The 57671-nt window shown below is 68.4% G+C and carries 44 protein-coding genes and 1 tRNA gene (1 of these 45 running past the window's edge); 24 read left to right on the forward strand and 21 right to left on the reverse strand.

All coding sequences use genetic code 11. The annotated features are described in order from the left end of the window. Nucleotides 1-101: 101 nt before the first annotated feature. The 7 genes from FHS74_RS26535 to FHS74_RS26565 form a co-directional block, all read right to left on the reverse strand. Nucleotides 102-177 (reverse strand) — tRNA-Glu (locus FHS74_RS26535). A 124-nt stretch (nt 178-301) separates the two neighbouring features. Continuing rightward, nucleotides 302-1813: a hypothetical protein gene (locus tag FHS74_RS26540; RefSeq protein WP_184807283.1), complete on the reverse strand. Its 1512-nt coding sequence runs from the start codon at nt 1811-1813 to the stop codon at nt 302-304. 543 nt (nt 1814-2356) lie between these two features. Continuing rightward, nucleotides 2357-4216 (reverse strand): single-stranded-DNA-specific exonuclease RecJ, encoded by a 1860-nt coding sequence (gene recJ, locus FHS74_RS26545; protein ID WP_184807284.1) that lies wholly within the window; start codon nt 4214-4216, stop codon nt 2357-2359. Then, nucleotides 4206-5177, reverse strand: coding sequence for a class II fructose-bisphosphatase (gene glpX / locus FHS74_RS26550; RefSeq protein ID WP_184807361.1), 972 nt, complete (start codon nt 5175-5177; stop codon nt 4206-4208). The genes recJ and glpX overlap by 11 nt, the downstream gene beginning before the upstream one ends. Nucleotides 5178-5298: 121 nt before the next feature. Beyond that, entirely contained in the window at nt 5299-6594 is a 1296-nt protein-coding gene (locus tag FHS74_RS26555) for a homoserine dehydrogenase (protein ID WP_184807285.1), read from the reverse strand. Nucleotides 6595-6644: 50 nt separating this feature from the next. Further along, the gene (locus FHS74_RS26560) at nt 6645-7865 is read right to left on the reverse strand and encodes an LL-diaminopimelate aminotransferase (protein ID WP_184807286.1); all 1221 of its coding nucleotides are present in this window, start codon (nt 7863-7865) and stop codon (nt 6645-6647) included. 204 nt (nt 7866-8069) lie between these two features. Then, entirely contained in the window at nt 8070-8795 is a 726-nt protein-coding gene (locus tag FHS74_RS26565) for a hypothetical protein (RefSeq protein ID WP_184807287.1), read from the reverse strand. A gap of 896 nt (nt 8796-9691) precedes the next feature. Here FHS74_RS26565 and FHS74_RS26570 point away from each other — a divergent pair. Then, nucleotides 9692-11506 carry a PHA/PHB synthase family protein gene (locus tag FHS74_RS26570; protein ID WP_184807362.1) on the forward strand — a complete coding sequence of 605 codons (1815 nt, stop codon included), beginning with the start codon at nt 9692-9694 and terminating at the stop codon, nt 11504-11506. An 808-nt stretch (nt 11507-12314) separates the two neighbouring features. Here the strand turns inward: FHS74_RS26570 and FHS74_RS26575 are convergent. Continuing rightward, a complete protein-coding gene (locus tag FHS74_RS26575; protein WP_184807288.1) occupies nt 12315-12917 on the reverse strand; it encodes a CGNR zinc finger domain-containing protein in 603 nt (200 codons plus the stop codon). Between the two features lie 87 nt (nt 12918-13004). Between FHS74_RS26575 and FHS74_RS26580 the strand changes: the two genes are divergently transcribed. The 8 genes from FHS74_RS26580 (at nt 13005) to FHS74_RS26615 (ending at nt 23538) form a co-directional block, all read left to right on the forward strand. Continuing rightward, nucleotides 13005-13508 (forward strand): lipocalin-like domain-containing protein, encoded by a 504-nt coding sequence (locus tag FHS74_RS26580; protein WP_184807289.1) that lies wholly within the window; start codon nt 13005-13007, stop codon nt 13506-13508. A 75-nt stretch (nt 13509-13583) separates the two neighbouring features. After that, nucleotides 13584-14600, forward strand: a complete 1017-nt coding sequence (locus FHS74_RS26585; RefSeq protein ID WP_184807290.1) for an MraY family glycosyltransferase — start codon at nt 13584-13586, stop codon at nt 14598-14600. A gap of 545 nt (nt 14601-15145) precedes the next feature. Continuing rightward, entirely contained in the window at nt 15146-16498 is a 1353-nt protein-coding gene (locus FHS74_RS26590; RefSeq protein WP_184807291.1) for a type III PLP-dependent enzyme, read from the forward strand. A 116-nt stretch (nt 16499-16614) separates the two neighbouring features. Beyond that, a complete protein-coding gene (locus FHS74_RS26595; RefSeq protein WP_184807292.1) occupies nt 16615-18036 on the forward strand; it encodes a homospermidine synthase in 1422 nt (473 codons plus the stop codon). Between the two features lie 126 nt (nt 18037-18162). Further along, nucleotides 18163-19386: an alkaline phosphatase family protein gene (locus FHS74_RS26600; RefSeq protein WP_184807293.1), complete on the forward strand. Its 1224-nt coding sequence runs from the start codon at nt 18163-18165 to the stop codon at nt 19384-19386. Nucleotides 19387-19580: 194 nt separating this feature from the next. Beyond that, entirely contained in the window at nt 19581-20732 is a 1152-nt protein-coding gene (locus FHS74_RS26605; protein WP_184807294.1) for an ATP phosphoribosyltransferase regulatory subunit, read from the forward strand. 90 nt (nt 20733-20822) lie between these two features. Next, entirely contained in the window at nt 20823-22115 is a 1293-nt protein-coding gene (locus FHS74_RS26610) for an adenylosuccinate synthase (protein ID WP_184807295.1), read from the forward strand. A 154-nt stretch (nt 22116-22269) separates the two neighbouring features. Continuing rightward, complete coding sequence (locus FHS74_RS26615; RefSeq protein ID WP_184807296.1) at nt 22270-23538, forward strand: 3-phosphoshikimate 1-carboxyvinyltransferase; 1269 nt, start codon at nt 22270-22272, stop codon at nt 23536-23538. 6 nt (nt 23539-23544) lie between these two features. On the opposite strand, the gene FHS74_RS26620 is transcribed toward FHS74_RS26615, so the two are convergent. Next, nucleotides 23545-24057, reverse strand: coding sequence for a phosphatase domain-containing protein (locus FHS74_RS26620; protein ID WP_184807297.1), 513 nt, complete (start codon nt 24055-24057; stop codon nt 23545-23547). A gap of 178 nt (nt 24058-24235) precedes the next feature. On the opposite strand from FHS74_RS26620, the gene FHS74_RS26625 reads away from it, so the two are divergent. From FHS74_RS26625 to FHS74_RS26635, 3 genes are all read left to right on the forward strand, one after another. Further along, nucleotides 24236-24565 (forward strand): PadR family transcriptional regulator, encoded by a 330-nt coding sequence (locus FHS74_RS26625; protein WP_184807298.1) that lies wholly within the window; start codon nt 24236-24238, stop codon nt 24563-24565. A 3-nt stretch (nt 24566-24568) separates the two neighbouring features. Then, entirely contained in the window at nt 24569-25351 is a 783-nt protein-coding gene (locus FHS74_RS26630; protein WP_184807299.1) for a hypothetical protein, read from the forward strand. Nucleotides 25352-25458: 107 nt separating this feature from the next. Then, the gene (locus FHS74_RS26635) at nt 25459-26160 is read left to right on the forward strand and encodes a hypothetical protein (protein WP_184807300.1); all 702 of its coding nucleotides are present in this window, start codon (nt 25459-25461) and stop codon (nt 26158-26160) included. Nucleotides 26161-26174: 14 nt separating this feature from the next. Here FHS74_RS26635 and FHS74_RS26640 read toward each other — a convergent pair whose 3' ends face one another. Continuing rightward, nucleotides 26175-27305 (reverse strand): JmjC domain-containing protein, encoded by a 1131-nt coding sequence (locus FHS74_RS26640; RefSeq protein ID WP_184807301.1) that lies wholly within the window; start codon nt 27303-27305, stop codon nt 26175-26177. A gap of 75 nt (nt 27306-27380) precedes the next feature. Further along, nucleotides 27381-30584, reverse strand: a complete 3204-nt coding sequence (locus tag FHS74_RS26645) for a YhdP family protein (protein WP_343067050.1) — start codon at nt 30582-30584, stop codon at nt 27381-27383. 339 nt (nt 30585-30923) lie between these two features. On the opposite strand from FHS74_RS26645, the gene FHS74_RS26650 reads away from it, so the two are divergent. The 3 genes from FHS74_RS26650 to FHS74_RS26660 all read left to right on the forward strand — a co-directional run bounded on the left by FHS74_RS26650 (nt 30924) and on the right by FHS74_RS26660 (nt 34777). After that, complete coding sequence (locus FHS74_RS26650; RefSeq protein ID WP_184807303.1) at nt 30924-33899, forward strand: bifunctional [glutamine synthetase] adenylyltransferase/[glutamine synthetase]-adenylyl-L-tyrosine phosphorylase; 2976 nt, start codon at nt 30924-30926, stop codon at nt 33897-33899. Nucleotides 33900-33961: 62 nt separating this feature from the next. Beyond that, a complete protein-coding gene (gene bcp, locus FHS74_RS26655) occupies nt 33962-34426 on the forward strand; it encodes a thioredoxin-dependent thiol peroxidase (RefSeq protein ID WP_184807304.1) in 465 nt (154 codons plus the stop codon). Nucleotides 34427-34429: 3 nt separating this feature from the next. Next, the gene (locus FHS74_RS26660; protein ID WP_184807305.1) at nt 34430-34777 is read left to right on the forward strand and encodes a hypothetical protein; all 348 of its coding nucleotides are present in this window, start codon (nt 34430-34432) and stop codon (nt 34775-34777) included. A gap of 51 nt (nt 34778-34828) precedes the next feature. On the opposite strand, the gene parA is transcribed toward FHS74_RS26660, so the two are convergent. Continuing rightward, nucleotides 34829-35497, reverse strand: a complete 669-nt coding sequence (gene parA, locus FHS74_RS26665) for a ParA family partition ATPase (protein ID WP_184807306.1) — start codon at nt 35495-35497, stop codon at nt 34829-34831. Between the two features lie 194 nt (nt 35498-35691). Here parA and FHS74_RS26670 point away from each other — a divergent pair, with 194 nt between their 5' ends. The 5 genes from FHS74_RS26670 to FHS74_RS26690 all read left to right on the forward strand — a co-directional run bounded on the left by FHS74_RS26670 (nt 35692) and on the right by FHS74_RS26690 (nt 40699). Continuing rightward, nucleotides 35692-36696, forward strand: coding sequence for an L-threonylcarbamoyladenylate synthase (locus FHS74_RS26670; RefSeq protein WP_425491379.1), 1005 nt, complete (start codon nt 35692-35694; stop codon nt 36694-36696). Between the two features lie 446 nt (nt 36697-37142). After that, a complete protein-coding gene (locus tag FHS74_RS26675; RefSeq protein ID WP_184807307.1) occupies nt 37143-37679 on the forward strand; it encodes a DinB family protein in 537 nt (178 codons plus the stop codon). Beyond that, nucleotides 37679-39121: an FAD-binding oxidoreductase gene (locus tag FHS74_RS26680; RefSeq protein ID WP_184807308.1), complete on the forward strand. Its 1443-nt coding sequence runs from the start codon at nt 37679-37681 to the stop codon at nt 39119-39121. The genes FHS74_RS26675 and FHS74_RS26680 overlap by 1 nt, the downstream gene beginning before the upstream one ends. A 165-nt stretch (nt 39122-39286) precedes the next feature. Continuing rightward, nucleotides 39287-39502 carry a hypothetical protein gene (locus tag FHS74_RS26685; protein ID WP_184807309.1) on the forward strand — a complete coding sequence of 72 codons (216 nt, stop codon included), beginning with the start codon at nt 39287-39289 and terminating at the stop codon, nt 39500-39502. Nucleotides 39503-39622: 120 nt separating this feature from the next. Continuing rightward, on the forward strand, nt 39623-40699 hold the full coding sequence (locus tag FHS74_RS26690) for a sensor histidine kinase (RefSeq protein ID WP_184807310.1): 1077 nt from the start codon (nt 39623-39625) through the stop codon (nt 40697-40699). Nucleotides 40700-40720: 21 nt separating this feature from the next. Here the strand turns inward: FHS74_RS26690 and FHS74_RS26695 are convergent, their stop codons facing one another. Beyond that, a complete protein-coding gene (locus FHS74_RS26695; RefSeq protein WP_184807311.1) occupies nt 40721-41635 on the reverse strand; it encodes a transglycosylase SLT domain-containing protein in 915 nt (304 codons plus the stop codon). A 300-nt stretch (nt 41636-41935) separates the two neighbouring features. On the opposite strand from FHS74_RS26695, the gene FHS74_RS26700 reads away from it, so the two are divergent. After that, on the forward strand, nt 41936-43723 hold the full coding sequence (locus FHS74_RS26700; RefSeq protein WP_184807312.1) for an acyl-CoA dehydrogenase: 1788 nt from the start codon (nt 41936-41938) through the stop codon (nt 43721-43723). Between the two features lie 298 nt (nt 43724-44021). Then, nucleotides 44022-45374, forward strand: coding sequence for an alpha/beta fold hydrolase (locus tag FHS74_RS26705; RefSeq protein ID WP_184807313.1), 1353 nt, complete (start codon nt 44022-44024; stop codon nt 45372-45374). Nucleotides 45375-45392: 18 nt separating this feature from the next. Here the strand turns inward: FHS74_RS26705 and FHS74_RS26710 are convergent, their stop codons facing one another. From FHS74_RS26710 to FHS74_RS26720, 3 genes are read right to left on the reverse strand one after another with little or no spacing between them, the layout of a single operon-like run. After that, nucleotides 45393-46181, reverse strand: a complete 789-nt coding sequence (locus tag FHS74_RS26710) for an ABC transporter ATP-binding protein (RefSeq protein ID WP_246463392.1) — start codon at nt 46179-46181, stop codon at nt 45393-45395. A gap of 1 nt (nt 46182) precedes the next feature. Then, entirely contained in the window at nt 46183-47022 is an 840-nt protein-coding gene (locus tag FHS74_RS26715; protein ID WP_425491380.1) for an ABC transporter permease, read from the reverse strand. 10 nt (nt 47023-47032) lie between these two features. Next, nucleotides 47033-48061, reverse strand: coding sequence for an ABC transporter substrate-binding protein (locus tag FHS74_RS26720; protein ID WP_184807314.1), 1029 nt, complete (start codon nt 48059-48061; stop codon nt 47033-47035). Nucleotides 48062-48842: 781 nt separating this feature from the next. On the opposite strand from FHS74_RS26720, the gene FHS74_RS26725 reads away from it, so the two are divergent. Then, nucleotides 48843-49157: a hypothetical protein gene (locus tag FHS74_RS26725; RefSeq protein WP_184807315.1), complete on the forward strand. Its 315-nt coding sequence runs from the start codon at nt 48843-48845 to the stop codon at nt 49155-49157. Here FHS74_RS26725 and FHS74_RS26730 read toward each other — a convergent pair. Further along, nucleotides 49139-49354 carry a hypothetical protein gene (locus FHS74_RS26730; RefSeq protein WP_184807316.1) on the reverse strand — a complete coding sequence of 72 codons (216 nt, stop codon included), beginning with the start codon at nt 49352-49354 and terminating at the stop codon, nt 49139-49141. The two genes, FHS74_RS26725 and FHS74_RS26730, sit on opposite strands and share 19 nt — an antisense overlap. A 146-nt stretch (nt 49355-49500) precedes the next feature. Between FHS74_RS26730 and FHS74_RS26735 the strand changes: the two genes are divergently transcribed. Further along, nucleotides 49501-50133, forward strand: a complete 633-nt coding sequence (locus FHS74_RS26735) for a peroxiredoxin (RefSeq protein ID WP_184807317.1) — start codon at nt 49501-49503, stop codon at nt 50131-50133. A gap of 42 nt (nt 50134-50175) precedes the next feature. On the opposite strand, the gene FHS74_RS26740 is transcribed toward FHS74_RS26735, so the two are convergent. From FHS74_RS26740 to FHS74_RS26755, 4 genes are all read right to left on the reverse strand, one after another. After that, a complete protein-coding gene (locus FHS74_RS26740) occupies nt 50176-51156 on the reverse strand; it encodes a threonine ammonia-lyase (RefSeq protein ID WP_211106576.1) in 981 nt (326 codons plus the stop codon). A gap of 92 nt (nt 51157-51248) precedes the next feature. After that, entirely contained in the window at nt 51249-53702 is a 2454-nt protein-coding gene (locus FHS74_RS26745) for an ABC transporter permease (protein ID WP_184807318.1), read from the reverse strand. Nucleotides 53703-53745: 43 nt separating this feature from the next. After that, nucleotides 53746-56193 (reverse strand): ABC transporter permease, encoded by a 2448-nt coding sequence (locus FHS74_RS26750; protein WP_184807319.1) that lies wholly within the window; start codon nt 56191-56193, stop codon nt 53746-53748. 47 nt (nt 56194-56240) lie between these two features. After that, on the reverse strand, nt 56241-57671 hold the 3' portion of the coding sequence (locus tag FHS74_RS26755) for an ABC transporter permease (protein WP_211106577.1). 1026 nt of this gene lie beyond the right edge of the window; only the last 1431 of its 2457 coding nucleotides appear in the window; the start codon falls outside the window, past its right edge — the gene reads right to left on this strand; the stop codon is at nt 56241-56243.

Here is a 57671-nt window from a genome sequence, read left to right on the forward strand (position 1 = left end):
TATGACTTGCCCATGATCCACCTCCGACAAAGGGGAATCACATTCGACCTTCAATGGGAATCCTCTGATTCCGACTTCTGGTGCGATGCTCTAGCCAAATTTGGCGTCCCCTACGGGATTCGAACCCGTGTCGCCGCCGTGAAAGGGCGGTGTCCTAGGCCTCTAGACGAAGGGGACGGCGAGGCGGATAGATAATGATCCGTCCCCGAGAAGGCAAGCGGATAAAAAGCCCCGCCCACCGGTTTTCGCGCATAGGGGGTCTGCCTAGCCGCGCGGCCGGATCGGGCGGGAAAACCGGGTGTTAGCGGAAGCGTTCGATCGCGCGCTCCGCCTTCAAGATCAGGTCCAGCAGGGCTTCCGTCTTGGGCATGGAGCGCAGGACCTTCTCCAGCGCCTGCAACTGCGCGGACACGGCCTTGTTCTTGCCGCGGGCGCGCAGATATTCGAACCGGAAGGTGATCGCGGTATGGAAGGTGGCCTCAAGGTCCGCCTCCTTGGCGCGGATGGACCGGTCGAAACCCTCCTTTTCGGCCACCTTGCGGCAGGCGGTGAATAGCGTCGCCGCGGCCTGCGCCACCGCCACCTCCTCATCCGAGGGGCTGTGGGTCATGTCGGGCACCAACCGGACCTCCAGCTTTTCCCGCATCTCACGCTGGGGCAGCACCAGGCCGGCGTCGCGCACCGCCACGCTGGCGAACGTGTCAGCGGCCTGGGCCACCTTCTGCCTGGCCTCGACCATCATGGTCTCCCACCCGGCGTTGCCGAATTCCTTCACCTCCTCCGCCATGCCCTGCACCATGGCGCCGGCGTCGGAGACAAGGCGAGCGCAGGTCATGAGCCACACCCGCCGGGTCATGCCCCTGTCACCCGTGGCCGTGCGGCCGATTTCCGCCAGGGTGCGGGTGAGGTCCCCGAACAGCTTGGCCGGTATCATCTGCAGGCCGGCGCTATCAGCGCCGGCGCGCAGCAGGTCCGCCGACAACAGCCGCACCAGGCGCAGCGACTGCCAGGGCTGGGCCAGCAGGCGCAGGAGTCCATGGAAGTAGTAGTCCACCACCTCGCTATCCGCCGCATGCAAATGCATGTAGCCATTCTTGGCGATGACGGTACCCTGGGGGGTGAAGTCGTGCACCCGGCCATCGGCCGTGCGCGGACACACGGCGCGGATTTGGTCGAACCACGGGGTCAGCAGCGGGTCGAGACCCAGGATGCGCGCGATCTCCGCCGCGTCATCGAACGCCCGCTCACTGCCCAATAGCACCGCCACTTCCCGCTTGCGGACGACCGACTGGGCGGCTTCGGCCAGCAAGGTGGTCGTCGCCTCCGCCGCGACGCTGCGCCCGAACTGGATGACGGCATCGATCTCGTCCTGCCGTTCGGAGGCCACCGCGTTGCGGTATTCGGCGGTGGCCGCGGCCAACCGGGGCCGGTAAGGAGAGCCCATCAGCAGGCGCCACCAGGGCGCCAGACTGGACCGGGCCACCACCGCCCGGCGAACGCCACCCAGGACATCGGCATCGATCAGATAAGGCTCAAGGCAGACGCACAACGCCCGCTGGAAGGTCGGCACCCGCACCGGGCGCAGACTGCGCAACATGGGGCGCAGGCAGGTCAGGATTTGTTCGTCCGATGCCGCCCCGGTTTCAGTCGCGCGCGCCTTTTCGACGGCGGCGGCGACACGGACCAGCGAGCCCTCATCCAAGGTCCGGAAATGGGATTCCAGCCGGCTGAGGGTGGATTCCGGTGCCGCGGCGTCGCCCGCCGCCTGCGGCGCGGCTGCGGCCGCGCGCTTCGCTCCAGGCTGTCCCGACATCACTACCCCCTCATCCGCCCTGGGCACCCTGTTCGGCTGCGCGGGTGGAGCCTTGGAACCTTCCTGCGTCGTAATGATCGGCCCTATGGTTTTTATGTAGGCCATCCGTCCCCGACCATCCCAACGCGAATAACGGGGGGGACAAACGGTGATTGGGGCCCAAGGATCGTTTAATGCAGTGCCGCTGTCAATCCAGACCCGCCCGGATTCGCAAAATGATCGCCTGGTGACGGAACGGTTCCGGCCAAGCGGAAATTAACAATGACAGACCCCGCTATTGTCAGAATACCTCAATAAACCGGTTAATAATTTGCCATCTATCGGTAATGGATAGATAAACACGTCCCCGGTGCGGAGTATCAGCGGATCGCGCCGAGATGGAATAGACTTTGCGCGTGAAGGTTCCCGCGAACCGTTTCAAATCTATAGCCGGGGGTTTCGACTAAACGCCGCCGGCTATAGCGGGTCGCATGCGTGGCAAGAGGATTTCAGGGAATCGCCGGGCGCCCCACCTCTGGTGACGACAGCATCGCCGGGACGGCGTCAGCCGCCGCCCGGAACGGCCGCGTCATCGATCATCAGCTGCACCCCCTCCGCCCCGTTCCAGCGATCGGCGCGCAAGGTACCGGCCAGATGCAGGGGCCGGCCACCATGGTTCAGCAGCGCCGGCCCCAAATCCTCATCCATGGCGCGGAAGGCGATGGCCTTCAGGCGGGCACCATCGGGCGAGGACAGGATGCAGCGCACATGGTTTCCCCCCACCACGTCCGCCCGCACGATGCGCGCGTCCGCCACGGCCAGGCGCGGTTCGGAGTTGCCGGTACCGAAGGGGCCCAAGCGGGTCATGTGGGCGAGGAGATCGGTGGACGCGCCGCGCACGCTGACCACACCATCCAGGTGCAGGGTGGGGACCAGCGGCCCCTGCCCCGCCAATTGCTGGGCGATACGCTCGGCCATGAAGGCCCGCAACTCGGGCAGCCGATCCTCGGCCACGGTGAAGCCCGCCGCCATGGCATGCCCGCCGCCGGCCACCAGCAGCCCCGCCTGCCGCGCGGCGATGACGGCAGAGCCCAGATCGACGCCCCGCACCGACCGTCCGGACGCCTTGCCGACGCCCCCATCCAGCGCCACGACGCAGGCCGGCACACCGTAGCGGTCCTTGAGGCGGGAGGCGACGATGCCGATGACACCCGGGTGCCAGCCGGCCCCCGCCACCAGCAGCGAGCCGACACCAGGGGCGACGGCTCCGGGAGAAGCGGCCGTCGCCTCCACCATGGCGATGGCCTCTTCGAGCACCAGGGCCTCGATGGCCCGGCGCTCGGCGTTCAGCGTGTGAAGCTGATCGGCCAGATCGCGCGCCTCCACCGGGTCGTCGGTGGACAGCAGCCGGGTGCCGAGGTCGGCGCGCCCCACCCGGCCGCCGGCGTTGACGCGGGGACCGAGGATGTAGCCGGCATGGTAGGCGTCCATGCGCTCATTGACGCCGGCCACGTCGGCCAGGGCGGCGATTCCCGGGTTGTCGCGCCGGCCCATGACCTTAAGTCCCTGGGCCACCAAGGCGCGGTTCAGGCCCACCAGGGGCACGACGTCACAGACCGTGCCCAGGGCCACCAGATCCAGCCAGGCCATCAGATCCGGTTCGGGCCGGCCGGCGCCATACCAACCGGCGGCACGCAGGGCCCGGTTGACCGCCACCACCAACAGGAAGCTGACCCCCACCGCCGCCAGGGTGCCCAGGCGGTCGGTCATGGTCTCATCCAGGCGATTGGGGTTCACCACGGCGGTGGCCGTGGGCAGGGCCGGTTCCGCCTTGTGATGATCGACGACGATGACCTCCAGCCCCGCCTGGGCGGCGGCGGCCAGGGGTTCGAATGAGGTGACGCCGCAGTCGACGGTCACAACCAGATCCACCCCCGCCTCGCGCAGGCGCAGCAGCGCCGGGGCGTTGGGGCCATAACCTTCGCTGATACGGTCGGGGATGTAGGCCTGGATATCGGCGCCGACCCAGCGGAAAAAGCGGACCAGCAAGGCCGATGAGGTGGCGCCGTCGACGTCATAGTCGCCAAAGACGGCCAAACGCCGCCCCCGCCGCACGGCATCGGCCAGACGCTCCGCCGCGGTCCGCATGTCCAGCAGAGCGTGGGGATCGGGCAGGAAGCGTTTCAGGGTGGGGGCCAGGAAATCCTCGGCTTGGTCCAGCCCGACACCCCGCGCCGCCAAAACCCGCCCCACCAATTCCGGCAGGCCGCCACGCTGGGCGTGGGCCAGGGCCAGCCGCTCGTCATGCGGGCGGGCCAGCCAGCGGCGGCCGGTGGCCGAGCGGGAAACACCCAAAAGGGAGCGGGGCTCGCCACCGGGGGCATCCCCCGCCGGCGAGCCCACGAACGGTACGTTATTCTGCATCCGGAATGAATTTGGTCTTGGTGCGGAGATTGTGGTGCGCCTCGACATAGCGCACGGTGCCGCTCTTCGACCGCATGATCACGGAATGGGTGTAGGCACCGCCCGGATAGCGGCGCACGCCCCGCAGCATGGTGCCGGTGGTGACACCCGTGGCGGCGAACATGACGTTGCCGCTGGCCAGATCCGTCAGTTCGTACTTGCGGTCCAGGTCGGTGACGCCCCAGCGCTTGGCGCGGGCGCGTTCATCATCGTTGCGGAACAGCAGGCGGCCCTGCATCTGGCCACCGATGCAGCGGAGCGCGGCGGCGGCCAGCACGCCTTCCGGCGCGCCACCGGAACCGACATACATGTCGATGCCACTGTCAGGCTGGGAGGTGGAGATGACGCCGGAGACGTCACCGTCGCCGATCAGCATGATGCGGGCGCCGGCGGCGCGCACACGGGCGATCAGTTCGCGATGGCGGGGGCGATCCAGGATGCAGACCACCAGTTCCGACACGTCGGCGTGCTTGGCCAGCGCCAGGTTCTTCAGGTTGGTCTCGATCTTCTCATCAATGTCGATCACCCCTTCCGGCAGGCCGGCCCCGACGGCGATCTTGTCCATGTAGACATCGGGCGCGTTCAGGAAGCCGCCCGACTCCGCCATGGCGATCACCGCCAGGGCGTTGGGGCCACCGGTGGCGGTGATGGTGGTGCCTTCCAGCGGATCGAGCGCGATGTCGATCTTGGGACCGTTGCCGGAGCCCACCTTCTCACCGATGTAGAGCATGGGCGCCTCGTCGCGCTCACCCTCACCGATCACCACGGTGCCATCGATGGCCAGGCTGTTCAGCGCCTTGCGCATGGCGTCCACGGCGGCCTGGTCGGCGGCCTTCTCGTCACCACGGCCCATCAGCAGCGACGCCGACAGGGCCGCGGCCTCGGTCACGCGCACCGCTTCCAGCGCCAGGTTGCGGTCCATCACCAGGCTGATGTCGCCCTTTGGATCGGTGGGCGCTTCAATGGCCTTGCTCATTAGTCTTACCCCGAGTCTGTTTCGTCGGCCCCGTTATTATACGCCGGGGATCCGTGACGGTGGTGTGTCAATAATCCTCGATACGGATCATCCGTGGCGGTTCCTGAACGGCACCAAGACCGCCAATGACGGTCAGCGCGCGCAGCATGGCCACTTCTTCCGTGTCGTGGGTGGTCAATACCACCGGAACAGCCTCACCCGGCGCCCGGCCCCGCTGCAGGAACGACTCCATGGAGACGCTCTGATCACGCAGGGCCGCGGCGACGTCGGCGATGACGCCCGGACGGTCGACCACCATCAGGCGCACATAATACCGTCCGCGCCGCGCCGACAAGGGGGCAGGTGTCAGGGGGAGCAGTTGGCCGGCGGGCACGCCGAAGGTCGGGGTGCGGCGACCGATGGCGATATCCACCAGATCGGCCACCACGGCGGACGCTGTGGGACCGGCCCCGGCACCGCGCCCGACCAGGGCCACCTTGTCGGCGAAATCACCGTCGGCGACCACGGCGTTGAACACGCCGTCGGTGGCGGCGATGAGCGACCCCACCGGCACCATGCAGGGATTGACCCGCTGTTCGATGCCGTTCGGCGTGCGCCGGGCGATGCCCAACAGCTTGATGCGATAGCCCAGCTGGCCGGCGTAATCGATGTCCAGCGCCGAGATGTGGCGGATGCCCTCCACATGCACATTGGCGAAATCGACCCGCGTGCCGAAAGCGACGGAGGTGAGGATGGCCAGCTTGTGGGCGGCGTCGACGCCGTCGATGTCGAAGCTGGGGTCGGCCTCGGCATAGCCCTTGGCCTGAGCCTCGGCCAGCACCTCGGCGAAGTCGCGGCCGGTGGTCCGCATCTCCGTCAGGATGTAGTTGCAGGTGCCGTTCAGGATGCCGTGCACCTCGCGCACCTGATTGGCGGCCAACCCTTCGCGCAGGCCCTTGATGACGGGGATGCCGCCCGCCACCGCCGCCTCGAACGCCAGGGTCAGGCCCTGGGCCTCGGCCTGGTGGGCCAGCGCCGTGCCATGATGGGCCAGCAGCGCCTTGTTGGCGGTGACGACGTGCTTGGCATTGGCCAGCGCCGTCTCGACGGTCCGGGCGGCGATGCCGTCCGAACCGCCGATCAGTTCCACCACCACATCGACCTGGTCGTCCGCCGCCAGATCGACGGCGTTGTCGTGCCACCGCACCGAGGAGAGGTCGACGCCGCGGTCGCGGCCACGGTCGCGGGCGCTGACGGCGGTCACCACCAGCGGCCTGCCGCAACGGCGGGCCAGGAGTTCGGCCTGGGTGGCCAGCACCTTCAGGACCCCGGCACCAACGGTGCCCAGGCCCGCGATGCCCACACGCAGCGGTGCCGTACCCATGCTTTCCCCCCTGTCAGGCGTAATGCTGTCCGCAACCATGCTCAAGGACCTCAGATCACTTTCTTGGCGGACGCTTCCGCCCCGCCATTGCCCGTCCGGTGCAGGAAGCCCCGGATGTTACGGCAGGCCTGGCGGATGCGTTGCACGTTTTCCACCAGGCCGAAGCGCACATGCTCATCACCGTATTCGCCAAAGCCGATGCCGGGGGAGACGGCGACCTGCGCCTCCTGCAGCAGCAGCTTGGAGAATTCCAGCGACCCCAGGGCGCGGAACGGCTCCGGTATGCGGGCCCAGACGAACATGGTGGCCGACGGCGGCGGCACTTCCCACCCGGCGGCGGCCAGGCCGTCGATCAGGGCGTCGCGCCGCGCCTTGTACATCTGGCGGATTTCCTCCACGCAGTCCTGCGGGCCGTTCAGGGCCGCCGTGGCCGCCACCTGGATGGGGGTGAAGGCGCCATAGTCGACGTACGACTTGAACTTGGCCAGCGCGCCGATGAGCTTCTTGGAGCCGACGCCGAAGCCCACGCGCCAGCCCGGCATGTTGTAGGTCTTGCTCAGGCTGTTGAATTCCACCGTGATGTCGCGCGCCTCGGGGATCTGCAGGATGGACGGCGGCGGGTTGCCGTCGAAGTAGATCTCCGCGTAGGCGATGTCCGACAGGATGTAGATGCCGTGCTTCAGGCACAGCTCCACGATCGGGCGGTAGAAATCCAGCGTCACCGTCTGCGTCGTCGGGTTGGCCGGGAAGCTGACGATGACGGCGATGGGCTTGGGCACGGAATGGCGGATGGCGCGTTCCAGCGTCTCCACGAAATTGTCCAGGCCATCCACCACCGGGATGTGGCGCAGCGCCGCCCCGGCCAGCATGAAGCCGAAGGGATGGATGGGGTAGGACGGGTTCGGCACCAGGATGACGTCGCCCGGGCTGGTGATGGCCTGGGCGAGGTTGGCCAGCCCCTCCTTGGAGCCGATGGTGACGCAGGCCTCCGTCTCCGGGTCGATGTCGACGTCGAATCGGCGCTTGTAGTAGGCGGAGATGGCCTTGCGCAGCCCGGGAATGCCGCGCGACATGGAATAGCGGTGCGTCTTGGGATTACGCACGGCCTCCACCAGCTTTTCCACGATGTGGGGCGGGGTGGGCTGGTCGGGGTTGCCCATGCCGAGGTCGATGATGTCCTCACCGGCCGCGCGAGCTCGCGCCTTCATCGCGTTCACTTCGGCGAACACATAGGGCGGCAAACGCTTAATGCGGTGGAACTCTTCGCTCATGGGACGGTCTGTACCGATTTGGGGTTGGATGGGGGGCATGGGATCGCCAATCGGGTTTTATCGTCCCGGCAACCGCCGGGCGACAGCAATTTCCACAGGGCGGGCATCCCGTTTCAAGACATTTGCTTACAAGATCGCCCGCGCCGGCCTAATTTTCCGCCCCGATCCCGAGTCCCGGACCGGTGAAAGCCAGGGGGCGCAGGATCAGTTCTGGGGGGTCTGGCTGGTACCGTCGGCGGCGGAGGCACCAGCCTGGCTAGCGGGGGCACCCTTGGTGGGGATGCCAGCCTTGGCCTGGGGGCCGGCGACGGGGGCGGCGGGCACGGCCTCGGGCACGCGGCCCGGCACGGCGGGGGGGGCGCTGGGTACCACCGGCATCTTGCTCTGGCTGGGGGCGGCCGCCTTGTCCGCCGATGCGGCGCCGGACGTACCGCCGAACAGAGCGTTGGACGAGGAGGCGCGTTGCACCGCCTGCTGGTCGGCCGAGTTCTGATATTTGCCGAGATCGGTGGCGACAGCGCCGGCCGCCTGCCGGTCGGCCAGCAGGCTGTCCATGTCCTTCTGCCGGGTGGCGGGATCGGGCACATCCTTCGGCCGCTCGGGCACGGAGGCGAGGTTGGGCCAGACGTCCGGCGCCGGCCCCACGCGGCGCACGGGCCGTTCGCCCAACAGCAGCGCCTTGGAACTGGCGTCGTTGGCCAGGGGTTCGGGGTCCTCAGGGCCATCATGGAACATGGCCTGCGGCACCAGTTGGCTGGCACACCCCCCCAGGCCCAGCACCGCCCCGACCAAGGCCAACGCCAGCAGCCCGCGCCCCGCGAGCGCGCGCAGGCCGCCCGCAGCGGGCCCAGCAGCCAGGTGGGATCGGTTGGGGCGACCGTCTTGGGTGCTTACACCCGTGGGCCGTGCGTCAGCGTCGGTGAAAATCATGGCCGGATCGTGTATGAAATCCCCACGGGCCGCAAGCGCCGTGACCTGCCTTAACCCAGCCTTCTTACGGCGGCGAAACGGCCGGCCGGGGGCCGGGTGCCCCACTTTATTGATATTTATTGGGCATCGGCCCCACGGAACATCTCGTGCGGCAGCCCATTCAACGAGTACGGTTCCCCTGGTAATCGAGGCGAAGGAAGCAAGAAAGCATGGCCGACACCCCGCCCAAGCGTACCCGGTCCCCCCGCGTTTCCAATACAGCGCCCCAGCCCACCCCCCCGGCCAAGGCGGCCGCCAAGGCCCCCGTGAAGGCGGCCACCAAGACGCCCGTGAAGGCAGAACCTGCCAAAGCCGCGCCGGTCAAGGCCACGCCAGTCAAGGCCATGTCGGCGACGGCGACCGCGCCCAAGGTGGCGCGGGCCAAGCCCATCGCCCCGCCGGTACCGGGGGCGCCGCACCTGAAGGCGCACAAGAACCTGAGCCAGGAACCCCTGGCGCCCGTACCGGTGGCGGGGGTGACGGCGGAAAAGGCCAAGGCCGCGCCCGCGCCGGCGAAAAAGCCGGCCAAGGCCACTGCCGCCGCCGTAGCGGCCGCCAAGGCCCCGCGACGCAAGGCTTCGCCCCTGCCACCCACAGTGCGCATGCCGGCCGCCCCCGTTCCAGCACCGGTGGCCGCCCCCATGGTGGCGGAGGCCCCCAAGCCGCCGCCCTTCGTCCCGCCGGCCCCGAAAGCGGCGGCACCGGTCGAAAAGGCCAAGGCCACCGACTCCCAAAATGGCGCCGCCGCGACCAAGGCCCCATCCGCCGCAACCGCGACCGCAGGAGCCGCGATCAAGGGGGCCGCAACCAAGGATGCGGCCCGGGACGGCGACATCCGCCTGCCCGATCCCGTCGAAATGACCCTGGCCATGAACCGCATCGCGGAGCAGGCGCAGCGGCTGGTGGCCGATTTCGTCGGTCGGCAGGCGCAGACGCCGGCGGAGGGCACGGCGGCCTCCGACCCCATGTCGATCGCCGCCCCCTTCAGCACCCTGCCGGCATCCATGCCCAACCTCGACCCCTTCAACCTGGGCGGCGCCTTCCTGGAGATGACCGCCCGGCTGATGGCCGACCCCAACCGCCTGTTCGAGGCGCAGTTGGGCCTATGGCAGGACTACATGTCCCTGTGGCAGCGCACGGCCCAGCGGCTGATGGGCGAGGAGGCCCAGCCGGTCATCAGCCCGTCCAAGGAGGACAAGCGCTTCAGGGACAAGTCCTGGGATGAAAGCGCCGTCTTCGACTTCATCAAGCAGTCCTACCTGCTGACCGCCAAATACGTGCAGTCCGCCGTGCGCGGGGTGGAAGGGCTGGAGGGCAAGACGGCCAAGAAGCTGGACTTCTTCACCCGGCAGTTCGTGGACGCCCTGTCGCCCTCCAATTTCCCCCTGACCAATCCCGAGGTGCTGCGCGTCACGCTGGAGACGGGCGGCGACAATCTGGTGAAGGGACTGGAGAATCTGCTGGGCGACCTGGAGCGGGGCCGCGGCCAGCTGGCCATTTCCATGACCGACTATTCGGCGTTCGAGGTCGGGCGCAACATCGCCGTCACCCCCGGCAAGGTGGTGTTCCAGAACGACCTGATGCAGCTGATCCAGTACGCGCCGACAACGGAAAGCGTGCACAAGACGCCCCTGCTGATCATCCCGCCCTGGATCAACAAGTTCTACATCCTGGACCTGAAGCCGGCCAATTCCCTGATCCGCTGGCTGGTGGAACAGGGGCACACCGTCTTCGTCATCTCCTGGGTCAATCCCGATGAGAAGCTGGCCGGCAAGGACTTCGACGATTACATGACCGACGGCCCGCTGGCGGCGCTGGACGCCATCAAGCGGGCCACCGGCGAGGATGGGGTCAACGCCATCGGCTATTGCATCGGCGGCACCCTGCTGTCGGGCACGCTGGCCTACATGGCGGCCAAGAAAGACGACCGCATCAAAAGCGCCATGTACCTGGTGACCCTGACCGACTTCACCGACGTGGGCGAACTGTCGGTGTTCATCGACGAGGAACAGCTGGGCGCGCTGGAAACCCGCATGAAAAGCCGGGGTTACCTGGACGGCCAGTCCATGGCCACCACCTTCAACATGCTGCGCTCGAACGACCTGATCTGGTCCTTCGTCGTCAACAACTACCTGCTGGGCAAGGACCCCTTCCCCTTCGACCTGCTGTACTGGAATTCCGACAGCACCCGCATGCCGCCGGCCATGCACAGCTTCTATCTGCGCAACATGTACCAGAAGAACCTGCTGGTGCGGCCGGGCGGCATCACCCTGAAGGGCGTGCCCATCGACCTACGGTCGATCAAGACGCCGACCTTCATGCTGTCCACCCGCGAGGACCACATCGCCCCGTGGAAAAGCACCTACGCCGCCACCCAGCTGTATGGCGGGCCGGTCAAGTTCGTGCTGGCGGCCTCCGGCCACATCGCCGGCGTCGTCAACCCGCCGGCGGCCAACAAGTACAGCCACTTCCTCAACGACACGCTGCCGGCCTCGCCCGACGACTGGCTGGCGGGCACCACCCAGGTGCCGGGCAGTTGGTGGCCGGTCTACGCCGACTGGCTGAAGCCGTACGCCGGCCCCAAGGTCCCGGCGCGTACACCCGGCGACGGCGCCCTAAAGGCCATCGAGGATGCGCCGGGCTCATACGTGAAGGTGCGGGTGGTGGAGTGATCTGACGGGGCGCCGACATGGGGACGGAAAATCCCTGTGTCGGTGTCCACCGGACAGCGCCAACTGCCCGGAATGATATTGAACGAATTCTTTACGACCTTAGATCATTAGGATCATGCCGAAACCCGCCACAGCATCCGCCGCGCAGGCCCCTCTTAGACTGGGGGACGTGGGCTTTTTGCAGGCATTATCCCGGGCGGCACCTTCTTACTCCAAGGACCCTGAAGCCGCCCGTCGACAAGCTCTCGATTTCCTGCAACGCGCCGGGATTGTGGATGAGGACGGAAAGCTTTCAGAGCCCTACAAATCGTAAGTGCATAAGCTCAGCTACGGATTTGTGCTGGGCTATCATGGCTGCCCCAAGGCAGTGGCCAAGGCCCTATTGGCGGGCGCGCCTTTCAAACAATCCGAGAATGACTACGATTGGCTGGGTCACGGTATCTATTTTTGGGAAGCCAACCCCAAGCGTGGCCTCGCCTTCGCCAAAGAAGCGCTAAGACGGAAGAAGTCCAAGAAGCATCCCGCGGTTGTCGGAACGGTCATCGACCTTGGGCACTGCCTGGACTTGACCACTGAAGCCGGCGTGGACGTCCTGAAGACTGCCTACGGAACGTTGAGCATGGGCCTGGATGTGCTGGACTCACCGCTCCCAACCAATGGCGTCCATCTTAGGCAACTGGATTGTGCCGTCATTGAAGCCGCCCACATCCTTGCAGCCCATAGCGACGATTTCCCTCCCTTTGACACCGTGAAAGGCGTGTTCGTTGAAGGTGAACAGGCCTATCCAGGCTCAGGCTTCAGCGAACGCTCATCCCCCCTCGCGCTGGCGTCGCCGGAACTCCGCCACCTTGGCCTTGGTGCCGCACCCTTTCATGGAGCACCAGCGGCGGTCGCCGGCGCGGGACGTGTCGACGAAGAACAGGGTGCAGGTGGGCGACTGGCATTGCCTGATGGGTGCCCCGCTGCCGAACAGATGCACCGCGTCGCGCGCCACCGTTGCAATGAAGGCCGTCATGGGGCCCGAGAGGCGCACTCCCCCCGCCTGGGAAAGGGCGGGTGTCGCCGCTGGCAGGGCAGCCACCTGGTTCAGGACATCCAGCGCCGAATCGACGCTGCCGCCGGGCGGGCCGCTGCCGCCATGCCGATGGACGGCCAGATCGTAAATGGCCTCGCGCAGGCGCCGGGCCAACGCCAAATCCCCCTCGTCCGCAGGCGGTGCCCTGTCGGTCAGGCCAGCCGCCACCATCCAGCGCCGCACATCCTCCGGCGCCGCCAGCAGTTCGCGTGGTGCTGGCTTCAGCCGCGCCTGCAAGGTGGCCGGTAGATCGATGGCCGGGCAGCCGCCCCGGAAGCGGAACCCGTCGCGTTCCTCCGCCAGCGGTGGGGCACGGAAATGGTCGTCCTGTCGCATGTAACCGTATTGACAGGTTTCATGGGTGCGAGCAACCATCGCCCCACTGAAACCTGATTAACTGGTTACATGAGAGAGGGAACGACCATGCGTTTCGACAAGAGGCTATCTGCCCTGGCCGTACTGGCGGCCCTAGGCACGTCCACCGCCACCCGGGCTGCCGACCTAACCTCGCTGGAGGGCACCTGGGTCATGGACGCGGCGTACGAGATCCATGCCGACGGCAGCCGCACGACCAACTATGGCGAGCATCCGCTGGGCCTGCTGACCGTCGATTCGGCCGGGCGCTACAACATGCAGATCTTCCGGGTGGGCCGGCCCGCCTTCGCCAGCGGCGTGAAGGCCCAGGGCTCGGCGGAGGAGTACCGGCAGGCCGTCCTGGGCTCCAGCACCCACTTCGGCACCGTCCAGATCGACCGGATGCATCACCAGCTGGTGTTCGACGTGCAGGCGGCGTCATTCCCCAATTGGGAGGGCAAGCGCCAGGTGCGCGATTACACCTATGACGGCGGGCTGCTGAGCTATGGCGTGCCGGCCAGCGCCTCGGGCGACGGCACGGTGGCCTATTCGGTGTGGCGCAAGGCGCCGTGACCGCTGGCCGCATGACGGAACGTCAACCGCGCCCGGCCTTGTGAAGCCACCCCCGGTGGCTTACAAGAGACGCCCATGTCCATCCTCACCCCCTTCCTCTGCCTGTTCCTGCCCTTCCTGCTGGCCCTGGGCCTGACGGGCGCCGCCACCTGGTGGCTGAAGCGCCGCCAGGTGCTGGACCGGCCCAATGAGCGGTCCAGCCATGTCGCCCCCACGCCGCGCGGCGGCGGGCTGGGCGTGGTGCCGGCGCTGCTGGGCGCCTGGGTGGTGACCGGCCTGCTGGCGGGGGATATGGATACGCTGTGGCCGGTGGTGGTCGCGGCCCTGGCCCTGGCCACCGTTTCCTGGGCCGACGATCTGGCCAGTGTGCCGCCCGGCTGGCGGCTGCTGGCGCAGGTGCTGGCCGTGGCGGTGGGACTGTCGGCCCTGCCCAGCGAGGCGCTGGTGTTCCAGGGCTGGCTGCCGCATTGGCTGGACCGGTTCGTCGCCGGCCTGGCATGGGTGTGGTTCGTCAACCTGTTCAATTTCATGGACGGCATCGACGGCATCAGCGCCGTTGAGACGCTGTGCCTGGGCCTGGGGCTGGCCGCCGCCTATTTCGCCGCCGGCCTGATGGGCTTCATGAGTTCCTATGCCCTGGCCCTGGCCGGGGTGGCGCTGGGCTTCATCGCCTGGAACTGGCATCCGGCCCGGGTGTTCCTGGGCGATGTCGGCAGCGTGCCCCTGGGCTTCCTGTCCGGCTGGCTGTTGCTGCGCGCGGCGGGCGACGGCCTGTGGCTGCCGGCCCTGATCCTGCCGCTGTACTACCTGACGGACGCCACCGTCACCCTGGCCCGTCGCCTGTGGCGACGGGAGCCGGTGTGGCAGGCGCACCGTCAGCATTTCTATCAGCAGGCGGTGCGCCGCCTGGGCCGGCACGACCTTGTGGCGCTGGCCATCCTGGCGGCCAACGCCGCCCTGGCCGCCACCGCCATCCTGGCCTTCACCGACCCCAGCTGGGTGGTGGCGGCGCCTGTGACCGTCATCGCCTTGCTGGCCTGGATGGCCCAGGGCAAGGCGAAGGCAAACCCGGACGGCGGCACCGCCTCCTGAAGCGTTGCGCATCCCTTGATGGGTTCCGGATCCAGCCCTGACGCGAGCGGGATGCGGCCCTTCAAAAATTTAAGTTTGCATAGCGCGGCAAATCCCCTAAATAGATAGCTCGCGACGCACCCGCACGTGCCCCTGGCCCCTGGGTCCGGTCATCCGATGATGACCCCGACCTTAAGGATGGTTAAGCAACGACGTTAGGCGTCCTTTTTAAGCAGATCCGGCCGATCGACGTTTGGCCGGGCCTTGAGAGGGAACCAACATCATGCTTTCCACCTTGAAACGGGCCTTGAAGCGGTAAGCCCCCTCTGGTCCCGGCGCGTCTGTTGACGCTTTGAGGTCTTAAGGTCGCAAGAAGACGACCTGATGACCCGGCAATCACGACGCTGGACCAGATCATTCCCCGCTCCCCCGACTGCAGCCTCCAGAAAATGGGCCCGTGTCCGACAGGAGCACGCCCCATTTCCCCGCGCAGTCTCTGGATCAGCCGAATGAAGCCGGTTTCCCCGTACGCCGAGAGCGACGGATGACCGGGTAGGGGTACTGCCATGGCCTATCGTTTCCGTTCCGCCGTCTCCCCCCTGCGCCGCGTCCGCGCGCAGTCCGTTTCCCGGCCCGCCGTCACGCCCACGGTCGACAGCCTGGTGGCCAGCCTGGCCCCGGCGGAACCCATGCATTGCCTGCGTCCGCGCCAGGTGGCCAACAACGCCCGCGATTTCATCGCCGCCTTCCACGACGCGGTGGAGCAGGCGCTGGGCGATGGCAGCCGTGGCGCCGTGATGTACGCGGTGAAGTGCAACCCCGACCCCACCATGCTGCGCGCCCTGACGGACGGCGGCCTGCGCCATTTCGATTGCGCCTCCCCGGCCGAAATCCGTCTGGCCCGCCAGATGTATCCGGCGGCCGGTGTCCACTACATGCACCCGGTGAAGAACCGCGCGGCCATCCGCGCGGCCTACTTCGAGCAAGCGGTGCGCGACTTCTCGCTCGATTCGGCCGATGAACTGGCCAAGATCGTCGAGGTGGTCGCGGCCGGCGTGCCCGGTGGCAGCGACGGCGTGGATGCCCGCCTGGACCCCGTTGCCGCCGATCTGGGCCTGGTGATTCGTCTCGCCATGCCCAAGGGCCAGGCCGCTTATGACCTGTCGGCCAAGTTCGGCGCGGCGTTCGAGGACGCGGTGGCCCTGCTGCGCGCCGCCCGTCCGCTGGCGATGCGTATCGGTGTCTGCTTCCACGTCGGTTCGCAGTGCATGGACCCGCAGGCCTACACCCGTGCGCTGGCCATCGCCGACCAGGTGGTCAAGGCCGCCGGTGTGGCCATCGATGTGGTCGACGTGGGCGGCGGTTTCCCCGCCCGCTACCCGGACATGGACCCGCCGCCGCTGTCCCACTACATGGCCGCCATCCGCGATGGGCTGAAGGCCATGGACCTGGCCCCCAACGTCCAAGTGTGGTGCGAGCCGGGCCGCGCCCTGGTCGCCACCGGCGCCTCGGTCGTGGTGCAGGTGGAAAGCCGCCGCGGGTCGGAGCTGTTCATCAATGACGGCGCCTATGGCAGCCTGGCCGACGCCGGCGCCCTGGGCATGCGCTTCCCGGTGCGCCTGATTCGCCGGTCGGACGCCGAGGAGTTGCGGGAGTTCGCCTTCTGGGGCCCCACCTGCGACAGCGCGGACTACATGAAGGGTCCGTTCCTGCTGCCGGCCGACATCCGCGAGGGCGACTGGATCGAGATCGGTCAGCTGGGCGCCTACGGCGCCGCCTTGCGCACGGCCTTCAACGGCTTCGACCAGGCCCGCCTGGTGGAGGTCCGCGACGCCCCGCTGGTGGCGACGGCGGACCTGGTATCTCAGCCGCTTCGGCGGAATTCGCGATACGGCATATTGCGTCGCCGCATCGCTTGAGGCAAACACGGCGCTCTTAATTCAACAGAGGGGCCGGCGCCCGTGAAGGGACGTCGGCGAATTCGCGACAGCAACAGACGGTCGGTCAACCGTTGGTAAAGCCCGGAGAGTTAATCATGTCCCATTCCATCAAGCATGCCGCCATTCCCGGGCGACTCTTTATCATCGGTTTCGGCAGTATAGGTCAGGGCATGCTGCCCCTGATCCTGCGCCACCTGGACATCACCGCCGACCGCATCACCATCATCACGGCCGACGCGCGCGGCCGTGATGAGGCCGCGCACTATCAGGTGGATTTCCAGATCCGCCCCCTGACCCGCGACAACCACCGCGACATCCTGGTGCCCCTGCTGCGGCGGGGCGACTTCGTCCTGAACTTGTCGGTCGACGTCTCCTCCCTGGCGTTGGTGGAACTGTGCCAGGTGACCGGCGCCCTTTACCTCGACACCTGCATCGAACCCTGGGCCGGCGGCTACACCGACGCCAGCCTGTCGCCCTCGCTGCGCAGCAACTACGCCTTGCGCGAGGCGGCGATGGAGCTGAAGTCCCGCTACCCCGGCGGCCCCACCGCCGTGCTGACCCATGGCGCCAACCCGGGTCTGGTGTCGCATTTCATGAAGCAGGCGCTGCTGAACATCGCCCAGGACAACGGCCTGGACGTGGCCGCGCCGACCACGCGCGACGGCTGGGCCCGCCTGGCCCAGCGCCTGGGGATCAAGACGGTGCACGTGGCGGAGCGCGACACCCAGGTGGCCGACCGCCCGCGTGAGCGCGGCGAGTTCGTCAACACCTGGTCCATCGACGGCTTCGTCAGCGAAGGCTGCCAGCCGGCGGAACTGGGCTGGGGCACGCATGAGCGCCACTTCCCCGTGGACGGCCAGCGCCATGAGTTCGGCAGCGACGCCGCCATCTTCCTGAACCGCCCTGGCATCAGCACCAAGGTGCGCACCTGGACACCGATGGAGGGGCCCTTCCACGGCTTCCTGGTGACGCACAACGAGGCCATCTCCATCGCCGACTATTTCACGGCGCGGAACGAGGATGGCGGCGTGGCCTACCGCCCGACCTGCCACTACGCCTATCACCCCTGCGACGACGCCATCACCTCCATCCACGAATTCGTGGGCAAGGGCTATGTGCAGCAGGAGCGGCAGCGCCTGCTGATGAGTGAGATCGTCGACGGCATCGACGAGCTGGGCGTGCTGCTGTGCGGCCATGAGAAGGGCGCCTACTGGTACGGCTCGCAGCTGACCGTGGCCGAGGCGCGCGAGCTGGTGCCCTACAACAACGCCACCAGCCTGCAGGTCTGCGCCACCGTCCTGGGCGGCATGGTCTGGGCGCTGGAGAACCCCACCCAGGGCACCGTCGAGGCCGATGAGGTCTCGTTCGAGCGGGTCATGGAAATCGCCACGCCCTATCTGGGGCCTGTGGTCGGCGTCTATACCGACTGGACCCCGCTGGACGGCCGCGAGGCCCTGTTCCCCGAGGATCTGGACCGCGACGACGCCTGGCAATTCAAGAACGTGCGGGTCAGCTGATCCACCGCCGGCGGGGCACCCGGCGTGCGATGACAGTCTGCACGAAATACAACTTTCAAGATGGTGCGGGCACGCCGACTGGCTGATATCACTGGGTATCAGCCCTTCCCGGTGAGGTCAGCGGCCATGTCGTCGAACAGCGTCATCCAGAACGTCATCGTCCTGATGATGGAAAACCACTCCTTCGACCACATGCTGGGCTGGCTGCCCAGCATAGGCGAGCTGGACGGCACACAGACGAACCAGGACTGGGCCGGCAACGGCTACGCCGTCACGGAAGGGGCGGATTACCGCACCAATCCCTGTCCGCAGCATCAGCTGGTCAACATCAACATCCAGGTGTTCGGTACCAGCGACCCCGATGCCGACGCCACGCCCACAATGTCAGGGTTCGTCCTGGACTATATGAGCGGCATCGACCAGCCGGACGGCGATCCCGCAGTGCTGATGGGCTGCTATTCCTCCGATCAGCTGCCGGTGATCAGCACGCTGGCCCAGACCTACACCGTCTGCACCCGCTGGTTCTGCTCCGTTCCCGGTCCCACCGGCCCCAACCGCATCTTCGCCAATTGCGCCAGTTCGGCCGGATATGCGGGGCCCGCCTATGAGGTTGGCAGTTTCCCGGCGGAAATGTCCGCCCTGCCCTCGATCTTCGGGGTGCTGGCGGAAGCCGGTTTGACCTGGGGCGTCTATCATGAGGATGCCGACTTCGCACCCGAACTGCTGCTGAACGACGTGCAGGCGCATATAGACTGGACCTATTGCGATCCCGGCTTCACCACCTTCCAGTCCCACCTGACGGACGGGACGCTGCCGACCTATAGCTTCCTGACGCCCAGCCTGTGGCAAAACTCCCAGCATTCCCCGGATGACGTGCGCTATGGCGAATGCGTCATCGCCACCATCTATGAGGCGCTGGCCGCCAGCGGCTATTGGCAGAACACCCTGCTGATCGTCACCTACGATGAGCACGGCGGCCTGTATGACTCGGTGCCGACGCCAACGGGCGTGCCCAATCCCGATGGCCGGAATTGGGATACGTCGGCACCAGCCGACTACGGTTACCAGCCACCGCCCTTCACCTTCAACCGCTTAGGCCCGCGCGTCCCGGCCCTGCTGATCTCCCCCTACGTCCAAGCGGTAGCGGATTCGACGCAGTATGAACATAGCTCCATCGCCGCGACGGTGCTGGCCCTGTACGGCCTCAACTGGCCCAATGGCAACAAGCGGCTGGACACGGTGAACACCTTCCTGGCGGCCATTGGCGACACCGCCCGCACCGACCTTCCCACCACGCTCCGCCGGCCGGCGGCGTCCAACGGCTTCACGCCGCCACCGATTTCCGGGTAGCAGAACATCCCGGAAATCGAGAACGCCCCACCCGGGATTGCGCCCGGCGCGTGAACCCGGCGTGTGAGGACGTAAAGAAACATATCCCCTCCCCGGCCTGCGCGGGGCTTAAACAATTGCGCCCGCGCCTGCCTGCGATTAAAGACCCGTAACGGGCACTGTCGCCCTTACGACGCCCGGGACCCTTCTGCATTATGACTGACAGCGCCGACGAGGCCATTGCGGCCAAGGCCCTGCTGCCGGCCGGCTTGCGCGATCTTTTGCCGCCTGCCGCCCAGCATGAGGCCCGCATCGTGGAACAGCTGATGGCGGATTTCGCCCGCCATGGGTATGACCGGGTCAAGCCGCCGCTGATCGAATTCGAGGAAGGCCTGCTGGCCGGCCCCGGCGCCAAGCTGGCGCAGCAGACCTTCCGCCTGATGGACCCGGTGTCCCAGCGCATGATGGGCCTGCGCGCCGACATGACGCCACAGATCGGCCGCATCGCCCAGACCCGCTTAGGAAAAGCCCCCCGCCCCCTGCGCCTGTCCTATGCCGGGCAGGTGCTGCGCGTGAAGGGCTCGCAGCTGCGCCACGAGCGCCAGTTCGGCCAGGTGGGCGTGGAATTGATCGGCAGCCTGCGCGCCGAGGCGGACGCCGAGATCGTGCTGCTGGCGACCGAGGCCCTGACCAACCTGGGGGCCGAAGGACTGACCGTCGACCTCGCCGTGCCCACCCTGGTGCCGGCGCTGTTCCGCTCGCTGGGCCTGGATGAGACCACACAGCGCGCCGCGCGCGAGGCGCTGGACCACCGCGACGCCGCCGGGCTGGCCGCCATCGGCGGGCCCGCCGCCGACCTGCTGGGCCGGGTCATGGCCTGCTGCGGCAACGCGCCCGCCGCGGCGGAGGCCCTGGCCGCCATCGACCTGCCGGCGGAAGCGGAGCCGGAGCGCCGGCGCCTGGCCACGGTGGTGGCGCTGATCGTCAGCGCCGCCCCGCATGTGCAGATCACCATCGATCCCGTGGAACAGCGCGGCTTCGAATACCAGACCGGCGTCAGCTTCACCCTGTTCGCCCGCGGCGTGCGCGGTGAGATCGGGCGCGGCGGCCGCTATCGCACCGACGCGGGTGAACCCGCCACCGGCTTCACCCTGTTCACCGACACGGTCATCGAGGCCGTGCCCGGCCCGGCCCCGGCCCGCCGCCTGCTGGTGCCCCATGGCACGCCGGCAGCACAGGCCCAGCGCCTGCGCGAGAAGGGCTGGGAAACGGTGGCGGCGCTGGAGCCGCTGGAGGACGAGGGGGCCGAGGCCAAGCGCCTGGGCTGCACCCATCTGCTGCGGGATGGCTGGACCGTCGAGGTCTGAGCGTACATTTGATTTGAACAATCGCCGCGAGGGCCGGCCACGCCGCCCTCGTGCCTGGAATTGAGCGCCGTCTAGAGAGGGAGAACCATCATGGCCAATGTCGCGGTCGTCGGCTCGCAATGGGGTGACGAAGGCAAGGGCAAGATCGTCGACTGGCTGTCCAGCCGCGCCGACGTCGTCGTCCGTTTCCAGGGCGGCCACAATGCCGGCCACACGCTGGTCATCAACGGCGTGGTCTACAAGCTGTCGCTGCTGCCCTCGGGCGTGGTGCGCCCCGGCAAGCTGTCGGTCATCGGCAACGGCGTGGTGGTCGACCCCTGGGCCCTGCTGCGCGAGATCGACAACATCGCCGGCCAGGGCGTGTCCATCACCCCGGAGAGCCTGATCGTTGCCGAGAACGCCACCCTGATCCTGCCGCTGCACAGCGCGGTGGACAAGGCGCGGGAAGAGGCCAAGGGCGCCGGCAAGATCGGCACCACCGGCCGCGGCATCGGCCCGGCCTATGAGGACAAGGTGGCCCGCCGCGCCATCCGCCTGTGCGACCTGGCCGACGAGGCGGTGCTGGAGCACAAGGTCGACCAGCTGCTGTTCCACCACAACGCCCTGCTGCGCGGCCTGAACGCGCCGGAGATCGACCGCGCCGAGCTGCTGGCCCAGCTGCGCGAGATCGCGCCCCGCATCCTGCCCTACAGCGCCGTCGTCTGGCAGCGCCTGGAAGAGGCCCGCGCCCAGGGCAAGCGCATCCTGTTCGAAGGCGCCCAGGGCGCCATGCTGGACGTGGACCACGGCACCTACCCCTTCGTGACCTCGTCCAACACCGTTTCCGGCAACGCCGCCGCCGGCAGCGGCATGGGTCCCGGTTCCGTGGGCTACGTGCTGGGCATCACCAAGGCCTACACCACCCGCGTCGGTTCCGGCCCCTTCCCCACCGAACTGACCGACGATGTCGGTGAGCTGATCGGCGCGCGCGGCAAGGAATTCGGCGTGGTCACCGGCCGCAAGCGCCGCTGCGGCTGGTTCGACGCCGTGCTGGTGCGCCAGGCGGTGAAGGTGGGCGGCATCAACGGCATCGCGCTGACCAAACTGGACGTGCTGGACGGCATCGGCGACCTGAAGGTCTGCACGGGATATCGCTACAAGGGCGAGATCATCCACCATCTGCCGGCCAGCCAGACGGCCCAGGCCGAGGTGGAGCCGATCTACGAGACCTTCGAGGGCTGGACCCAGAGCACCTACGGCGCCCGGTCCTGGGCCGATCTACCGGCCACGGCCATCAAGTACATCCGCCGCATCGAGGAACTGATCGAGGCGCCGGTGACCCTGCTGTCCACCAGCCCCGAGCGCGACGACACCATCCTGATGCGGGATCCTTTCCAGGGGTAGTTTTCGTTCGCCTCAGGCGCCGGCGGGGCATCCGCCCCTTGGCTATCCTCGCTCCGCCCTGCGGTGCTCGCTCCGGCGCCCGCAGTCGCGGGCTACCGTCGGCGTGAAAGTCACGCCGGCGGCTTTTGCACCAATGATAACGGAGACGTAGGTGATGGGTAACGGCAACGGCGCGACTTTGATCATTCCGCCGCAGGGGCCGCTGAAGGGCCGGGTGGCGCCGCCGGGCTCCAAATCCATCACCAACCGCGCCCTGCTGCTGGCCGGACTGGCCATGGGCACCAGCCGGCTGACCGGCGCGCTGAAAAGCGACGACACCCGCTATATGGCCCAGGCCCTGCGCGACATGGGGGTCGACGTGGATGAGCCGGACGACACCACCTTCGTCGTCCACGGCACCGGCCGGCTGAACGCGCCGGCCCAGCCGCTGTTCCTGGGCAATGCCGGCACCGCCACCCGCTTCCTGACGGCGGCGGTGGCCGCCGCCGTGGACGGCACCGTGGTGGTGGACGGCGACGCCCACATGCGCAAGCGCCCCATCGCCCCGCTGGTGGCCGCGCTGAAGACCCTGGGCGTGGATATCACTGCCGCGACCGGTTGCCCCCCCGTCACCGTCAATGGCCAAGGTGGATATGCCGGCGGCCGGGTGGAGATCGACGGCGGCCTGTCCAGCCAGTATGTCTCCGCCCTACTCATGATGGGCGCCTTGGGGCGCGCGCCGACCGACGTGGTGCTGACCGGGGCCGACATCGGCGCCAAGGGCTATGTCGACCTGACCACCGCCGCCATGGCCGCCTTCGGCGCCCAGGTCAGCCATCCCCGCGATACCGTCTGGACCGTGGCCGCCACCGGCTACCGGGCCGCCGACTTCCCGGTGGAGCCCGACGCCTCGGCCGCGACCTACCTGTGGGCGGCGGAGGCCCTGACCGGCGGCGCCATCGACCTCGGCACCCCGGCCACCGCCTTCACCCAGCCGGACGCCCGCGCCTACGATTTCATCCGTCTGTTCCCCCACCTGCCGGCCGTCATCGACGGATCGCAGATGCAGGACGCCATCCCCACCCTGGCCGTGCTGGCGGCCTTCAACGCCACGCCGGTGCGCTTCACCGGCATCGCCAACCTGCGGGTCAAGGAATGCGACCGCGTGGCGGCATTGGCGACGGAACTGTCGCGCATCCGCCCCGGCCTGGGGCTGGAAGAGGGTGACGATCTGCTGGTGGCCAGCGATCCCGGCCTGGTCGGCCAGAGCCTGCCCACCCGCATCGAAACCTACGCCGACCATCGCATCGCCATGAGCTTCGCCCTGGCCGGCCTGAAGATCCACGGCATCACCATCCTGGACCCGGCCTGCGTCGCCAAGACCTACCCCGGCTATTGGCAGGCGCTGGACAGCCTGGGCGTGGAGTTGGTGGACGCGGCGTAGATGACCTCAGGCCATTAGCGGCAGCGCCTCGGCGAACGATCGCACCCAGGCGCGCTGCTCTTCCGTGTCCGGCACGGGCACACCCCGGGCTTGTGCGATGCGGTCGAAAGCCGTCGGCGCCTCCAAACCAGCGCAAACCATCACGCAGGCTCCCACCAGCGATGAGCGACCAATGCCGGCCCGGCAATGCACGGCCACGGATCGGCCCGCCCCTAGGTTCGAGGCCAGGCGTCGGGCTAGGGCCGCCATCCCACGCATGGAGCCAGGCACACCCCGATCCGGGATGGGAAGGGTCGTGAATACCAGCCCACCGTCCTGACAGAGCGTCACTTCACGTGCCAAGTCCAACTCCCGGACCTCCGCCGGCTCCAGCAGGCTCACCACCTCGTGAACACCGGCCGCCTGCCAGCTGGCGATTTCATCCGCCAGCCAATCGCCGGCGCGAGGGCGCGCCATGATGGCCAATCGGCCTGTCCAGTTCAGGTCCTGGGTTTCTATCCAGTAAAGGCCCCCGCGCATTCGATTTGTTCTCCGCCCCATACAGCGCCGTCGCGCGGCCTCGATATCTTGCGTTGACTCGAATCGACTGGGCAATGACAGGTTGGCGCGGCATCTCCTTCAGGCCCGTCCCAGAACCCTCCTTGACCTACCCCCCAATTTGAATTTACTTTGTAGAAGAAATGGGGAGGTCCGGTGGATGGGCAGGCATACCTTGGGCGCTCTGGAACAGGCGGTGATGATGGTCATCCTGGCGCTGGGTGATGGCGCCTATGGCGTGGCCATCCGGGATGAGCTGTCACGGCGCACCCAACGCGACCATTCCTTCGGCGCCGTCTACACCACCCTGGACCGGTTGACGGCCAAGGAACTGCTGGTGACCCATTTGGGTGAGCCGACGCAGAAGCGCGGTGGCCGGGCCAAGCGCTATTTCACGCTGACCGGCGAAGGGCGCAAGGCGCTGGACCACGCCGTCAATGCCCGGCACGAATTGGAGTCCGGCCTGGGCCTGGCGGGCAAGGGGGCCTGAACCATGATGATGACGCCCAACGCCCCCGCCCTCCCCGCCGCTGGCCTGCCCCTGTTCCCCCGCCTTTGCCTGACGCTGGTGGCCTCCACCCATGAGGTGGAGGACCGCATGGGCGATTTGGAGGAATCGTACGTCAACGCCCTGGCATCCTTGGGGCCGGAGGTGGCGCTCCGCCGCTATCGCCGCGACATCGCCTCCAGCATCCTGGCCATCGCCTACCGGCGGCTGGAGAGCCTGATCCTGCTACGGTTCCTGGACCGCGGGCGACTGCTGGTGTCGATGGTCGTGGCGGCCGGCGCCTTCGCCCTGTGCTGCGGCACCCTGGCGGCCCTGGTGCCGCCGCCGTGGTGGGCACAGGCGGGCCTGCCGATCTATCCCGGCCAGTTCCGGGGCTTCAACCCGCCCGATTATCCCGTCTGCCAGGCCTGGACCGATTATCAGGGCAATAACCGCATGGCGCGGGACCTGTACCGGCGTGGCGTCCACGTGCTGCCGATCGCGACCCAGGACGCGGTGCGCTCGGGGGCCGGGCGGAATCTGTCCGTCCTATTGCCCCGAACGGCCAAGGTGGTGGCCATCTACTGCGGCACCGCCCGGCAAAGCGCGCCCATCGAGGAATGTTCCCGCGGCGGCTGCGACGCCGGGGCCGCCCCCTTCATCGAGGACAGCGCCTACGCCAACGGGCGTGTCCTGACCTTGGGCATGGCCACCCGGTCCACCGCCGCCGAGGACCATGTCACCGGCCATTTCTGGGTGGCCTGGCAGGACACGAACCCCTCCCCCTGAACCCTCCGTTTCAGCATCCTTAGCCGGGCGCGCTTATTTCTTCTACATTGCAGAATAAAATAGGGAGTGCATGTGCCATGAGCACAACCATGTCGCTGGAGTCCCCGATGCCGTTTCCCATTGTGACCATGAGCCGACTGCTGGGGTCCCTGATCTCGGCCGCCCTCTCCTGCTGCCTGGTCTATGGCCTGTTGAACGCCTCGATACCGGACCCGTGGTGGCGGCAGGCGGGCCTGCGCACCAACCCCGGCAATTTCGTCAGCCCCAACCTGGTGGACTATCCCTTCTGCCAGGCCTGGACCGACTACCAGGGCCAGAACCGCATGGCGCGGGATCTGGGCGGCCCCGGCGTGAGGGTCACGGAGGTGGAGACGCGGACCGCCATCCGCCCGGAACGGGAAGAGAACCTGCTGGTGGAACTGCCGGGGACCGCCCAGGTCGTGGCCGTCTACTGCGGCATCTCACAGGACCGGGCGCCCATGGGCGAATGCGCCCGCTATGTCTGTGGCGACGGGGTCGCCACCTTCATCGCCGACAGCACGTACACGGGGAGCCAGTATAGCGGCACCCAAGAGACCGGGAACCGGATCCTGACCTTGACCCTCATGAACAAGCAAGCCCAAACCCGGCGCCAGACCGTGGCCCATTTCTGGGTGGCCTGGCGGGACACCGCCCCGCCCCCTGCCCAGTCCCCCGCCCAGTCCCCTCAGGCGGGAACATCCCAGGCGGGGCCGGACATGGCGCCGGCGGCGGCCCCCCACAAGCCCGCCGTGAAGCCCACCGGGAAGCCCATGTCCAACCCGACCTGACGCCGCCGCCGCTGTCAGTCCTGGAACAGCCAGACCAGGGAGGTGCTGGCCAGGGCCGCCACCGCCCCGGTCACAGCGTCCTCCGCCATGTCGGGCAAGACCGGCTTCAGATCACCCAGGTGGGCGCCATCGGTGGCCAGCAGTTGGGTGAGCACCCGCCGCTGGTCCGCCGGCAGCTTGGCCGGAACCATGCCCGGGCCGCGCGCGGCGGGATGGATTTCCGTCGCGTCCGACAGCGCGCGGTCCAGGCCCAGGTTCAGGGGCAGGAACGGTTCCCGTTCCGCGTCCAGCTGGGTGAACAGCGCCGCCAGGTCCGGCTGGTCCAGCGCGGCGTTCAACAGGTCCGCCTGCGTCGCCAGTTGCTGGCGTGTCGCGTCAGGGCTGGCAACGGCCATCACCTCCTCCCGGAAGGTCGCGTCGTCGCCCTCCAGGCGGCCGGCCAACGCCCGCAGCATGTCCCTGGCCCGCAAGCCCCCCAGGTTGAGGGTCAGGTGGGCGGAGCAGCCGCCCTCCGGCACCGCCGCCCAGTGAATGTCGCCCCGGGGGATGTACAGCACGTCGCCGGGGCGCAGGGTGTCCTGCCATTCGATCGGCCCGGCCTCCGCCAGGGTGGGATAGCTGCGGCTGACCAGGGGGTGGACGGCGCGGGTGCCGTGGCAGTGCCAGCGCTTTTCCCCATGGATTTGCAGGATCAGGACGTCGTGGTTGTCCCAATGGGGCCCTAGCGCCCCGTCCCGCTGGAAGCTGACATAGGCGTTGGCGCCGCCGCGCACGCGGTAGCGCCGTTCCACCGCCGCGACCAGGGCGGCGATGCGGGGGGAAACATGGTGCAGATGGTTCAGCGCCAGGCTGAGACCCTGATTGGCTTGCTCATGCAGGACCGCGCTCTTGAGAAACAGCACGCCCGCCTTGGAGCGGCCAACCACCGTTTCATAGGGCAGGTCCTTGCCCGACCGGACCAGACGGAGGCGGCCGCTGTGCAGCCCCGCCAGGGTCACCTGGCTGTTGACCAGCGACCAGGGGAGCAGGCGGCTGAAGCCCTCCGCCCCGTCGGTGCGCAGGTGCAGGCGCCGCTTTTCCAAAAAGGCCCGGTCCAGATCCGCCGGGTCATGAGGGCGGACCAAAGCCGCCACGCCACCAAGCATATGCCCCCAACCTCCCTGACCCCGTCCAGCGCTTGCGCCCATGATAGCGATTCACGCCGGAAAACCGGACACTTTCTACTTGGGCGTGTCAGATGCCGACGGGTCCGCCCCGCCAGCCGGCTTGGCCGGCCGCTTTTTCGGCACCGGCTTTTCCGGTTTGCCGTCCTCATCCGTGGGCGAGAGGAAGAAGAGGTTGCGCAGGAAGCCCGGCGCCAGCACGGCCAGCGGGTTGACCGACACGTCCAGGTCGTCCAGCGGACCCTTGACCCGGTATGTGGCCGACAACAAGCCCTGCCCTTCGCCACCGGTCAGCAAGTCGCCCACCAGCGGGATGGCGCCCAGCAGCTTGTTGAAGGTGGAAAAGGGCACGATGGTGCCCTGCAGGTCGGCCGAACTCTGGCGCATGTTGATCTCGCCTTCCATGGTCAGGCCGATGGCGGCGCCCGAGGTGCGCACGTCATGGAAGGTGACGCCGGTGTCGGTCCAGTGGAAGCCGCCCTCCAGCTTGGCGAACGTGATGGGCGAGCCGCTCATGAAGTCGGAGAAGCCCTGGAAACTGGCCGCCGACAGCAGGCGCGCCATGACCGGCGCCTCCACCACCTGATAGTCGGTCACATCCAGGGTCCCGGCCACCACCTCGTGCGGGTCGCCGGGTGTGCTGCGGCCCTTCACCACCAGCTTGCCGCCGCGCAGATGATCCAGCACGTCAAGCTGCTGCAGCGCCGCGCCGGCATCGTCCGACGTGAGGGTCAGCGCCATGGCGTCGCCATCCGGAACGTAGCGCAGGGCCAGGTGGCCAGCATCGCCCTTACCGACGCGGGTGTCGAGGGCGACGGAGCGCCAATTGCGCCCCCGCCGGACGAACCGCCCCTTGGTGGCGCCGATCTCCCGCCCGCCACCGGCGGTCACCACCCGGTCGAAGCTGAAATCGATGTCCAGCGGCGGCCGGGCATCCAGGGCCTTCAACTCCGCCTCGGTCGGGGCACGGGCGCCGCCGGAGGCGGAACGGCGGAAGGGCCGGGCGTCCATGGAGGGGCCGGCCGCCTTCACCCGCATACCACCGGCATCGTCCACGTCCACCGTCATCGCCAGGTCGGTGTTACCCTGGCGGTAGCGGTCGACGGCCAGATGGCCGATGGAGAAGTTGTGCTTGAGGTCCAGGCTGCCCGAAGCCTCCATCCCGTCCGACTTCAGCTGGAAGCGGCTCACATGCAGGGGGCGGCCCTGCTCGAACCCCACCTCGACATGGCCGGATGCCGCCGTGCCCGGCACCTTGCGCCAGTCCATCAGCGCGACGGCCAGGGCGGAGCGGGTGAGGTCGAGGTCGGCAACGATGGTCTCATTGTGACGGGCGTCGCGGGTGTAGACCATGCTGACGCCCACGGGGCCGCGCACCCATTCGGGGAAATCCAGGTGGAAGGTCTGGCGATCGCGGTCGCTGGCCGTGGCCTGCAAGGCCACACGTGTGCCGATGGGCGCCTCCTCCGGGAAGTTCTCGCGCCACAGGATACGGGCCGGCATGCCATTCAGGCGGGCGGTGCCGTTGGTGTCCATCCCCTTGTTATCCAGCACCAGGGTCAGATCGCCATCCGTGGCCCGGACATCGGCCACCAGCCCATCCGCCGCCACGTTCCTCAGACGGGCCTGCACGCCCAGCTTCACCTGGTCCATCTTCAAGGTGGCGACCAGGGGGAAATCGAAACGCAGGGTCATGTCGGCGGTGCCGCCCACCGCCGCCGGCACCAGGCCGACCTTGCGGGCATAGCCCAGCGGGGGCGTGTCGATCACTGTCAGCGCCGACGAGATGGGGCCGCTGACCGGCAGCGTCATCTCCATCCTCTGCGATGTCTTGTCGAGGCCGGTGATGTCCAAATGGGAGGTGCCCAGCGCCAGGTCCAACAGGTGGCCCCGCGTCAGCTCGATGCCCAGGTGCCCGCCGTCGAAGGTGGCGGTGCCGCCGACATCCTTCACCTTGGGCATGCCGTCCATGTAGTTCACGGTGGCGCCGGAGAAGGCGAAGCTGGCCGCCATGTGGGCGGTCGCCAGGTCCGACAGGTCGGCCGGCGCCGCGCCCTCCAGGCTGAAGGTCACCTTGTCGAAGGCGCCGTCTGACAGGTTCTGCATGATCCAGGCGCGCGGCTTGGGCAGGGCGTCCAGCGGCCAGAGCGCGTCCAGCCCGTTCAGCGGCACGGCCTTGACCTCGGTGGACAGCGCCACCTTGTACCCACCGTCGTCCCGCTTGGTGGCCTTGCCCGTCAGCGCCACGGTGGAGCCGGGCGCGGCGCCGTTGGCGCCGGGCAGCGCCAGGTTCAGGTGGGTGAGGGTCAGGCCCCCCGGCTCCAGCCGCGCCTGAAGATCCAGGTTGGCGACGGCCAGCGGGGCCTTCAGACGGCCCGGCAAGGTGACGGTCCCCGCCGTGCCGCTGATGGCGACATCGAGGATGCGGGGGGAGAAATCGGCGGCCAAATCCAGCGCGATGGTGCCGGCCAGCGGCATGTCGATGCCGCCCAGCGCCGCCAACACCCCATCCGACGCGCGGGTGACGCGCGCCAGGTCCGCCGGACTGACGCCGGAGAAGTGGGCCACGGCGCTGACGGTGCCGGCGGCCAGGCGATACCCCAGGTCCGCCGACATCTGGGTCATATGCCCGCCCAGATCCACCACCAGCTGGGCCGTGCCGCTGATGCCGTCCCGGTCGCGCGACAGGGTGATGTCGGCCCGCGGCGCCGACCACACCAGGCCCAGCTGGCGATTGTCCACCGACAGCCGCGCCTCGGACACCACCAGCTTGGTCAGGGCCCCCAGCGGTTCCAGCGGGTCGGGCGGACGCTTCAGGGCCGTCAGCAGGTCGGCCATGAAGTCGTTGCCGTCGTCGGTGTCGTCATCCGCCAGCAGGGCCAGGCGGAAGCGCCCGTCCACCTCGCGGATGGCGTTCAGCCGGGGGCGCACCAGGACGATGCGGGTGGGCGCCAACCGGCCGTGCAACAGGGCGGGGACCGATAACGCCACGCGGAATTCCGGCAGCGTGGCCACGGTGGCGCCGCCCGTGCCGGTCAGCACCACGTCATCGGCCAGGATTTCCACCGTCGCCCCCTTGGGCGCCTTGGCCAGCAGCACCTTGTGGACGGAAATGCGGATGGGGCCGCTGGCGTTCACCGCCTGTTCCAGATAGGGCGCGAACCAGGAGATGGGCATGGGTCCACGGCTGAGCCGCCAGGACAACAAGCCGACCGTGACCAAGACCACCAGCAGAATCCCCGCCAGCAGTTCAAGGACCACCAACGCCGCGTGCCCCACGACACCCCGCCGCCGCCGCGCTGGGGGCGGCGGGGGAGGTTCCGGCAGCCGCCTTCCGGGCACCTGCAAACCGACCGGCGCCTCGGAAGGGGCCTCGGCAGGGGGGATGGGAGGCGTCGGACGAGGCAAAGGTTCAGACTTCCGGCATTGGCTTGACCGCGTCGGCGGGCCGTGGGCACTCTGCCCCCGATCCCCCGCCAACCAAGAACGGCGAACGGGACCCAACCCCAGACCCGCGTCCGGTCCCAGCAACATGGGGCCGGGATGGACGGGTTACACGGGGGCGAGGCCCAATTCCTGGCATAGCCCGGTCAGATATCCATGTTCAATGCGAAATCCCTACCCCAAGCGGCAGATGCCGAACTTCTGGCCCGCGGCCTGGACTCCTGGCAGCGGCGGGCGGACGATTCCGGCGATGCCGATCTGGCTGTGTTCGCCCGGGATTACGCCGCCGATGCCGACGGGTCGGCCCTGCTGGCCGCCATCCTCGGCAACAGCCCCTTTCTGGGACAGGCGCTGCTGAAGGAACCGGCTTTTTTCCGGCAAGTGACGGAGCAAGGCTTCGATGCCGCCTTCATGGACCTGCTGGAGGGCCTGTGGGCCGAGGTGGGCGGTCCCACCACCACCGATCGGCTGATGAAGGCCCTGCGCGTGGCCAAACGGCGCGCCGCCCTGTTGATCGCCGCCGCTGACATCGCGGAAGCCTGGACCCTGGAACAGGTGACCGGGGCGCTGAGCCAGCTGGCGGAGGCGGCCTTGCGCCTCACCGCCCGCCACCTGCTGCGCCAATTGGCCGCCAAGGGGGAGATACGCCTGCCCGACGCGACCCACGACCCGGAGGCCGGCAGCGGCCTGATCGTGCTGGCCATGGGCAAGTTCGGGGCGCTGGAGCTGAACTATTCCAGCGACATCGACCTGATCATCCTTTACGACGACGGGGTGGTCCAGGCCCGCGACCCCGATGAGATGACGCGCACCTTCGTGCGCCTGGCGCGCGATCTGGTGCGCATCATGGAGGAGCGGACGGTGGACGGCTACGTCTTCCGCACCGATCTGCGCCTGCGCCCCGATCCCGGCGCCACGCCGCTGGCCGTTTCCGTCTCCGCCGCCGAGGCCTATTACGGCAGCCTGGGCCAGAACTGGGAGCGGGCGGCCATGATCAAGGCGCGGCCGGTGGCGGGCGACCGCAAGGCCGGCCAGGACTTCATGGGCCTGATCCGCCATTTCATCTGGCGCCGCAACCTGGACTTCGCCGCCATCCAGGATATCCATTCCATCAAGCGGCAGATCGGCGCCCACAAGGGCCACCGCGACAAGGCGGTGAACGGCCACGACATCAAGCTGGGCCGGGGCGGCATCCGCGAGATCGAGTTCTTCGCCCAGACCCAGCAGCTGATCTATGGCGGACGGGACGCCCATCTGCGCGTGCCGGCCACCATGATGGCGCTGGACGCCCTGGTGGCGGCCGACCGGGTCAGCGAGGCGGCGGCGGCGGATCTGAAGGCCGCCTACCGTTTCCTGCGCCGGGTGGAGCACCGGGTGCAGATGGTGGACGACCAGCAGACCCACAAACTGCCGGTCGATGACAACGGCGTGGCCGCCATCGCCACCTTCCTGGGCTACGCCGACCCGGCCGCCTTCCGTACTGATCTGCTGGCCACCCTGGGCCGGGTGGAGGACCGCTACGCCGCCTTGTTCGAGGAGGCGCCGCCCCTGTCCGGCCCCGGCAACCTGGTCTTCACCGGGACCGAGGACGACCCCGACACCATCATCACCCTGCGGGGGCTGGGCTTCCAAAACCCCTCGGTGGTGGCGGCGCAGATCCGCGCCTGGCACCACGGCCGCTATCGCGCCACCCGCAGCACCCGGGCGCGCGAGCTGCTGACGGAACTGGTGCCCAGCCTGCTGGCGGCCCTGGGCGGCACCGCCCAGCCCGACCACGCCTTCATGAAGTTCGATGAGTTCCTGGAACGCCTGCCGGCCGGCGTGCAACTGTTCAGCCTGTTCTATGCCAACCCCAGGTTGCTGGAACTGGTGGCCCTGATCATGGGGACGGCGCCGCGCCTGGCCGACAGCCTGGCCCGCCGGCCATCGCAGCTGGACGCCGTGCTGACGCCCGGGTTCTTCGACCATCTGCCCGACGCGGCGGAACTGCGCGACGGCCTGTTCCGCCAACTGGCCGACGCCCATCATTTCGAGGAGGTGCTGGACCTGACGCGGCGCTGGACCGGCGACCAGCGCCTGCGCGCCGGCATCCAGATCCTGCGCCACCTGGCCGACGGCGACCAGTGCGGCCCCTTCCTGACCACGGTGGCGGAGACGGCCCTGACCGTCCTGCAGGAGCGGGTGGAGGGGGAGTACACGCCCCGCCACGGCCGCTTCCCCGCCGGCGACGACACCGGCATGGCCATCCTGGCCATGGGCCGGCTGGGGGCGCGGTCCCTGACCTTGGGCTCGGACCTGGACCTCATCACCGTCTACCAGGTGCCCGCGGACGCCGACCAGTCGGACGGACCCAAGCCACTCTCGCCCAGCGAATATTTCATCCGCCTGACCCAGCGGCTGATCAACGCCATCACCGTGCCCACGGCCGAGGGCGCCTTGTACGAGGTGGACATGCGCCTGCGCCCCTCCGGCAACAAGGGGCCGCTGGCCGTCAGCCTGGACGCCTTCACCCGCTATCAGCGGGAAAGCGCCTGGACGTGGGAGCATATGGCCCTGACCCGCGCCCGGGTGCTGACCGGCCCGCCGGCCTTGCGGGCCCAGCTGACGGACGCAATCCGGGCGGTGCTGGTGCGGCGGCGCGACCCGGACACGCTGCTGGCCGACGTGGCCGACATGCGCGCCCGCATGGACAAGGAACACCACACCAAGGACCCCTGGTCGGTGAAGCATGTGCGTGGCGGCATGGTGGACATCCAGTTCCTGGCGCAATACCTGACCCTGCGCCACGCCGCCGACCATCCCGACATCCTGGACCCCAACACCACCGGCGCGCTGGCCCGGCTGCGGGACGCCGACCTGCTGGACGCGGCGGATGCCGACGCCTTGATCGACATTCATCGCCTGTGGCGCCGGGTGCAGGCCTTCCTGCGCCTGACGGTGGCGGGCGACACCAAGGTGGCCGATGCCCCGCCGGCCCTGCGCCTGGCCCTGGCGGAGGCGGTGGGGAGTGGTCTTGACTTCGACGCCGCGGAAAGCAGAATCCGCGCCGCCGCCGCCCAGGCCTACGCCCTGTTCCAGAAGGTGGTGGAGGAGCCGGCGGCCCGCCTGGCCCCGCCCCCGCCCGCCGCCTGATCCATCCGCCCGCCCTTCGCGTATGAAGGCGGCTTGCCCTTTACCCAGAAGGAAGAAACACCATGGCCGTTGAGGTTGGTTCACTCGCCCCGGACTTCACCATGCCCACCGATGGTGGCGGCACTGTCACGCTGTCGTCCCTGAAGGGCCGGCCGGTGGTGCTGTATTTCTACCCCAAGGACGACACCACCGGCTGCACGGCGGAGGCCTGCGGCTTCGGCGAAGCCCTGCCGCATTTCGAGACGGTGGACGCCACCATCATCGGCGTGTCCAAGGACAGCGTGGCCAGCCACGACAAGTTCAAGAAGAAGTACAGCCTGCCCTTCACCCTGGCGTCGGACGCCGACACCACCGTCTGCGAGGAGTACGGCGTCTGGGTGGAGAAGAACATGTACGGCCGCACCTACTTCGGAATCGAACGCGCCACCTTCCTGATCGACCAGGACGGCCGCGTCGCCCAGGTCTGGCGCAAGGTCAAGGTCCCCGGCCACGTCGACGCCGTGCTGGCGGCGGTGAAGGGGCTGTAAGGCATGCTTTTCATTTCAAGACGAGTCCTGACCGGGTCGATGTCGGGACTCGTCTTGATCCTGACAGGCGCCGCCGTGATGACACTTCATATCGGCAGGGGCGTCCAATCGTCTTTCGACACGATAGAAGTCGGCCAGACAGAAAATTCGGTCGTCCGGATTCTGGGGAAGCCGTCAGTGACAGAGTATCCGGCCAAGCCTTTCACCCGCTACGCTGATCGCGGGTGCGAAGCGCCGTGCTTCAAACGGTTTTGGTATGAGAACCGCCTGATGTTGGATACGGAGGCTTGGTCGATATCCATTGATCGCGATGGGTTGGTCGTCGGGAAATATCACTGGGTTTCCCCTTGAGGCCCCACCTCCCCCTTGAACCTTGTGACGCCTGAACCTTCGCCTTCAGCCTCACGCGCTGGCGCTTTTGGCGCCGGCGGTGAGGGTGCCGCCCAGGCGGGCCAGGATTTCGCCGGCCAGCGCCGCGACCTCTTCGGAGCCCTTGGCCCGGCGGTCGGTTTCCTGCAGGGACAGGCCGTCCATCATGGCGCCGGCGAAGCCCACGCGGTTGCCGATGACGGATTCCGCCATGGGCACGCCCAATCCCGCCACCGCCTCGGTCAGGCGGTCGGCCAGCTTGGCGCGGGGGGGAACGCGGTTCAGGGCCAGCAGCACCGGGCGCTTTTCCGCCTTGGCCATCTCCAACGTCGGGCGGGTGGCCCACAAATCCATCGGGCTGGGCTGTACCGGCACCACCACCAGGGTGGCGACGCGCACGGCGATGCGGGCCTCCGTCTCGGCGTGCGGCGGGCTGTCCACCACCACCACGTCGTGCTCCCGCGCCAGGCGCTCCACCTCTTTCTGGGTGCGCCAGCCGTTGATCTGCATATGGGTCAGGCCGGGATCATCCAGGGTCTGGGTGCGCAGGCCGAACCAGGCGGTCAGGCTGCCCTGGGGGTCGATGTCCACCACCGCCACCCGTAAGCCGGCCAGCGACCAGGCCACGGCCAGCTGGATGGCCAGCGTGGTCTTGCCCGCCCCGCCCTTCTGCTGCGCGATGGTGACGACGTGGCCCGCCATGATGCTCGCTCCCTCAAAACACCGTGATTGCTACCCGGTGGCGGCAGTGTGGACCGCGCGGCAATGGGGGGCAAGGGTGCAGTGCACAATGGCCGCCCCCTCAAAAGAGGAAGCCGGCGTTGCGGCCCTTGTTCTTGGACAGGGCAAGCCGACAAGGCTAGATAGGGGGAAATTCCCTGTCAGGCATCGCCCCCGTGACCCAGCCCCATCCCGCCCCCGACATGTCGCCGCCCACCACGGCCGCGCTGGAGCGCGCGTCCCAGGCCCTGGCCGAGGGCAGGCTGGTGGCCTTCCCGACGGAGACGGTCTACGGCCTGGGCGGTGACGCCGGCAACGACCAGGCGGTGGCCGACATCTTCGCCGCCAAGGGCCGCCCCACCTTCAACCCCCTGATCGTCCACTTGCCCGACGTGGCGGCGGTGGAGCGCTATGCCGTGATGGATGAGCGCGCCCACCAGATGGCGGACCTGTACTGGCCCGGCCCGCTGACCCTGGTGCTGCCCCGCCGGGCGGACGCCCCCCTGTCGCTGCTGGTCAGCGCCGGGCTGGACACGGTGGCGGTGCGGGTGCCGCGCCACCCCACCGCCCGCGCCCTGCTGCAGGCGTGCGGGCGCCCCATCGCCGCCCCCAGCGCCAACCGCTCCGGCCATGTCAGCCCCACGGCCCCCATCCATGTGCGTGACGAGTTCCCCGAGGGTGGGGGCGGACGCCTGGCCCTGATCCTGGCCGACGGCCGCTGCCCCGTGGGGGTGGAGTCCACCGTGCTGGACCTGTCGGGCGAGACCCCGGTGCTGCTGCGCCCCGGCTCGATCACGCCGGAGGAGATCGAGGCCGTGCTGGGCCCCATCCAGCGCGCCGCCGCCCCCGGCGGCGGCGTCCCCAATACCGGCCTCCGGGCGCCCGGCATGCTGGAAAGCCACTACGCCCCGGGCCTGCCGGTACGCCTGAACGCCGTCAATGCCGCCAAGGATGAGGCGCTGCTGGGCTTCGGCCCCGACCGCTTCGTCCTGGGCGGCGCGGAGCGGCTAAACCTGTCGCCCACCGGCGATCTCAGCGAGGCGGCGGCCAACCTGTTCGCCATGCTGCGCCGCCTGGACAAGCCGGCCCTCGCCGGCATCGCCGTCATGACCATTCCCGATGTGGGCCTGGGCCTGGCCATCAACGACCGCCTGCGCCGGGCGGCCGCACCTCGGAGCTGAAACCCACCAGGGTCATTTATAGCCGACGAAGTGCGTGGCTAGTTCGGCGTACGTCATGAGCCCTGCCAGCAGCAGTGATAGTCCAGCCAAGGCGACTTGGCAGCGGGGCCCTCGCGCAGTCCCCCGCCATGCCCATAATGCACAGAAGAAGCCCATAAAAAGAGGCGCCAGCATGACTATGTATCCCAGCAGGGAGCCCAGGCCCCAGGGCAAGCCACATTCATAAATTATCTTGGCGTGCCAAATAGCTACGGGAAACCACGCAATGGCGGCAACGCAAAAGGCCGATCGGGGAACAACGCGCACGGCCCCACCCACTTAAGATTATGGCGACCAGCTTAATAGCCGTTCCGTCCCTCACCAACAGCGCAGTTTAACCCTTGATCCCGCCGGCCGGGACCGGACACTGTGCATTCCACACCCCTTGGCCGACGAGGTCTCGCCCCATGAACGGTCCCCGGCACATCGTCCTTATGGCCCAGTACAACGCCTGGATGAACGCCAAGCTGGTCGAGGCGGCGGCGCGCCTGCCGGCGGCGGAGATTTCGCGGGATCGCGGCGCCTTCTTCCGCTCCATCCTCGGCACGCTGAACCATCTGATGGTGGGCGACACGCTATGGCTGCGGCGCTTCCGCACCCATCCCGCCGGCTATGCCACCCTGGATCCGGTGATGGCGCTACCGGTACCGTCCGGCCTGGACGAACGCCTCTATTCCGACCTGCCCAGCCTGGCAATCGCCCGCCAGGTCCTGGATGCCGCCATCACCCAGTGGGCCGTCAGCGTGCGGGCCTGCGACCTGGACCACCTGCTGCCCTATACCAGCAGTGCAGGCAAGGCCTGCGCCCGGCGTTTTGGCGACCTGATCGTGCATTTCTTCAACCACCAGACCCATCACCGCGGCCAGGCCACCACCCTGCTGACCCAGGCCGGCGTCGACGTGGGTGTGACCGACCTGGTGGCCCTGATACCGGATGAAGCCTGATGACCACCCCGCCCTCCGATGACACCGTCCGCCGCTGCCTGGCCGCCCTGACCGACCTCCTGGGCCCCGCCGGAATCGTCACCGATGCCGAGGCGCAGGCCCCCTACCTGGCGGAGGCGCGCGGCAACGCCGTCAGCACGCCGCTGGCGGTGCTGCGCCCCTCGACCACCGAGGAGGTGGCGGCGGTGGTCCGCCTGACAGCGGAGGCGGGCATCGCCCTGGTGCCCCAGGGCGGCAACACCGGCCTGGTGGGCGGCGCCCTGGCGGGCCGCGGCACCGTGCTGCTGAACCTGGGCCGCCTGAACCGCATCCGCGAGGTCGACGCCCTGGACCACACCATGACGGTGGAGGCCGGCGTCATCCTGGCCACGGTGCAGCAGGCGGCCCATGACGTGGATCTGATGTTCCCATTGAGCCTGGGGGCCGAAGGCAGTTGCACCATCGGCGGCAACCTGTCGACCAACGCCGGCGGCATCCTGACCCTGCGCTACGGCAACGCCCGCGCCCAGGTGCTGGGGCTGGAGGTGGTGCTGCCCGACGGGCGGGTGTGGAACGGCCTGCGCCGCCTGCGCAAGGACAACACCGGTTATGATCTGAAGCACCTGTTCCTGGGTGCTGAAGGCACCCTGGGCGTCATCACCGCCGCCACCCTGTCGCTGGTGCCCCGGCCCCGGCAGATGGAAACGGCCCTGGTGGCGGTGCCGGACGTCACCGCCGCGCTGCGCCTGCTGAAACGCCTGCGCCAGGCCAGCGGCGACGCCGTCTCGGCCTTCGAGATCATGCCCCGCTTCGCCATCGAGGGCGCCGCCCGCTATCTGGGGGAGCACAACGATCCCTTATCGGAACCATCACCCTGGTACGTCCTGATCGAACTGACGGCCGGCACCCCGGGCGACGCCCTGCGCGACACGGTGGAAAGCGCCCTGGGTGAAGCGATGGAGGCGGGGGAGGTCACCGACGCCACCCTGGCCGCCAGTGGCGACCAGCGCCAGAAGCTGTGGCGCCTGCGCGAGGGCCTGCCGGAGATCGGGCGCAAGGTGGGCGGGGCGCTGCACCATGACGTCGCCGTCCCGGTCAGCCGCACCCCCCAGTTCATCGAACGGGCGAACGCGGCGGTGGCGGCCCTGTGCCCCGGCGCCCGCCCCTACCCCTTCGGCCATCTGGGGGACGGCAACATCCATTACAACATCGCCCGGCCCGACACCGACGACCCGGCCGACCGCGACGCCTTCCTGGCACAGGGCGGGGCCATCATGCGGGCGGTGCACGACGTGGTGCTGGACCTGGAGGGTTCGATCAGCGCCGAACACGGCATCGGCAACAAGAAGCGGGAGGAGCTGGCCCGCGCGCGCTCAAGCCTGGAAATAGACATGATGGCCCGCCTGAAGCGCCTGCTGGATCCCCGCGACCTGATGAATCCGGGGAAGATCTTACCCCAATAGGCAGGATTCGACCGCGAAACCACGCGCGGGCATAAGCCCATACTGACCTTTGGCGTCAATTGACGACGACTCGGCCCGCGTGAGACCCTTTAACCGTGGATATAAGGAGCCTGTGGCGTTCCCCCGACCGAGAACGGGGCCAACCCAAAGAGAGGGAGAGAGCTGATGCCTGGCAAGACCTCGACCCTTACCGCCCCTCGCGCGCCGTCACCCGTCACCGCCTATCTGCGACTGCTGCGCGGTGGCGCCGTGGCCCCCACCTCCCCCATGGACCAAGATGGGTTCCATGCCCCTTGCTCCGCCCCGCAAATGACGGGCGGCTGTGGCGGCGGCCAGATGATGGCCGGCCGCGCCCAGGATCCGGCCCTGGTCCATTTCTGACGGGGCCCCGGCTTCCGGAGCACGACATCCGCCGGGACCAAGGCGGAAACGCCTGATGCCCCGGCAACCCCGCCATTCGCGGTAGTGCGTTCGGCCGAGGCGGCGGTATGATCGCCCGCCATGAAGCCTTTCATCACCACGTTCCTGTCCCTGCGGCGCCGATCCGCGATGACGCGCTATGCCGGCGCCGCCCTGTTGGTGTGCCTGTCGTTCGGGCTGCGTGTCGCGCTGGACGACATTCTGGACGGCTATCCTGTCGTGCATTTCTTTCCGGCGCTGGTATTGGGAACCCTGTGGTTCGGCGTGGGCCCTGGCCTCATGGCCGTGGCCTTGAGCGCCGTGCTGGCCCTGCCCTTCGTGGCGCCGGCCGACGACGGCATGCCGTGGCTGCAACAGTTCGCCACCCTGCCCGGCCGGCTGGACGCCCTGCCGGCCAGGGGCTGGGCTGGGCCCGCGCTGTTCGTCGTCATCAGCTTGGTGGTGGTCGCCATCATCGCCGCCCTGCACAACGCCCTGGACACGCTGGCGCAATCGGAGCAGCAGCAGGCCATGCTGTTGCGTGAGATCTATCACCGCATCCGCAACGACCTGCAATCCGTGACCAGCCTGCTGATGGTGGCGGAAACCCGGGCGGGCGCCTTGGAAGCCGGAGAACTGGCCAAGGCCGGGGAGCGGGTGCGCGTGCTGGGCCTGGTCTATTCCAGCCTGCAGCGGCTGCAACGCGAACCCTTCGTGCCGGCCCGCGCCTTCCTGAGCCAATTGGTGGAAAACCTGGCGGTCGCCCATGGCACCGGGCGGCCCGTCACCTTCACGGTCTCGGTGGAGGATGTGAACCTGCCCCAACGGGCCGCGGTGACGCTGGGCCTGGCCGCCAACGAATTGGTGACCAACGCCCTGAAGTACGCCTTCCCCGACGGACGGGCCGGCACCATCGCCGTCAGTCTGGCGACGGAGGGGGACCGGTGGGTTCTGCGGGTGGAGGACGATGGCGTGGGGCTGTCCCCGGGACCGGCAACAACGGCCGGGGCGGCAGAAGATTCCGCCGGACATGCCGACACCGCGGGCAAAAGACGCCGCGCCGGCCTGGGCCACCTGCTGTTGGAGCAACTGGCCCGGCAGTGCGCCGGACAGTTGGGATGGACCAACGACAACGGTCTGAAGGCCTGGCTGTCGGTGCCGGCGGTGCCGGGCGCCTAAGGCCGGGGGCCTGCGGCCGGGTTAGGCGCTCGCCATATAGGCGGCGGCCATGTTGGGGGCGCGGTTGGTGGTCATGCGCTGTTCCTGCTGGCTGTAGCCATCCTTGTCCTGGTCGTCATCATCGGTGGGGGCGGCCAAGGCGTTCAGCATCATGATGGTATAGGTGGACAGCGGCATCTTGGAGCTGCTGCCGCCCCGCACCATGTCCCAGGGCTGCGAGGTGTTGTCGGCCGCCTGGACGGTGCCCAGCGTGGTCGACCCGGCATATTTGTCCGTGCTGGTGGCGCCGGTGCCGTCGAACTTGCGGGCGAAATGATCGTAGACCTGGCCCAGGGACAGGGCCTTGCCGTTGTCGTCGTAGAACACGGCGTCGTTGGCGTCGGCCGCGTCGGGAACAACGGCGTCCGCCGCCTGGTTCGGGTTTTTCTTCAGCGCGTTCAGGAACTTGGAGGCACCGCCCGCGCCCAGGAAATGGGCCAGGTACAGCTCGGTGCCACCGATGGTGCCGCCCACCTGCTGCTGCAGGGTCGTCTTGTTGTCCTGGGCCAGCTGGGCCGCCATCATCGCGGAGGTGTTGGCGTCCTTGCGCAGGTCGAGAATCTTTTGCCGGGTGGCGGGATCGGCGACATAGGCCGTGCCGTCGCTGCGGGTCTTGATGGCGCTGGCGTACTGGCCCAGGCCCACCTCGGCGCCATGCTGCTGCACCATGTTCAGCCACGTGGAGTCGGTGAACTGATAGAGGCCGGTGGCGCTGCTGGTGCTGGCTTTGGCGTTCACATTGTACCCGCTTTCCACAGACGCCTGCTTCAGCAGATAGGAAAAATCTACCCCCGCCCTGGTGCTGGCCTGCTGGACGGCGGCCACGATCCTGGCGGGGGCGGAAGACGCCAAACCCTGTGCTGCAGTCAACTGCGTGGTGGACAGCGCGGTGTTCACGACCGGACCTCACTTACCTGGAAAACGACCGGCCGACAGGGCCGATCCGATGCTGGTCCACTACGTAAGCAAAGGGCGTGCCAGACCGTCACGATGGTCCCGACCTTCGCCAATACTTGCCCGGCCGGCATCCTCCCGGCAGGATGGCACCCGCGTCGACGGGACGCGGCCCTATCGCTCAATGACCGGGCCCGCCCGCCCAATAACATTGAGCACCCCCGCCGGCCATGCCAGGTCCCGCGCCCCATCCGGGCGCGCCGGGCCGCCGCCGGTGGGCCCCCTGGGAGGACCCAAGAGACCATGACCTATCAAGCGCCCCTGAAGGAAATCCGTTTCGTCCTGAATTCCGTCGTCGGCCTGGACCGCGTCGCCGCCTTCCCCGACTTCGAAGCCGCGACCCCCGACCTGGTGGACGCCGTGCTGGAGGAAGGGGCCAAGCTGGCCGACAACGTGCTGGCGCCCCTGAACGTGGTGGGCGACCGCCAGGGGTCGAAACTGACGGAGACGGGCGTGCGCACGCCCGATGGCTTCAAGGACGCCTACCGGCAGTTCGTGGATGGCGGCTGGAACAGCGTGCCCTTCGACCCGGACCACGGCGGCCAGGGCCTGCCCTGGACCCTGTTCATCGCGCTGCTGGAAACCTGGACCAGCGCCAACATGTCGTTCGCCCTGGGGCCGCTGCTGACCCAGGGTGCGGTGGAGCTGTTGACGGCCCATGGCTCCGACGAGCAGAAGACGCTGTACCTGGAAAAGCTGATCTCCGGCGAATGGGCCGGCACCATGAACCTGACGGAGCCGCAGGCCGGTTCAGACGTGGGCGCCGTGCGCACCCGGGCGGTGCGCCAGGACGACGGCACCTACCGGATCAGTGGGCAGAAGATCTTCATCACCTATGGCGACCATGATTGGACGGACAACATCGTCCACCTGGTGCTGGCCCGCACCCCCGACGCGCCGGCGGGCACCAAGGGCATCTCGCTGTTCATCGTGCCCAAGTTCCTGCTGAACGCCGACGGCACCCCCGGTGAGCGCAACGACGCCCGCTGCGTCAGCCTGGAGCACAAGCTGGGCATCCACGCCAGCCCCACCGCCGTCATGAGCTACGGCGACAACGGGGCGTGCGTCGGCTATCTGGTGGGCGAGGAGAACCGCGGCATCGAGTACATGTTCACCATGATGAACAACGCCCGCCTGGGCGTGGGCCTGCAGGGCGTTGCCATCGGGGAACGCGCCTATCAGCAGGCGCTGGCCTACGCCAAGACGCGGGTGCAGAGCCGCGATGTGGCCGGCGGGCCGCAGCCGGTGACCATCATCCACCACCCCGACGTGCGCCGCATGCTGCTGACCATGCGGTCCAAGGTGGAGGCGGCGCGCGCCATCGTCTATTTCACCGCGTCGGCCCTGGATGGTCACCACCACCACCCGGACGCGGACGCCGCGCGCCAAGCCGGTTTGCTGAACGACCTGATGACCCCGGTGGCCAAGGCCTGGAGCACCGACATCGGCGTGGAGGTGGCCAGCCTGGGGGTGCAGGTGCACGGCGGCATGGGCTTCATCGAGGAGACGGGCGCCGCCCAATATTACCGCGACGCCCGCATCGCCCCCATCTATGAGGGCACCAACGGCATCCAGGCCAACGACCTGGTGTTCCGCAAGCTGGGCCGCGACGGCGGGGCCGCGGCCCGCACCCTGTTCGCCCTGATGAAGGAGACGGCGGAGGCGGCATCCGCCCAGCCCGGCGACGACCTGGCCGCCGTCGCCCAGGGCCTGGCCCGGGGCATCGCTGGTTTGGAGGACGCGACCGCCTTCCTGGTGGGCACTGTGAAGGCCGATGCCCGCGCGGCGGCGGCAGGGGCCGTGCCCTACCTCACCCTGTTCGGCAACGTCACCGGCGCCTTCCTGCTGGCCCGCGGCGCCATCGCCGCCAACCAGGCGCTGGCCCAGGGCCAGGACACGTCCTTCCATGAAAGCAAGCTGATCACCGCCCGCTTTTTCGTGGAACAGGTGGTGGGTCCGTCCCTGGGCCTGGTCGACGTCATCCGGACCGGCCACCGCACGCTGATGGCCCTGTCGGAAGATCAGTTCTAGAGCAGATCGCCCAAAGGCGGAATCGCCTTTGGGTGTGAAGCTGCTCGCGGACAGACTCATCTATAGCCGGCTGAGGTTCCGATTAAACCCAGCCGGCTATAGAGACGTTGGGGCGGGCTGTGGTTCCGGCTGTGGACAGTCCGCCCCTCACCCGCATGGTCATCAGCGCCGCCGTCGGCGGGAATGCCCTCATGTCCCGTCGATAAGGGATCTTATCGACAAGGAACGCCTTCATTGAGCAAGAAGGCGAGGCGGCTTTCGGCGCAAATTATCCTCCAACCGGGCAAAGGAGGATCCCATGAAACAAGCATGGCTGGCGGTGGTCGCTTTCGTGGCCCTGGGCGATGTTGCCCAAGGCGGTGCCGCGCCGGCGGATCTCACGCCCTTTCCCAGCGCCTTCCATACCCAGAATATAACGGCCAACGGCACGACCATTCATGTGCGTGTCGGTGGCGACGGCCCGGCGGTGGTGCTGGTGCACGGGTTCGCGGACACCGGCGACATGTGGGCGCCGTTGGCGGCGGAGCTGATGCGCGACCATATGGTGATAGCGCCTGACCTGCGGGGCATGGGCCTGTCCGCCGTCGCGACGGACGGCTACACCAAGAAGAATCAGGCCGAGGACATCGCCGGTGTCTTGGACGCGCTGCATGTGCGCCAGGCGGATGTGATTGGCCACGACATCGGCAACATGGTCGCCTTCGCGTTCGCCGAAGCGCACCCCGACCGCACGACCCGCCTGGTGATGATGGATGCGCCCGTGCCGGGCGTCGGGCCCTGGGATGATATCCTGAAAAGCCCGCTGCTCTGGCATTTCCGCTTCGGTGGCCCGGATATGGAGCGCCTGGTCGCGGGGCGGGAGCGCATCTATCTCGACCGGTTCTGGAACGACTTCTCCGCCGATCCCTCGCATTTTCCGGAAGCGGCGCGCCGCCACTACGCCACGCTCTACGCCGCACCCGGCCGGATGCACGCGGGCTTCCTGCAATTCGCGGCGTTCGATCAGGATGTGATCGACAACCGCGCCTCCGTGGCGCGCGGACGCCTGCTAATGCCAGTGCTGGCCATCGGCGGCGACCATTCGCTGGGGGCCGCCATGGCCCACATCCTGCGCTTCGCCGCCGACGACGTGCATCAGGTCGTGATCGCCAATTCCGGCCACTGGCTGATGGAAGAACAGCCCGGGCCCACCATCGCGGCGATCCGCGCCTTCCTGGGCACCGGGTCGGTCCCGACCTTGCCGCCAACACGCCTCAGCGCCGCCCAGGTCGACGCGCTGGGCCGTGCCAACGGGGCCGCCGGCACATCGGAACTGACCGGCGTGCAAACGACCGTGCTATCCGGCGACCCCAATGCGGCGGGGCCCTACGCGTTCGAGATCCGCGTGCCCGCCCACACACGCATCGCCGCGCACACGCACCGCGACAACCGCAACGCCATCGTCGTCTCCGGCGAGTGGCATTTCGGCTATGGCCCCGCCGCCAGCGACGCGGCGACCGAGACGCTGGGTCCGGGTGGCTTCTACACCGAACCTGCGGGCATGGCGCACTTCGCCTACACAGGCGACGCGCCGGCCGTCGTCTACATCACCGGCCAGGGGCCAAGCGACACCCAATACATCAGCACCACCGACGATCCGTCCCGGCACTGACAGGAAAATCATTCCAGGTCAGATGCCGCCGCCGTCCATCAGGTCCGACAGCCGGTCGCGGATGCGCGTGGCCAGCGCCCGGGCGGCGCTGTCGTCCCGGCCCCGGGGCCGGGCGGCGGTGATGCGGTCTTCGGAGCGCACGGTGGCGGGGGTGCCCGCCAGCAGGATGACGCGGTCCGCCAGATAGACGGCCTCGTCGATATCATGCGTCACGAACAGGATGGTCTTGGACGTGCGCCGCCACAGGTCCAGCAACTCATCCTGCAACGCCTGGCGGGTGATCGCGTCCAGCGCGCCGAAGGGTTCATCCATCATCAGTAGGTCGGGATCGACCGCCAGGGCGCGGGCGATGGCCACGCGCTGGCGCTGGCCGCCCGACAGCTGGTGTGGCCAGCGGCCGGCCTTGTCGGCCAGGCCCACCAGGGCCAAGGCCTCCTCCGCCCGCCGTCGCCGCTCCGCCCGGCTGAGGCCCAGCCCCTCCAGCCCGAAGGCGACGTTGGAACGCACGGTGCGCCAAGGCAGCAGGCGGGCGTCCTGGAACACCAGGGCATAGGGACGGCGGCCCCTGGTATCCCCGTCCGGCGCATGGGTGATGGTGCCGCTGTTGGGCGGCACCAGGTCCGCCACCACGCGCAGCAGGGTGGACTTGCCCACGCCGGATGCGCCGACGATGGCGATGAATTCTCCCGCCGCCACCGACAGGTTGAAGTCACGCAGCACCACCGTGCGGCCCTCGGCGGCCGTGGGGTTGGGGAAGGCCAGGCTGAGGTCCCGGATTTCGATCATGGGGGTCATATCATCGGCCATGTCAGGGCTTCCACCGCAGGAGGCGGTCGCGCAACGCCACGAAGCCCATGTCGACCAAGCCGTAGAACAGGGCCATGGTGGCCATGTAGACGATGACGATATCGGTCGCCAGCAGGGAACTGGCCTGCATCATGCGCTGGCCCAGGCCAGGCACGCCGAACAACTCCGCCGCCACCACCGACATCCACGCCTGGCCCAGGCCGGTGCGCAGGCCCGCCAGGATGGTGCCCGACGCCGCCGGCAGCACGATCTTGAACAGCTTGGCGATGGTGGAGCGGTGGCCGAAGGCATCGGCCAGTTCCAACAGGTCACGGTCCACCGCCTGCACGGCGCCCAAGGCGGCGAAGTAATTGATCCAGAAGACGCCCAGCACGATGATGAAGGTGGCGGCCAGGGGCGTCACCCCGAACCAGATGATGGCGAAGGGCACCCACGCCAGGCCCGGGATGGGCCGCAGCAGGCGCACCACCCAGCTGGTGAGATCCTCCAGCCGGCGGGACATGCCGGTGACGACGCCGGCGGCGATGCCGCCGACCGAGCCGATGACCAGGCCCCAGGCATAGTGCACCAGGCTGTGCACTATGGCGTCCGTCCACTGGCCGCTGCGCACCTCGGCGATGAACGCCTGGGGAATGGCGCTGGGCGGCGGCAGCAGGACGGGGCGCACCAGGCCCAGGCGGGGCACCGCCTCCCACATCGCCAGGAAGGCGATGACGCCCAGCGCCGCCCACAGGCCGCGATGCCGCTTGGCCGGCCGGGCCAGGAAAACGGACGGGGGTATGCGTTTGCCCGGCGCCGGAAGACCGGCGCCGGGCTGCTCAAGCGGCGGGGAAGAAGTCAAACGACGTCGCTCACTTATGAAGTTTTTCGTAGTAGCTGGCGTCGAACAGGGTATCCAGCGGCTCCGCCTTCTTCAAGACGCCGGTCTTCAGCTGGAAGTCCTGCAGCACCTTGGTCTTTTCCACGATGCGGCGGGGATCGACCACGAACTGCGAGGCGGGGGAGGTCAGGGCGCGCTGCATGGTCTTCACATCGACGATGCCACGACCCAGCACCTTTTCCACATCAGCGGCGGCGCGGGCGGGATCCTGATGGATCAGGGTGACGGCCTTGTCGACCAGTTCCACCAGCTTCTGCACCAGCTCGGGATGGTCCTTGGCCAGGGCGCCGGTAACGCCCAGCACGGTGCCCGGCTGATCCTTGATCATGTCCTTGCCGTAGGCCAGCACCTTCACCGTGGGCAGACGGTCCTGGATGATGGTCAGGGCCGGCTCGCGCACGGTGGCGGCATCCACCGCGCCCGCCAGCAGCGCCTGCTGGGTGGCGTCGATGCCCATGGCGACGATCTGCACCGTCGCAGGGTCAACGTGCTCATCCTCCTGCAGCCAGTACTTCAGCACCGTGTCGGGGATGGAGCCCACGGGCTGCGTCGCGATCTTCACCGGCCGGCCCAGCTTGGCCGCCAGGCGGGCGATCGCCTCCGCCTTGCTGCCGCCCTTGGCCGCCTCGGCCGCCAGATCCGGACCGCCGGCCACCACCAGTTCCTCCACCGCGGTGGAAGCCACGACCTTGACCGTGATGCCCTGGGAGCCCGCGACCATCAGCGGGCCGATGCCGCCCATGTAGGCCTCCAGCGTGCCGGACGCGAGGCCCAGGATCATGTTGGGGCCGCTGTCGAACTGCGTCAGCTTCAGCTCGAAGCCCGCCTGCTTGTCCCAACCTTCCTGGCTGATGATGTAGGCGGGGGCCGCCCCCAGCACGGGGATGTAGCCGATGTGGACCACCGGGTCGGCCGCCTGGGCGCCCTGGGGGGCCGAGACCGCCAGCAGGGCGCCGATCAGCGGCAAGGCCGTCAGCAGGGAGGAATAGGCACGACGCATGGGGCAGCTCCCTTGGAAAGTGTGGCCGGCACGGGACGTTTATTTGTGGGGATTAAGCCGGCCCGCATAGGATCAACGAGAGCGGGCAACTGTCAATGCCCACGCCTGCGCGGAGGATCCGCGAAAATTCAACAGCGCAATATGTTGAATTGCCGCACCACCGAACGGGAGAAGAGGAATGCCAACCGTCAGGGCCGAAAAAGAAGCCACGCTCCCGCCCTCCCCCACCCCATGCCATGGACGGGAAAATTCAGGAAATCCGCCGACAATGGCGGGTTCCTCAATTCAACATTAAATATTAGTCATTATTCCTGATATTGACAGTCTTTCCCGTAAATGACAGCCTCGGCGTCAAGGAAGGGGCCCCCAGCTCCTTCTGGCCAGCGCCGGGCCCCTTGCCTCAACGGAACAACCGCCCGTTCGTTCCCCGACCAGGCAGGGGGCCCGGCCACCCGGCCCGCGGCCATTTGACGGAGCAGCTTGCGCCGCGTCACCAACCGCTAAAGCGCCACGAAGCCCCTTCGTGGTTCTCCGGAACGTGAAGGACCAGGCAATGACCAGCACTTCCCCGAACCAGTCCGCTCTTCCCCGCCAGCGCACCATCTCGCGCGGCGGCTGTCCCCTCATGCGCATGGGCTGCCGCTGTTGACGCTCCGCCGGACGCGCCTGACGCGTCCCGCCGTCATCCGCCGCATCGCTTCGGGCCGCTTGGGCCCAAGCCATAAAACCATCGTGTTGCGTTCACACCCCCGTAACGGCGGGGGTGTAGAGGGGTCACATCATGAGCCAGCAAATTTCCCATCAGGAACATGCCCGGGCGCCCGCGCCCGCCGCTGTCATCATCGAAACCGCCCGTCATACGGCGGGACTGGCCGTGCAGGACGGCCGGGACGTGCAGTTCTACGCCTCGCACTCCCTATTCCAGGCATTGGATGGGCAGCGGTTCCGCAGCGTGCGGGCGTTGGAACGCGCGGTGAGCAGCCTGGAAGCGGCCATCACCGACCAACGCCGGACCCGCGACAGCCGCGGCCAGATCTGGCGCAGCTGGGAAAGCCCGAGCGTGGACCAAGGCGCGGGTCAGCCCGAAGCGGCCTGATCCTTCCCGTCGGCATTCCCGGCGCGGTCCTCGAAATAGGTATCCCCGAATTCGGCGATCATCGCCTGGGCCTCGGTCACCAGGGCGCGGACCAGGCGCCGGTCGGGGTGGGTGCACAGCGTCTCGTTCACGGCCTTGCCCAGCAGGGCCTGGGCCTGGGCCAGCAGCTTCACCGCCAACCGATCCTCGAGTTCCATGGGCCACCCCCTTCAACCTGTCCCGGCGCCTGATGCCCGACGGGGCGTGCGCCGATCCCTTTCCGATAGCGCATAATCGCCAGCGGCACCAACCCCCGCCGGCGCACACCACCCCATCCCGCGACCACATCCTCAGGAGGAACGTCATGACCTTGCGTCTGGGCGACATCGCCCCCGATTTCCAGGCTGAGACCTCGGAAGGCCCCATCCATTTCCATGAGTGGATCGGCGACGGCTGGGCCGTCCTGTTCTCCCACCCCCGCGACTTCACGCCGGTGTGCACCACCGAGCTGGGCGCCGTCGCCCGGCTGAAGCCGGAATGGGACAAGCGCGGCGTGAAGCCCATCGGCCTGTCGGTGGACCCGGTAGGCAGTCACCGTGAGTGGGGCCGCGACATCGAGGAGACCCAGGGCACCGCCCTGAACTTCCCCCTGATCGCCGACCCCGACCGGACGGTGGCCAGGCTGTACGACATGATCCACCCCAACCATGACGAGACGCACACCGTGCGCACCGTCTTCGTCATCGACCCCAAGAAGAAGGTCCGCCTGCTGCTGACCTATCCACAGACCACGGGCCGCAACTTCACCGAGGTGCTGCGGGTGATCGACAGCCTGCAACTGACCGACCGGCACAGCGTCGCCACACCGGCCGACTGGACGACGGGCGATGATGTCATCATCGCCCTGTCGGTATCGGACGAGGCGGCCAAGGCCAAGTTCCCGGATGGCTGGACAGCGCCCAAGCCCTATCTGCGCATCGTGCCGCAACCCAAGTGACGGGCCGGGGGCGGGGGCCGGGCGACCGGCCCCCCCTTCCGCTCAAGCCTCGGCCAGCACCTGGGCATAGAACGCCGGATCGACGTTGCCACCCGACAGCACCACGGCGATGGTGCGGCCGGCGGTTTCCACCTTGCCGGCCAACAGCGCCGCCAGCGCCGCCGCCCCGCCCGGCTCCACCACCAGCTTGAGGTTGCTGGCCGCGAAGCGCATGGCGGCGCGCACCTCGGCCTCATTCACCACCAGGCCGGGGCCCAGCAGCGCCTGCGCCAGGGGGAAGGTGATGGTGCCCGGATTGGGCGACAGCAGGGCATCGCAGGATGACTTGGCGCCCGCCGCGTTGGACAACCGTTCGCCGGCCACCAGCGACCGCGCCATGTCATCAAAACCTTCGGGCTCGGTGGTATGCACGCTGGCCTCGGGAAAGGTCCGCTTCAGGCCCAGCGCCGTGCCGGTGGCCAGGCCCCCGCCGCTGCAATTGACCAGGCAGGCATCCACCGTCAGGCCCAGGGCCGCCGCCTGGCGGCCGATCTCCAGCCCCACGGTGCCCTGCCCCGCGATGATGTGCACGTCATCGTAGGAGGGCACCAGCACGGCGCCGGTGCGGGCGCACAGCTCCCGCCCAATGGCCTCGCGGTCCTCAGTGAAGCGGTCGTAGAAGACGATCTCCGCGCCCAGGGCCCGCGTGCCCGCCACCTTGATGGCGGGGGCGTCGGCCGGCATGACGATGGTGGCCTTGGTCCCCACCAGGCGGGCGGCCTCCGCCACGCCCTGGGCATGGTTGCCGGACGACCAGGCGACGACACCCCGCGCCCGCTCCTCGGCCGTCAGGCGGCCCAGGCGGTTGTAGGCGCCGCGGAACTTGAAGGAACCGGTGCGTTGCAGCACCTCCGGCTTCAGCAACACCCGGCCCCCCACCAGGGTATCCAACGCCGCGTTGGTGATCAGCGGCGTCATCACCGCCTTGCCCGCCAGCAGGTCCGCCGCCGCCTCGACATCCGTGCCCGTCACCGCCATCGCCATGGCCCGTTCCCTTCCGCTGGAATGTGATGGGTGCAGGCTGGCACTACCCGGCATCGCGGCGCAAGCGCATGCCCCGGCATGGCGCCCATACGCTACTCATACCGCAGCGCCGTCACCGGCTTGGCCGCCGCCACCCGGGCGGCGTGGCCGGCCACGGTGGCCCAGGCGATCAGCAGGGCGGACAGGCCGGCCAAGGCGAAGATCAGAGGATCCAGCTGGACGCGGTAGGCGAAGCCACCCAGCCAGCGGCCCATCACCACCCAGGCCAGGGGCCAGGCGACCAGATTGGCCATCAGCACCGGCTTGCTGAACTGCCAGACCAACAGGCGGACGATGTCGGCGACGGTGGCGCCCAGCACCTTGCGCAGGCCGATCTCCTTGGTCCGCCGTTCGGCGGTGAACGCCGCCAGGCCGAACAGGCCCAGGCAGGCGATCAGGATGGCCAGGCCGGAGAACAGGGCCAGCAGGTCACTCTGGCGCGCCTCCTCCTCATAGACTTGGCGTATGTGGTCGTCCAGGAACTCCCGCTTCAGCGGCAGGTCGGGGAGCAGCCGGCGCCAGGTGTCGTCGATGGCGGCCAGGGTGGCGGCGTCGGCGTTGGGCGCCAGGCGCACCAGCATGATCGACAGCTCATCACGCATGGCCATGTAGATCGTGGGCTCGAAGCTGGAGCGGGCGCTGTCGAACTGCACGTCATCCACCACGCCGATGACAGTCAGCGGTTCGTCGCCGCCATACAGCACCGTGCGCCCCACGGCCTGGTCCGCCGTCCCCAGGCCCAGACGCTTCACCGCCGCGGCGGACAGCACGATGGGAACCGCGACGCGATTGCCGTCGCCGGCGCGCAGGCCCGCCCGGCTGGTGATGTCGGCGGGGTGATCGGGGTCGAACAGGCGGCCGGCCAGGCGGGGAACGCCCAGCGCGTCCAGATAACCCACATCCACCGGCTCGGTGCGAAACAGCAGATCTGGCTCCGAGTCCGCCTCCCCGGGCAGGCGGTAATTGTTGGTCCACACGCTGCGGTCGCTGGGCACGTTGGCGGCGGCCCCCACGGACACGACACCCGGAATGCGCGACAGCGCGTCGCGCAGGGCCTGCACCCCCGCCAGCCCCGCCGGCCGGTCCAACCCGCGCAGCACCACCGCCCCCTCCGGCCGGAATCCCAGATCCTGGGTGCTGGCATAGCGCGTCTGTTGGCCCATCACGATGGTGGCGATCACCAGCACGATGGCGGCGGTGAATTGCAGCATCACCAGGGCCGCGCGCAGGCGCCCGCCCCCCGCCGCCTGCGGTCCCCGCAACAGGCTGGTGGGCCGGGGCCGCGACAGCACCAGCGCCGGATAGAGGCCACCCAGCAGCCCCACCGCCAGCACCGGCGGCAGCACCGCGACCAGCAGCCAGCCGCCGGACAGGAACCCGCCATCCACCCGCACGTTCAACAGGCCGAGGAAGCGGGGCATGGCCAATTCCACCAGTACCAGTCCCAGCAGACCGGACGCCAGCGCCAACAGCGCCGATTCCAGCAGGAACTGGCCGACCAACTGGCCGCGCCGGCTGCCCAGGGTCTTGCGGATGGCGACTTCCCGCGCCCGCAAGGACGAGCGGGCGGTGGACAGGTTGATGAAATTGACCATGGCGATGCCCAGCACCAGGGCCGCCACGCCGACGAAGGCCGCCAGCGTGGCGGGGGAGGTGCCGATGCCCTCGATGGGGTCGATGTGCATGGCCGTGAGGGGCTGCAGTTCCAGCGTTTCCACCACGTCCGGCGTCGCAGCGCGCATGGGCTGGCGGTGGGCCGCCAGCAGGGCCGGAAAGCGGGGCGCCAGGGTTGCCGGGTCCACACCCGGCTTCAGCAGCACGAAGGTGTGGATGAAGTCATTGCGCCACTTTTCATCCTGGTCGGCGAACATTGGGTCCCAGCCGTCATGGAACTTGGTGGCGATGTTGGTCCACAGGGTGAGCGGCAGTTCACGGCTGAACAGCGTGTTGGACGGCAGGTCGCGCACCACCCCCGTGACTGTCAGCCCGGTGCCGGACGTCAGCATGAGGGTGCGGCCCACCGCGTCACTCGTCCCGAAATAGCGGCGCGCCTGGCTTTCCGTCATCACCACCGTGCCGGGGTCTTTCAGCGCCGTCGCCGGATCGCCCGCCAGGAAGGGAAAGTCGAACAGGCGGAAGAAGGGCGCGTCCACCAGGGCGATGCGATCCTCCACCGGCGTGCCCTGGTGGCGCAGCACGATGAAGTGGCGCGCCACCCGCACCATGGTCTCCACCTCCGGCAGATCCTGCGCCAGGGTGGGTCCCAGGGGCTTGGATGTCACCACCATGCGGCTGGGCGCGTGGGCCGGCTGGTACCGCGCCTGCAACACGCGGAAGATGCGGCCGGCCTGGCCGTGGAAACCGTCGAAGTGCGTCTCGTGCCAGACGAACAGGCCCATCATGGCGGCCGTGGCGATGCCCAGCGCCAGCCCCACCCCGTTCAGCACGGTGTAGAGCCGCTGGCGCACCAGCACGCGCAGGGCCACACGCAGATAGTTCAACAGCATGGGACAGCCCCTCTCATGTCCAGTTCCTCAAGCGCCGTTGGTGTCACTCATACCGCAGCGCGTTGACCGGCTTGGCCGCCGCCACCCGGGCGGCGTGACCCGCCACCGTCACCCAGGCGACCAGTAGGGCGGCCAGCCCGGCCACCGCGAAGACCAAGGGGTCCTGGCTGACACGATAGACGAAGCCACCCAGCCAGCGGCCGGTGACCAGCCAGGCAACCGGCCAGGCAACCAAGGTGGCCACCAGCACCGGCTTGCTGAACTGCCAGACCAGCAGGCGGACGATGTCCGGCACGCTGGCGCCCAGCACCTTGCGCAGCCCGATCTCCTTGGTGCGCCGTTCGGCGGTGAAGGCCGCCAGGCCGAACAGGCCCAGGCAGGCGATCAGGATGGCGAGGCCGGCGAACGTCGCCAGCAGCAACGATTGCTGACGTTCGCCGGCATAGGCGCTGCGGATGTTATCGTCCATGAACTCCCGCTTCACCGGCAGGTCGGGATACAGGCGCCGCCAGGCATCATCGATGGCGGCCAGGGTGGCGGGGCCGCTTCCCGCCGCCACCCGTACCGCCATGGCATCCACATGCTGGGGATAGATGACGTAGACCGTGGGCTCCAGCACCTCGCGCGCCGTGCTGAACTGCACGTCGTCGACCACGCCGACAATGGTCATGCCGGTGCGTTCCCCCATCACCAGGGTCTTGCCTATTGCCTGTTCGGGCGTGCCCAGGCCCAGACGGGATACGGTCAGGGACGACAGGATGATGGTACCCCCCACGGGGGCGTCGTCATCCTCCGGCGGTTCGCCCCTGTCCAGCATGGTGTCCACGGCATGGGCCGGGTCGAACAGGCGGCCGGCCAGCAGGTGGATGCCCAGGGTCTCCATATAGCCCATGTCCACGCCCTCGGCGCGCAACCGCATCCAGCCGTCCTTGGGAACATCAGGCATGTGGAAGGTGGAGAACCAATCCGATCCGTCAGCCGGCGGCGCCATGGTGGCGCCCGCCTGCATGACCCCGGGGACGCGCAGCAATGCCTGGCGCAGGGCGTCCTGGTGGGCATGACCCTGCGGGCTGTCCAACCCGCGCAGCAACACCACGTTCTCCGGCAGGAAGCCCAGGCGCTGGGTGCTGGCGTAGCGGGTCTGCTGCACCACGATGATGGTGAAGATGACCAGCACGATGGCGGCGGCGAACTGGATGACCACCAGGGTGCCGCGCAGGCGCCCGCCGCCGGCCGCCGCCTTGCCGCCCTTCAGCAGGTCGCCTGGCCGGGGCCGCGACAGCACCAGGGCCGGATAGAGACCGCCCAGCAGGCCGACCAGGACCACCAGCGGCAGGGTGACCGCCGCCACCCACCAGCTGGACAGGAAGCGCTGGTCCATGTGCAGGCCCAGCAGACCCATGAAACGCGGCATGGCCAGTTCCACCAGCGCCAGGGCCAGAATCCCGGATATGAACGACAGCAACAGCGACTCCGCCAGGAACTGCGCCACCAAGGCGCCACGCCGGCCGCCCAGGGTCTTGCGGATGGCCACCTCCCGCGCCCGCAAGGACGACCGGGCGGTGGACAGGTTGACGAAATTCACCATGGCGATTCCCAGCACCAGAAGGGCGATGCCGACGAAGGTCATCAGCACCGGCAGGGGCACGCCGTCATCGCTGATGTTATCCACATGAACGCGGGTCAAGGGCTGCAAAGCCAGGCGGATGTTGGGCTTGCCCGTCGTCTCGTTCAGGTAATCCTTCATGCGCGTCTGCAGGAAGTCCGGCAGCCGGGCGGTCATCGCCGCCGGGTCCACCCCCGGCTTCAGCAGAAGATAGGTGCGCAGGAAGCTGTGGCTCCACTCCCCATCGGCGGTCGCGAACATGGCGTCCCAGCCGTCGTTGAAGCGGGTGGCGATGTTGGTCAGCATCTCCAGATGGAAGACGGTGTTGGATGGCAGGTCACGGATGACCCCCGTCACCGTCAGCGTGGCGCCGGAGGTCAGCGTCAGCGTGCGCCCCATCGCGTCGTCGGTGCCGAAATACTTGCGCGCCGACGTTTGCGTCAGGACCACGGTGCCCGGCGCCGCTACGGCGGCGGCGGCGTCACCCGCCAGGAAGGGCCAGTCGAACAGGCGGAAGTAGTCCGGGTCGGCCACGGTCACCCGCGCCTCGAACACGGCCCCGTCGCGGCGCACCGCCACGCCGTGGCTGGCCACCCGCACCACGGCCTCCATCTCCGGGAAATCGCGGGCCAGCGCCGAGCCCAGGGGCTTGGCCTGGGCCGCGACGGTCATCGGCGCGCCGCTGGGGGTCTGGTAGGTGCGCACCATGCGATAGATGCGATCGGCATGGGTGAAGAAGCCGTCATAGTGCATCTCATGCCAGACGAAGAGGCCGATCATGGCCGCCGTGGCGATGCCCAGCGCCAGGCCCAGGATGTTGAGGACGGTGTACAGCCGCTGGCGCACCAGCACCCGCACAGCCACTTTCAGGAAATTGCCCAGCATGCTCGCCCCCTTCTTATGGTCCTGCCCTCAGCGGCCGGCTCCCGGTCCTATTCGTAGCGCAACGCGTTGACGGGCTTGGCCGCGGCCACCCGGGCGGCGTGGCCCGCCACCGTCACCCAGGCGATCAGCAAGGCGGCGAGGCCGGCAAGGGCGAAGACCAGGGGGTCCAGCGCGATGCGATAGGCGTAGCCCCGCAGCCAATGGCTGAGGCCCAGCCAGGCCAGGGGCCAGGCGATGAGGTTGGCCACCATGACCGGCTTGCTGAACTGCCAGACCAGCAGGCGCACGATGTCGGCCACCCCGGCGCCCAGCACCTTGCGCAACCCGATCTCCTTGGTCCGCCGCTGGGCGGTGAAGGCGGCCAGACCGAACAATCCCAGGCAGGCGATCAGGATGGCGAGGCCGGTGAAGCCCGCCAGCAACGTTCCCTGCCGCTGTTCGTTGGTGTAGGCGTCACGGATGTGCTCATCCAGGAACTCCCGCTTCACCGGGATGGTGGGGAAGGTCTCTTTCCAGAGCGTATCGATAGCGGCCAGGGTCGCCGGGCCGGCATTGGGACCCAGGCGCACGGCCATGACGTCCAAGCCCCGCTGCGCCAGCAGGAAGACGGTGGGCTGCAGTTCGGTGCGCGCGTCGTTGAACTGCATGTCGTCGATGACGCCCACGACGGTCAGGGGATAATCCACGTCGAAGATGACCTGCTGGCCCAGCGCCGCCTCGGCGGACGCGAAGCCCAGGCGCTTGACGGCGCGCGACGACAGGATGGCGGTGCGGCCCAGCGGATCGGACTCCCGGCGGTTGGGGGCATCCCGCCCCTGCAGCGTGTCCGCCGTCGCGGCGCGGTCGAACAGCCGGCCGGCCACCAGGTGGACGCCCATGGCCTGCAGATAGTCATGGCCCACATACTCGCTGCGGAAGACGATGGTGCCGTCATCCACGGTGCCGGGCAGGTGGTAGTTATCGGTGTTGTCGGACCCGTCGCTGGGGGCATGGAAGGCGGCCCCGGCCTCCGTCACACCCGGGACCTTCAACAAGGCCTGGCGGAAACTGTCCAGATGGGGGCGCGCGTCCGGCTGGTTCAACTCCCGTACCAGCAGCACGCCGTCGGCCTGGAACCCCAACTGCTGGCTGCTGGCGTACCGGGTCTGCTGGAAGATGACGATGGTGGAGATGGCCAGCAGGATGGCGGCGGTGAACTGCGCCACCACCAACAGAGTGCGCACCCCCGCACCGCCGGTCGCCGCCGGTCCGCCCTTCAACAGGACGGACGCCGCCGGCCGCGACAGCACCAGCGCCGGGTACAGCCCCGCCAGGCCGCCCACCACAACCACGCCCGCCAGTTCCGCCAGCAGCAGCCAGGGGCTGGTGAGGTAGGCGCGGTCGAACTTCACGCCCAGGGCGGAGACGAAGGCCGGCATGGCGATTTCCATGAGCGCCAGGGCCAGCACCGCCGCCCCGAAGGTCAGCAACAGGGATTC

The organism is Nitrospirillum iridis (assembly GCF_014205765.1).
GTDB lineage: Bacteria > Pseudomonadota > Alphaproteobacteria > Azospirillales > Azospirillaceae > Nitrospirillum > Nitrospirillum iridis.

Coding starts and splice junctions, on each gene's coding strand:
- FHS74_RS26540 (WP_184807283.1), bottom strand. CDS start 1,813: ATGTCGGGACAGCCTGGAGCGAAGCGCGCGGCCGCAGCCGCGCCGCAG.
- recJ (WP_184807284.1), bottom strand. CDS start 4,216: ATGCAGAATAACGTACCGTTCGTGGGCTCGCCGGCGGGGGATGCCCCC.
- glpX (WP_184807361.1), bottom strand. CDS start 5,177: ATGGACCGCAACCTGGCGCTGGAAGCGGTGCGCGTGACCGAGGCCGCG.
- FHS74_RS26555 (WP_184807285.1), bottom strand. CDS start 6,594: ATGGGTACGGCACCGCTGCGTGTGGGCATCGCGGGCCTGGGCACCGTT.
- FHS74_RS26560 (WP_184807286.1), bottom strand. CDS start 7,865: ATGAGCGAAGAGTTCCACCGCATTAAGCGTTTGCCGCCCTATGTGTTC.
- FHS74_RS26565 (WP_184807287.1), bottom strand. CDS start 8,795: ATGATTTTCACCGACGCTGACGCACGGCCCACGGGTGTAAGCACCCAA.
- FHS74_RS26570 (WP_184807362.1), top strand. CDS start 9,692: ATGACCCTGGCCATGAACCGCATCGCGGAGCAGGCGCAGCGGCTGGTG.
- FHS74_RS26575 (WP_184807288.1), bottom strand. CDS start 12,917: ATGCGACAGGACGACCATTTCCGTGCCCCACCGCTGGCGGAGGAACGC.
- FHS74_RS26580 (WP_184807289.1), top strand. CDS start 13,005: ATGCGTTTCGACAAGAGGCTATCTGCCCTGGCCGTACTGGCGGCCCTA.
- FHS74_RS26585 (WP_184807290.1), top strand. CDS start 13,584: ATGTCCATCCTCACCCCCTTCCTCTGCCTGTTCCTGCCCTTCCTGCTG.
- FHS74_RS26590 (WP_184807291.1), top strand. CDS start 15,146: ATGGCCTATCGTTTCCGTTCCGCCGTCTCCCCCCTGCGCCGCGTCCGC.
- FHS74_RS26595 (WP_184807292.1), top strand. CDS start 16,615: ATGTCCCATTCCATCAAGCATGCCGCCATTCCCGGGCGACTCTTTATC.
- FHS74_RS26600 (WP_184807293.1), top strand. CDS start 18,163: ATGTCGTCGAACAGCGTCATCCAGAACGTCATCGTCCTGATGATGGAA.
- FHS74_RS26605 (WP_184807294.1), top strand. CDS start 19,581: ATGACTGACAGCGCCGACGAGGCCATTGCGGCCAAGGCCCTGCTGCCG.
- FHS74_RS26610 (WP_184807295.1), top strand. CDS start 20,823: ATGGCCAATGTCGCGGTCGTCGGCTCGCAATGGGGTGACGAAGGCAAG.
- FHS74_RS26615 (WP_184807296.1), top strand. CDS start 22,270: ATGGGTAACGGCAACGGCGCGACTTTGATCATTCCGCCGCAGGGGCCG.
- FHS74_RS26620 (WP_184807297.1), bottom strand. CDS start 24,057: ATGCGCGGGGGCCTTTACTGGATAGAAACCCAGGACCTGAACTGGACA.
- FHS74_RS26625 (WP_184807298.1), top strand. CDS start 24,236: ATGGGCAGGCATACCTTGGGCGCTCTGGAACAGGCGGTGATGATGGTC.
- FHS74_RS26630 (WP_184807299.1), top strand. CDS start 24,569: ATGATGATGACGCCCAACGCCCCCGCCCTCCCCGCCGCTGGCCTGCCC.
- FHS74_RS26635 (WP_184807300.1), top strand. CDS start 25,459: ATGCCGTTTCCCATTGTGACCATGAGCCGACTGCTGGGGTCCCTGATC.
- FHS74_RS26640 (WP_184807301.1), bottom strand. CDS start 27,305: ATGCTTGGTGGCGTGGCGGCTTTGGTCCGCCCTCATGACCCGGCGGAT.
- FHS74_RS26650 (WP_184807303.1), top strand. CDS start 30,924: ATGTTCAATGCGAAATCCCTACCCCAAGCGGCAGATGCCGAACTTCTG.
- bcp (WP_184807304.1), top strand. CDS start 33,962: ATGGCCGTTGAGGTTGGTTCACTCGCCCCGGACTTCACCATGCCCACC.
- FHS74_RS26660 (WP_184807305.1), top strand. CDS start 34,430: ATGCTTTTCATTTCAAGACGAGTCCTGACCGGGTCGATGTCGGGACTC.
- parA (WP_184807306.1), bottom strand. CDS start 35,497: ATGGCGGGCCACGTCGTCACCATCGCGCAGCAGAAGGGCGGGGCGGGC.
- FHS74_RS26675 (WP_184807307.1), top strand. CDS start 37,143: ATGAACGGTCCCCGGCACATCGTCCTTATGGCCCAGTACAACGCCTGG.
- FHS74_RS26680 (WP_184807308.1), top strand. CDS start 37,679: ATGACCACCCCGCCCTCCGATGACACCGTCCGCCGCTGCCTGGCCGCC.
- FHS74_RS26685 (WP_184807309.1), top strand. CDS start 39,287: ATGCCTGGCAAGACCTCGACCCTTACCGCCCCTCGCGCGCCGTCACCC.
- FHS74_RS26690 (WP_184807310.1), top strand. CDS start 39,623: ATGAAGCCTTTCATCACCACGTTCCTGTCCCTGCGGCGCCGATCCGCG.
- FHS74_RS26700 (WP_184807312.1), top strand. CDS start 41,936: ATGACCTATCAAGCGCCCCTGAAGGAAATCCGTTTCGTCCTGAATTCC.
- FHS74_RS26705 (WP_184807313.1), top strand. CDS start 44,022: ATGAAACAAGCATGGCTGGCGGTGGTCGCTTTCGTGGCCCTGGGCGAT.
- FHS74_RS26710 (WP_246463392.1), bottom strand. CDS start 46,181: ATGGCCGATGATATGACCCCCATGATCGAAATCCGGGACCTCAGCCTG.
- FHS74_RS26720 (WP_184807314.1), bottom strand. CDS start 48,061: ATGCGTCGTGCCTATTCCTCCCTGCTGACGGCCTTGCCGCTGATCGGC.
- FHS74_RS26725 (WP_184807315.1), top strand. CDS start 48,843: ATGAGCCAGCAAATTTCCCATCAGGAACATGCCCGGGCGCCCGCGCCC.
- FHS74_RS26730 (WP_184807316.1), bottom strand. CDS start 49,354: ATGGAACTCGAGGATCGGTTGGCGGTGAAGCTGCTGGCCCAGGCCCAG.
- FHS74_RS26735 (WP_184807317.1), top strand. CDS start 49,501: ATGACCTTGCGTCTGGGCGACATCGCCCCCGATTTCCAGGCTGAGACC.
- FHS74_RS26740 (WP_211106576.1), bottom strand. CDS start 51,156: ATGGCGATGGCGGTGACGGGCACGGATGTCGAGGCGGCGGCGGACCTG.
- FHS74_RS26745 (WP_184807318.1), bottom strand. CDS start 53,702: ATGCTGTTGAACTATCTGCGTGTGGCCCTGCGCGTGCTGGTGCGCCAG.
- FHS74_RS26750 (WP_184807319.1), bottom strand. CDS start 56,193: ATGCTGGGCAATTTCCTGAAAGTGGCTGTGCGGGTGCTGGTGCGCCAG.